We start from the raw sequence: 57,671 nt of genomic DNA, 5'->3' as shown, positions 1-57,671 counted from the left end.
AGCAGAATAACTACTAAAATAAGCACTGTAAGACCTATGCAGAGTAAAATGGCGCCATAAAGGGCCATCACGACCGCACGTTCAATCTTATCTCTTGTTTCAATTTTAAACAGATCGATCCTTGTTTCGAAATATTTAAAAAGCGTGTCCTTAATGTCCTCTAGTTGACTTAGCATAAGCAGTAGTTTTCAATCATGTGTAATCAATTGAGGCTCACATTGAGCTGAATTTCACACTAATCCAAAAACATACCAAGGATGGCGGACACGACTGAAACGACAAGTCCAAAAAGCAAAGCAGGAATAAATCCGCTGATCGAGAAGCCGTCGACCAGGTAAGTTGCCAGATAAATTATAAACACATTGACGACAAAATAGAACAGCCCGAGCGTCATGATGGTGATCGGCAGCGCGAGAATTTGTAATACGGGCTTTAAAAATGTGTTCAGTAAACCCAGCACAATCGCGACTATAATTGCAGTTGTGGTGCTCGCTACAACGACACCGGGAATCAAATGAGCCGCAATAAGAATAGCTAATGTGCTGACAAGCAAGCGTATTATTAATTTCATAAACGATCAATTTTTATTTGTGACGGTTGCGAAGTACGCCAATTACCTCATCTAAGTCAATGTTTTTCTGTTCCAAAAGAACGAGCAGGTGAAAAAGCAAATCGGACACTTCATTCTTAAAAAGATCCGCATCATCGTCCTTCGATTCTATCACAACTTCGACCGCTTCCTCCCCGACCTTCTGCGCAATTTTGTTGATTCCCTTCCGGAACAGGCTGCTCGTGTAAGACTCATCCAGCGGGTTTAATTTTCTTTCGCGGATCACTTCCTTTTGCAGGTAATTGAGAAACGATGCTTCCCCGATTCGTGTATCCTGACTATTTTTTTCCCCAAAGCATGTATCCGCTCCAGTGTGGCAAGTGGGGCCGGCCGGAGTTGCCTTAATAAGGATTGTATCGCCATCACAATCTGCGACTATCTCGTTCACAAAAAGGAAGTTACCGGAAGTTTCCCCCTTGGTCCAGAGCCTTTGTTTACTGCGACTGAAAAACGTCACGGTCCCTAGTTGCTTGGTTTTTTCCAATGCTTCCTGACTCATATAACCGAGCATCAGCACTTTGCTGGTGTGCACATCCTGGATAATGGCCGGCACGAGTCCGTCCGGCGATTTATCAAAATCAATTGTTGAAAAAGTATCGCTCATCTTAAATAATCATTTGGACAAAGTTGCATTCTTTCCGGCTATTTCAGCTGACCGAGCCGGCATTAGTTGACAAAACCGGCGTCAGCGCGTCATGCGCATGGGAAGATTTTTGTCGTGAAGATATTGTTTCAAATCAGGAATATCGATTTCACGGAAGTGAAAAATGCTGGCAGCCAAACCTGCATCCGCTTTTCCAGTCGTGAAAACTTCATAAAAATGCTCCATATTTCCGGCCCCGCCGGAGGCTATCACGGGAATGTTTGCAGCGCCGCTTATGGTTGCAGTAAGTTCCAGCGCAAATCCGGCTTTGGTCCCATCCGTATCCATTGACGTCAACAAAATTTCCCCTGCGCCGCGCTCTTCCACTTCCTTAGCCCAGGGAATGGTGCGCAGTTCCGTAGGCTTGCGGCCGCCGTGCGTGTGCACAATGTGCTCGTGACCGTTTTCGGTTTCAATGTAACGTGTATCAATCGCCACGACAATGCATTGACTGCCGAATTCAAGCGAAAGCTCGTTGATCAGATCCGGATTTTTCACGGCGGCTGAATTGATGGAAACCTTATCGGCCCCAGCGTGCAGCAATGCAGAAACATCCGCAATGGATGAGATCCCGCCGCCCACAGTAAAAGGAATGTTGATCGTGTGCGCGACTTTCCTTACCAGATCAATGAAAGTTGAACGGCCATCAACTGTGGCTGTAATGTCCAGATAAACAAGCTCATCCGCACCATGCGCAGCGTAAAGCGCACCCAGCTCAACCGCATCTCCGGCATCTCGCAGATTGACAAAATTGACCCCTTTAACTGTCCGTCCGTCCTTCACGTCCAGACAAGGAATGATTCGTTTTGTTAGCATATCAATTCAAAAAATGCTGTAAATCTGTCAGTTTGATCCGGTTTTCGTAAATCGCCTTTCCGATGATCACGCCGTAAATGTTCATTTCAGCGAGCTTTTCCACATCTCCCAGTCCGCTGATTCCGCCGCTGGCAATGATTTTCAAGTCAGGACATTTGTCTTGCAAATTTTTATACAGGTCAAAAGACGGCCCTTGCAGTAAACCATCTTTCGCCACATCCGTGCTGATGGTGTATTTCACGCCTTTGTCAACATAATTTTCAACAAAATCATAAACCCAGATTTCCGTCCCTTCTTCCCAGCCGCTCACCGCCACTTTTTCTTTCTTCGCATCTGCACCCAAAATGATTTTTTCACCGCCATAAACAGAAAGCCAGTTCAGGAAAACCTCCGGATTTTTCACTGCAATGCTGCCCCCGGTCGCTTGTTTGGCGCCGCTTTCAAAAACAGCTTTCAAATCCTCATCCGATTGGACGCCTCCGCCAAAATCAACCTGCAATGAAGTTTTAGAAGCGATCTTTTCCAACACTTTCCAGTTCACCACTTTCTTGGCTTTTGCTCCGTCCAGATCCACCAAATGCAAACGTCTCAGTCCCGCATCCTGGAACTGCAATGCCACTTCAAGCGGATTTTCATTATATATGGTTTTTTGCCCGTAATCTCCCTGGGTTAGGCGCACGCACTTTCCTTCGATCAGGTCAATGGCTGGTATTATTTCAATCATTATGAAGGGTTTATATGATGTCTAAAAAATTTTGAAGGATCTGCTGGCCAGCGTCACCGCTGATTTCACAGTGAAATTGGGCCGCAAAAAAATTGTCCTTATGCAGCATGGCGCTGAACGGGAGCACATATTCGCAACTTGCGACCGTGTATTCACAAACCGGAGCAGCGTAACTATGCACAAAATAAACATATGCATTGTCGGGCAAGCCAGTGGTAAGCGCGGTTTGGTAACCAGTAATGTTATTCCAGCCCATATGCGGCACTTTGAGGTCCGTATCACCGGGGAATCGTTTCACGTCAACATCAAAAATCCCCATGCATTCTGTGTTATTTTCTTCTGAAAACCTGCACATAAGCTGCATGCCAATGCATGTTCCGAAAAAAGGCTGTTTCAATGTCGGGATCACCTTGTCCAGCCCGACTTTCCGGAGATAATTCATCGTTGTGCTGGCCTCTCCCACGCCGGGAAAAATCACCTTATCCGCCGACCGAATCTCCTCCACGTCGTCCGTATAAAGGTAACTCGCGCCAATGCGGTCCAGCGCATACATGACCGATTGCACATTGCCGGCGTTGTATTTAATTATTACTGTTTTCATTCAATGTGGTTTGAGTCAAAACAAAAAAAGCCCGATTTTAAAAATCGGGCTTCTGGGATACTATGTATTCAACCTTATTACAACACTACTTGCAAAAACACATCACCCAAGACGTCCGAAAGCCATATGGCTATGATGAAATTGATGATTTGTTTCAGCTTTAAACATGCACAAATGTAAGTAATATTTGCTAAAACCAGAAAGCCTGAAAGCAAATATTACATTAAAATTTGCTTAGAAAATTCTTGTACATTGCGATTACAAAACGGCTTTGTACGATCATGCGCATTTTCATTTCACAACTATTTTTCATTCTTATTACCTTGACCACCGTTACATCCCAGGCACAGTCTGACGAGCTGGCTAGCCGCCTTTTTAACATTCACGACACTTTCCGCGAGGGCACATTAACGCAGCGCCGCTTCAAACAAAAAGACATTCTCCCGCTCATTGCCAAGCGCCAGGGCAACCCGCTCTACAAAATTGAAACCGTCGGCCAATCATTTGAAGGCAGGACAATTCAAATGCTAAAAATAGGCACAGGCAAGAAAAAAGTGCTCCTATGGACCCAAATGCACGGAGATGAGCCCACTGCAACCATGGCGAGCTTTGATATATTTAATTTTTTGGAGGGGAAAAACGATGGCTTCGACGACTTCCGCAAAGAGCTGCTTGAAAAAACAACGCTGTATTTTGTCCCCATGCTTAATCCCGACGGAGCGGAACGTTACCAGCGCCGAACCATGCAGGGCGTCGATATGAACCGCGACGCGGCTTCCCGCCAAACGCCCGAAGCTGTGATTTTGAAAGGATTGGTGGACCAGTTGAAACCAGATTACGGCTTCAATCTGCATGATCAAAGCCCGCGTTATTCTGCCGGCAGAAGTGCCAAAGTTGCGACGATTTCCTTCCTTGCCACTTCCTATGATTATGAGCTCTCCATCAACCCCGTTCGCGAGCGATCCATGCAGCTGATCGTGGGCATGAATAAGGTTTTGCAAAAATACATTCCCGGCCAGGTTGCACGCTATGCGGACGATCATGAGCCACGCGGGTTTGGTGATAATGTGCAGAAATGGGGAACAACATTGGTGCTCATTGAGTCGGGTGGTTATGTGGGCGATCCTGAGAAACAATACATTAGGAAGCTCAACTTCATGGCGATTCTTTCTGCTTTGGATAAAATCGCGGACAACTCCCTGACAAAGGAAAAGCGCGATGATTACTATAAAATCCCTGAGAACGGGCGCTGGGTTTATGATCTTGTTGTGCGCAATGCGACAGTGAAACAATCGGGCAAATCATTCCTGGCCGACCTCGGCATTAACCGCAATGAAGTGAGTTATTCCAATGCGACCAAGTTCTTTTATTACAGCAAAATTGAAGACTTCGGCGACCTCCATCCGCAATTCGGAAGCCAAGAGATCGACGCCACGGGATTGACCATTGAAAAAGGAAAAGTTTATCCAACGGCTTATAAAAACGTAAGCGAGATTGGAAAACTCAATGCTTTGAGCTTGTTAAAACAGGGTTACACTTACGTCCGCTTAACGCCCGATGCTAACACCCGGGCGCTTGGACTTTACTTCACAACTGCTCCCCTCCACGTGCTGAGAAGCGGTCAGGCAGCACCTTCCGGAACGCCGGGATTGGGCAATACAGCCACATTTATCCTCAAAAAAGGCAGTGTTGTGAAGTATGCAGTTATCAATGGTTTTGTGTATGACCTGGACAATTATGACGCCGGAGAAGGAAACGGAATTATTGAGTAAGTGCTTGATTTTAAACAAAAAACCACATTCCGAAATAACCGAGCCATAACATGGGCTTAACATTGGGGTAACATTAGCGATCTACTTTTGTGTCGAAATAAGTCTGACACAAAACATGAAATCAAAAGTTACCTCTTTTTTATTTTTCCTCCTCACCACTTCGCTGGTTTACGCCCAAACGGGATCCATTAAGGGAAACATTGTCGATTACAAAACAAAAGAAGCAGTCATCGGAGCCAGCGTTGTTCTCAAAGGCTCCACTCCACCAATAGGAACAGCGACGGACATTGAAGGAAACTTCGACATTCAGAATATTCCAACAGGAAAACAAACAGTTATCGTAAGCTACGTTTCTTACAAGCCAAAAGAAATTGCGATTGAAGTTTATCCAAACCAGGCCGTCCTCATTAATACAACCATTGAGGAAGATGTTGCCAACCTGGAAGAGGTTAAAATCGTAGGTCAGCGTCAATCCTTCACCGACGTTTCCGTTATCACCGAAATCAAGCAGGCTGAGCAAATTGCAGTTGGTATTTCTGCCCAGCAAATTCAGAAATCACAAGACCGTGATGCTTCGCAAGTTGTGCGCCGCGTGCCGGGCGTTTCTATCCAGGACGACCGTTTCGTAATTATCCGTGGTTTGAACGAGCGTTATAACACGGTAATGCTGAATGACGCAATCACGCCTTCGACCGAGGTTGACGTGAAATCTTTCTCGTTTGACCTTATCCCTAGCACAGCCATTGACCGGATGATGATCTACAAATCCGGTGCGCCTGAGCTTCCAGGTGAATTTGCAGGCGGGATTATCAAAATTTACACAAAAACAATTCCTGACGACAACGGATTTACATTTAGCTTAACAGGTGGCTATCGCGGAAACACAACATTCAAAAATGTGCGTGACTATGCTGGTTCTTCACTCGACTGGACGGGTTTCGGTGCAACAGACAGAGCACTGCCTAATGGCTTCCCATCAACAAAAAGATTGCAAAGCGAAAATTCACCTTCCGATGCATCATTGAATGCATTCCGCAACCTGCCTGAGTTTTACGATTTAAAATCAAAATCAGTTACGCCTGATTTGCGCGCTTCACTGGGTTACAACCATAAGTTTGAATTGGGAAACATGAAGTTGACAACATTCAATAATGTCAACTATTCATCTACACACCAATTTTTACCAACAACACAATTCCGTTACCTGAGCTTCAATACTGAAAAACAAAAATCAGACATTCAAAGCTCATATCAGGATGAATTGTATCAAAACAATGTCCGCCTGGGTGTAATGTCGAACTGGGCGCTGATCATCAATCCAAATCACAAGATTGAGTTCAGAAACCTCTTCAACCAGCTTTCTAACAAAGAGACCAACTTCCGCCAGGGTTACAATACGGACAATGATACAGAGGTTCAGAACTACGCATTCCGTTACGAGTCCAAAAGCATTTACTCAGGTCAGTTAGGCGGAACGCACGAACTTGGCGCACACACAACCTTGAAATGGCTGGGTGCATTGGGAACAACATTCCGCAGCGAGCCTGATTACCGCCGCTTTATTTCCAGCCGTCCGATGGGCAGCAATGATGAGTTCAAAGTGGAACTTGTTCCGGGTAGCAACGCGAGTTTAACAAGGGGTGCAAGATTTTATTCTAAATTAACTGAATACACAAGTTCATTCCGTGCAGATATCGAACACCGCATCGAACGCAGCGGCTACGAAGATGACGAAAGCATGCAGATCAAACTTCGTGCTGGTGCGTATGGCGAGATGAAAGACAGGTCTTTTAAAGCAAGATGGTTTAACTTGACAAACTCAGGCAACGCTTCACAAGAATTGCTTGACCAGGCTCCCGGCCAGCTTTTCGATTCGCAGAACATTGCACTTGATAAGCTTTATTATGCAGAAAGAACCAACACGGATGATAAATACACTGCCCAAAACACATTAATGGCAGGTTATCTGGGCTCTTACATTCCTTTCAGCAAAAAATTCAATGCTTCGATTGGTCTTAGAGTAGAAAATAACATTCAGAAACTGCAAAGCAGACAGCGTGGTGGTGGCGAGCGCATCCGCGTCAACAACCCGATCTTCCGCTTCTTGCCATCGGCTAACTTCGCTTACAACTTCACTGAAAAATCATTGGTAAGATTGGCTTACTCGGTTTCTGTAAACCGTCCTGAGTTCCGCGAGCTGGCGCCATTTACTTACTATGACTTTAACTTCGACGTATCACGTGTTGGTAACCCGAACCTGAAAACGCCTTCGATCCAGAACGTTGACCTTCGTTACGAGTTTTATCCAAAAGACGGAGAAATGATCTCGGTGGCTGCTTTCTACAAACACTTCACCAACCCGATCGAAGCACGGATTCGTTATGCTGGTTCAGGGATCTCATTCTACGTGGATAATGCAAAATCTGCTTACACAGCGGGTGGTGAAATCGAACTTCGCAAATCGCTTAAAAACCTGACTGTTTCTCCATTCGTAGACAACCTGAGCGTATTGTTAAATGCTTCCTTGATCACAAGTAATGTGTTAACGGGATTTGCAGGACAAGAAAACGACCGTCAGCTGCAAGGACAATCGCCTTACCTGGTTAATGCCGGAATTTACTACAACGATGTGAATCGCGGCTGGCAGGTGAATGCGCTTTACAATGTGGTTGGCCGCAGGATATTCCTGGTTGGAGACAAGGAATTGCAGCCAACAGTTTATGAAATGGCAAGAAACGTGATCGACCTGAATGTGGTGAAAGCATTGGGCGAGCATCTTGAAATCAAATTAGGCATCCAGGATTTGCTTAACCAGCGTTTCCGCCTGATCCAGGACAGTAATCTTGACCAGAAAATTACAGATGTAGACGAAATTTATCAGAGCTACAAAAGAGGAAGTTACTCAACGATTGGAATAACCTATAAATTTTAAAAAAGCAGCAAGTCGTAAACCGGCTCTTTTTATCACCAGAACTTTAACAGTAAAACAAACAATTGAATTTATGAAAAACACAGGTAAACTTTTGAGCTTGCTGATGTTGGGCCTTACAATGTTCGGATCTATCTCTTGTACAAATGATGACGATGATGATGATGACGACATTAATCCGCCGGTTGTAACACCAGTAGGTGAGATAAAAACCGTAACTGGAAAAATCACTGCTAACACGACTTGGAGTGCTACAAACCAATATTTGCTTTCAGGTTTTGTATATGTTGAATCAGGCGCTACACTTACAATTGAGCCGGGTACAATTATCAAAGGTGACAAGACTTCAAAAGGATCTTTGATCGTTCAGCCAGGCGCGAAAATCGTTGCGGTTGGAACTCCTGACAAGCCTATCATCTTCACTTCGAACCAGGCAGCCGGACAACGCAAAGCAGGTGACTGGGGTGGTGTTGTAATTTTGGGAAAAGCACCGGTTAACAAGCCAAATGCAGTAATAGAAGGAGAAAATCAATCTGTTTTCGGTGGAACTGACGCAGCTGACAACTCAGGACAACTTAAATATGTTCGTATCGAATTCGCTGGTATCGCATTTGAAACTGACAAAGAGATCAACGGTCTTACATTCGGTGGCGTTGGTAGCGGAACTGAGGTTGATTACGTACAGGTTTCTAATTCAGGCGATGACTCGTTCGAATGGTTTGGTGGAGCAGTAAATGCAAAACACTTGATCGCTTACCGCGGTTTGGATGACGATTTCGATACTGACAATGGTTTCTCAGGAAACATTCAATACGGCTTTATCCTTCGTGACCCGGCTGTTGCTGACCAGGCTGGTGATTCAAACGGTTTTGAGTCTGACAATGATGCTGCCGGTTCTCCTGCAACGCCTCAGACTTCGGCTAAATTTGCCAACGTTACGCTTGCAATGGCAGAAGGAACGCCTAATGCTAAATTCAACTCTGCATTCCGTATCAGAAGAAACTCTGCAATCTCGGTTTACAACACATTGGTAACTGGCGCATGGCCACGTTCAGCTGTGAGAATCGAAGGTGATCCTGCGATTGCAAACTTCACATCTGGCAAGATCAAAATGGACGGAAATACAGTTGCAATCACTGGAACGCCTGCACAGGGTGTGATCGAAGGCACTACATTAGCGCTTTTCGCTCCTGCTGCAAGCAAAAACAAAGTGGCTGCTGTTGCGGATCTTAAATTGGCAACTGGCTATAACTCCATCACTGCTAAGCCAGGTCTTCTTCCACAAGCAGGTTCTTCATTGTTGACTGGCGGTGCTACGTTGCCAGCAGGATTTGAAGCAAACACAGTTGTTGGTGCATTTGGTGCAACTGACTGGACTGACAAATGGGCTAACTGGGACCCACAAAATGCTAACTACGAGATTAAGAAATAATTAATAGTCTTATATAATTGGTGTCAGAATTTCGAAAGGCCGGAGGCAAATGCTTCCGGTCTTTTTCTTGCTTCAGGGTTTCTTCAACGGCGGCTGCGAATCTTAGTGTAAGCACTTCTATTGTAATAATGAGACGAATAGAATATATTCGGATTCATTTTTTTGTCTTGACAAGTATATTGACAAGAGCATATCCATTTAAAACGATTTAATGTCCGAGTTCCAGGCTTACCTACAATTGGGTTTTAACCACATTACCGATTCCTATGGCTATGACCATATCCTATTTATCATGGCGCTTTGCACGGTTTATACATTGATTGACTGGAAAAAGGTGATCGTTCTGGTTACTGCCTTCACCATCGGACATTCCATTACATTGGCGCTTGCAACGCTCGGATTTGTGCGCGTTAATCCCGACTGGATTGAGCTTTTGATTCCGATCACCATTATCATCACGGCTGTTCTCAACTTTTTTTATAAAGTCCCGAAAGTTTATCTCGGCCATCGCGAAAAGGCGTCCAAAGTTCGCTATCCGCTTGCATTGTTCTTCGGGTTAATCCATGGTTTGGGTTTTTCCAATTATCTGAGGACCTTATTGGGCAAAGAAGCTGAAATTTTTAATCCCTTGCTGGGATTCAATGTCGGGCTGGAACTGGGTCAGCTGATCATTGTTTTTATCATTCTCTCCATTGCCTTCGTCGTGATCGAATTGCTTCGTGTGCAAAGGATCAGCTGGATTCACATTGTTTCCGGGATTATCGTCGGAATGTCTTTATCTATTATTATTAACAACGAATTTCTTCAAAGCCTGCTGACTTAAAAATCGTAATGCATTATTCCAATAACCTACTAATATGAAAAAAACACTTCTCCCGTTACTAATGTTACTTTTTGCCGTGTCCGCCATGGCGCAGCAAATGCCTGTTAATCCCAATTACAAAGCGAACGATCGTTTTGAACAAATGGGGACAATGTTACCAACGCCAAACTCCACCCGCGCAGCATCCGGAGCGCCGGGTCGTGAATACTGGCAGCAGCGTGCCGATTACGACATCAAAGTTGAGCTTGACGATGACAACCGACGCATCATCGGGTCTGAAACAATCACTTTTTTCAACAATTCTCCGGATGATCTGAAATACATCTGGCTGCAATTGGATCAAAACCTCTTCAAAAAAGACGCAATTGGCGCAACTTCCAGAACCGGCTCTATCAGTGAAAAAGGCATGAGCACCACAGCATTGCAAGCGCTCAATAACGGCAGAGGATCGGCATTGGACCCGAAAGTCGAATATGGTTATAAAATCGGCGCTGTAAAAGACAAAGCGGGAAAAGCATTGCCTTACACCGTCAATGGAACCATGATGCGCATTGATCTGCCTATCACCATGAAACCAGGAACGAGCTTCGTTTTTGGTGTAGACTGGAGTTATTACGTTACTGAATATTATGGTCGCAGCGGTTATGAGTTTTTTCCAAAAGACGGCAATGCAAACTATTTCATCGCACATTGGTTTCCACGCCTCGCGCCTTATGATGATGTCAATGGCTGGAACCACAAGCAGTTTTTGGGACAAGGTGAATTCGCATTGATTTTCGGAAATTACAAAGTCGCCATCACCGCCCCTGCCGACCACGTCGTTGCAGCCAGCGGCGAATGCCAGAATTATGCGCAAGTGCTTACCGCAACCCAGAAGCAGCGTTTGAAACAAGCTGAAACTTCCAAAACGCCCGTTTTGATCGTGACGCAGGCAGAAGCTGAAAAAGCTGAAAAGCGCGAAAACAAGAGCCCAGGCAAGAAAACGTGGATTTACAAAGCAGACAATGTGCGTGACTTTGCCTTTGCGAGCAGCCGGAAGTTCATTTGGGACGCCATGCAAAGTGATGTTTACAAAAGCGGCCGCAAGATCTGGTGCATGTCCATTTATCCAAAAGAAGGCAATCCGCTCTGGGAGCAATATTCGACAAGAGCAGTTGCCCACACATTGAAATCCTACGGTTCACGCACATTTGAATATCCTTATCCGGTTGCCATTTCTTGTCACTCAGTGGCTGGCGGCGGAATGGAATATCCAATGATCAGTTTCAACGGCGGCCGTCCGGAAGAAGACGGAACTTACAGTGAAGCAGTGAAATATGGCATGATCGGTGTGATTATTCATGAAGTTGGACACAATTTCTTCCCGATGATCGTCAACTCAGACGAACGTCAATGGGCATGGATGGACGAAGGTTTGAACACATTCTGCCAATATCTTGCTGAAAAAGAATGGGATTTCAACTTCCCGACCCGCCGCGGTGAACCCAACCAGATCACCGATTACATGTCGTCTGACAAATCTGTTTTGACGCCAATCATGGCATCAGCCGAGAATGTGATCGGACTTGGACCCAATGCTTATGCCAAGCCAGCAACTGCATTGAACATTCTCCGTGAAACAGTGATGGGCCGCGAGCTTTTTGACCATGCATTCAAAGAATACGCAACGCGCTGGAAGTTCAAAAGCCCTTCCCCAGCCGACTTCTTTCGCACCATGGAAGATGCTTCCGGTGTTGATTTAGACTGGTTTTGGAAAGGCTGGTTTTACGGAGTAGAGCCTGTGGATCAGGATCTTGTAAGCGTAGATTGGTTTAGTGTCGATACGCAAAACCCAGCCATTGAAAAAGAAATCGCCCGCAAGGAAGCAGCGCGGAAGCTGGAAACAATGAGTAAAATGCAGGATGCCAAGACGAAAGGAGAAACTGTGGTTGCACAGGATTCTACAATGGCCGACTTCTACAACCGCTATGATCCGTTCAAAGTTACAGAAGCAGACAAGCAGAAATACGAGCAATATTTGGCATCACTTTCGGAAAGCGAGCGTCAGCTTATTCAGGAAAACACGAATTTCTACACCATTTCAATCAAGAACAAAGGCGGACTTCCAATGCCGGTGATCGTGAAAATGGGCTTTGAAGACGGCACGGATTCTGTGGCCGTATTCCCAGCAGAAATTTGGCGCTTCAATGATGCGCAGATCAACAAAGTTGTAACGACCAAGAAGAAAGTTGTTCAATGGACATTAGATCCTTATCAGCAAATCGCTGACATTGACACGGAAAACAATTCGTTCCCCCGCGTTGCAGCGCCGACAAGATTCCAGATCTTCAAGCAGCAACAACAGAAAAAAGCGCCAAACCCAATGCAAATGCAAGGAGCCGGCGCCGGAAAAATCAGCACCGATCCAAAAAATTAGCAAGCACAATCTCAAAAAATCAATCCTTCCAAGTCTTGAACCTGGGAGGATTTTTTTATGTAATTTCAAAGTCAAGCTTATGTAATTTCAAAGTTGATGTTATGTAATTTCAAAATTCAAACAATAATTTATTATAAATCAACCACTAAGTGAACATCACAATCCTTGACGGCTATACATTAAATCCGGGTGACCTTGATTGGGCGCCGATCCATGAGCTGGGCAATGTTACAATTTATGATCGCTCTGCTGCGGAGGAAATTGTGGAGCGTGCGAAGGATGCGGAAGCGTTGCTTGTGAATAAAGTCGTGCTGACGGAGGCGATATTGGATCAGCTGCCGAATGTCAAATACATCGGGGTGATGGCGACTGGCTTTAACAACATTGACATTGCTGCTGCCCGGAAACACAATATCACTGTCACCAATGTAAAAGCTTACGGCCCAGCCTCAGTGGCGCAGCAGACATTCGCATTGCTGCTGTCGCTTGTCAACCATGCCGAACTGCATAGCCAAAGCGTTTATGCAGGAGAATGGATCGCGTCGCAGGATTTTTGTTACTGGAAAACGCCATTAACTGAACTGGCAGGCAAAACAATGGGGCTCATCGGACTGGGCGACATTGGCTCGCAAGTGGCTCAAATTGCGCTGGCATTTGGCATTAAAGTCATTGCTTACAGAAAGCATCCGACTCCTATGCAGGGAATTGAGATGGTTTCTTTGGAAGATGTTTTTGAAAAAAGCGATGTAGTCAGCCTGCATTGCCCATTAACCGATGAAACAAAAGAGATCGTCAATCAAGAACGGCTTGCCAGAATGAAACGAAATGCATTGCTCCTCAATACAGGCCGCGGCCCGCTGATCAATGAAGCCGACCTTGCAGATGCGTTGAAGAACGGCATCATTGCAGGAGCCGGACTCGATGTCCTTTCAACCGAACCACCCAAGCCGGACAATCCACTCCTCTCTGCACCCAACTGCATCATCACGCCACACGTAGCCTGGGCAAGTTTCGAAGCCCGAAAAAGATTGCTCACCATGGTGGCCGATAATCTGGAAAGCTTTAAAAATGGCGAAACGAAGAATGTAGTTTCGTGAGGCTATTTCCGCGTTTTCTTACCCTTCCCCCAGTTCTTCTTCATCTTTGTGTAGGACTTCTTACTGACTGTCTTTTTGCTTTTGGGTTTTGAAATTCCCTTTTTCTTGCGGGCGTTGATGTTGTTGACCAACGAGTTTTTTACACCTAATTTATTTTTCTTCTTGCTGCCTGCTTTTGCTTTCTTAGCCATTTTAAGATCGGTTCACATTTATTGATTCTTGAAATCATTAAATATTCATGCCCGACGTTATTTTAAGTAAAAAGGGATCAGATCTTCATTAATCCAATCCCTTTTCTTAATCTCAATCAGCCTGCGGCGAGATATTCTCCTGCGACCAGCTCCTGGATCTCCCGCATCCTTCTTCTTGCTATGGGCACTTTTCTGCCGCAGCTCAGCAAAAGTTTGTCTGGCTCTAATTGCGCTGTAACATGCATTGGGTTAACAATATACGACTTGTGGATCCGGATAAAATCGACCCGCAAAATCTCCGTCACCACTTTTAGAGTCTTGGAAACCAAGTGCTTTTTGCCCTGACGTGTGTGAATGTACGTGTAATTCCCCTCTCCTTCCAGATGTGTAATGTCACGCGCCTCAACCCACGTAATCTTCCCATTGTTATGGACTGCGATCAAATGAGGAGTTTCGTCATTAAAAGGTTTTACTGCCCAGGAGAATGGGTTAATTAAAGTTGTTTTCATGGCTTAATAGATAAAAGGATATATTTAAGTTCTTGGCTATGCCCTTCAATTAGGGTGACACAAATTTGACCTGAATTGGTTGCGATAGGAAACAAATTTTATCCGTATTGTCAGTTTTGGTATCTGTAACACACTTTTTGGGGGATGACCTGTAATCAGCTTCCGCTGAGTTGTCAAAAACAAGCGATTAAAGTCAGCAAAAGCCGGTTAAGCTGCGAATTCCGACATTTTAAATGCTTTTAATCACAATTCGATGATGCAGGATTTCAACTGAGATTGACACATTGCTATTTTTGCCCTTCACTATGATGCAGCTCCGGTTCAGCTTTTTTGAGAAGTATTTTGATGCGATGCGTAAAAACCGTCTCAACTTCTTCATCCTCGTGCTGGTCCTTCCGTGGCTCGTTCCGGTGGTTGGTTACCTGATGTGGGGAAGCATTTATTTTTCCGATATGAAAGTGTTCCTCGGAGGAAGCTTCATTAACCTGATCCTCTGCCTCATAGCGAATCACATTAACCAGATCATTGCCATTTATATTGCTAAAATTTATCCCGACACGCACCAATCCGTGCTCAGGGTCATTTTCTGGTTTATACTTTACGCAATCGTCAATGTAATCATCCTGTTCGTTGTGCTTTTTGCTTATGATAAAATGGGGCTTTTCGGATTTTCAATGCAGCGCGAACGCGTGCTCTGGTCTGTGTTCACATTGCTCGCGGCTTCGCTCATTGGCGCGGGATTGACCGAGCTTGCTTATGCATTTATGCAATGGAAAACCAATCAGGATGAGTTGCAGCAAATGGAGCAGAAACAGCTTTTGTCGGAGCTGGAAGTTGTAAAACAGCAGGTTAACCCCCATTTTTTGTTCAATTGTCTCAATTCATTATCCGTGCTGATCTCCGAGTCACCGGCCATTGCCGAAAAGTTCGTGGACGAAATGTCAAAGGTTTACCGCTATTTGCTGAGCGTCAATGGTCCCGACCGGGAAATGAGCATGGTGACATTGGATGCGGAACTTCGTTACATTCGCTCCTACATTTATTTGCTGGAAACGCGTTTTGAAAACGGCATCAGCATTTCCATTCAGGTTGCTGACTTGTATTTGACCGGACAAATGGCCCCGCTGACGCTGCAAACGCTCATTGACAATGCGATCCGCCACAACATTATAGCGGCAGATCACCCATTGCTAATCCAAATTCGAACCACAGCAACGGGTCAGCTGGAAGTGCGTAATAATTTACAAAAACGCACTGTGCGAACGCCTTTCACAACCAATGGCGGACTCGCCACATTGATGTCACGTTACAAAATGCTTTTTAACCAAGCCGGAACCATTCAAATCAAAGAAGAGAATTCAGAATTTACAGTGCTTTTGCCCTTGATTTACACATGATGCCGCATTACAAATTCCAGTCGATAGGCCAGTTAATCTGGCTCAGCCTCTTTGGCAGGTGGATGTTTGTCCTGCTGGTTCCTTGGTTTGTGCCCACAATCAGTTACTTGCTCATCGGCGATCCCTATTTTGACAGTGTTTCCAATTTCGTTTTGGGAACATTAATGATTTTGCTGATGACTGTGCTCGCCTTCATTCCGCACGATTGGGCGGCTCAATACATTGCCCAAAAATATCCTTCCATCCACTCTTCATTCAAAAGGGCGGGATTTACTGCTTTGTCATTTTGCGTGCTTACTGGCGTTTACGTGACGGTTTACGCATTGATTATCATTCATTTCAGACCATTGAATGCACAATTGAATTTCGGCAAAATGGTCAATGTGTATTTGTTTGAATTGCTGGCCATTTTGCTTCTGACTTGCTTGTATGAAGCCAATTATTCGCTCGGCAAATGGAAGGAGATCAAGACCAATAAGGAAGCGCTCAAAAAGGCAGGGTTACAAGGGCAGCTGCAAAGTCTGAAAAGTCAGGTTAATCCGCATTTTTTGTTTAACAGCCTGAACACGCTGTCGGCGCTGATCAATGATGAACCTGCGCGCGCCGAGCAGTTTGTCGATGAAATGGCAAAAGTGTATCGCTATCTCTTGCAAACCAATCAGGATGAACTCACAACCTTATCAACCGAAATCAAATTCATAAAATCCTATTATCACCTGCTCCGAACGCGCTATGACACTGGTTTGGAGCTTGTTATCAATGTTAGTGAAACAGCATTAAACAGTTATGTGCCGCCGCTTACGTTGCAATTATTGGTCGAGAACGCCGTGAAGCACAACACGATTCTGGAAAAAAACCCGCTTTTGATCGAGATCAGGTCAATTGGAAATGATCAGCTGGAAGTGCGTAACAACTTACTTGAAAAATCAACGCGTGTGAAGTCTACCAAACTCGGCCTTGCCAACATTGAAGCCAAATACAAACTGCTCTCTGACCGGCAACCGGTGATAGACCTGAATGCCGATTATTTCACCGTTTTACTGCCGCTGCTGACACAAAAATCTGAAAACCAATGAACATTTTAATCGTTGAAGACGAGAAGCTGGCCGTTCGCAAGCTCACCAAGTTGCTCGAAGAAACCGCGCCCGAATTTGTAATCAAAGGCATCACGCCCAGCATTGCCGCAACCGTGGAGTGGATTTCCGAAAACCGCGCACAAGGCGAAGCTGAGCCCGATATCATCTTCCTGGACATTGAATTGGCTGATGGTCAAAGCTTTGAAATTTTCAACCGCGTCGCGATTCGGAGCACTGTGATTTTCACGACTTCCTACGACGAATATGCATTGCAGGCTTTCAAGGTCAACAGCATTGATTATTTGCTCAAACCTGTTCAGCAGGAAGATTTGCAACGCAGCATTCGAAAATATTATGATCTCACTGGTAATCAGCGCAATGCAGAAGTTCCGGCGCTTTCCGCCAATTTGGAAAGCATTCTGAAAAATCTTCAATTGCAGCAGCCGGTGACCGATTACCGCAAGCGCTTTTTGGTAAAGCAAGGCGCAAGAATGCTTTCGGTTGAAATTTCAGAAATCGCGTATTTCTTTATTGAAGACGGTGTGAGTTTTTTCAAAAATCACCAGGGACAAAAGTTCGTGGTCGATTACCGAATGGACGAAATGGAGCTTTTCCTTGACCCCGACCGTTTTTTCAGAATCAACCGCGGCCTCATCATTACCCACCAATCCGTAACCCAGATCCAGCCCTACTACAACAACCGCCTGGCCCTGACATTGAAACCCATCTTCGACAAAGAAGCAATCGTAAGCCGCGAAAAAACGAACGATTTCAAGAAATGGATGGGGAAGTGAGTTGGAGAATGGCGTCACTCACACATTTAAGTAACCATTCGGCGATAATTTTGTTAGGATTGCTTCGTGATTTAATTGCAATTTCAGATCTTAGTAAGAAAAGATTAGATGAGATATCGTTTACTTAAGTTGTTTTCTTGTATTTCGCTGTTTTTGATGGAGGGCTGCATTGAGCCTTTTTCTCCTCCTGAGGTCAATTCGCCAGAAAATTATCTGGTTGTGGATGGCTTTTTGAATGTCGGACAAGATACGAGCCGGATAGAACTAAGCAGAACACAGAATGTAAATGACAACGCCAAGCCGACGATTGAAACAGGCGCTTCAATCTCCGTAGAAGCTGAATCGGGGGAAAAGTATGATTTTTCCGAAACCCGGTCAGGCCTTTACACACTTTCTCCCAAACAATATAGCATGGCCGGAAAATATCGCCTCCGCGTAAAAACGCAGGACGGAAAGGAATATTTATCCGAATATGTGACCGTTAGCCTCACGCCTCCGATCGACAGTGTTACCACGAAATTCGACAGCTTCCAGGATGCAATGGTTTTTTACGTCAATGCGCACGACGCGCATGGCAAGACGCAGTTTTACCGATGGAAATTTGAGGAGACCTGGGAATATCGCGCAGCTTATAATTCTTACATTGAAGTAATCGATAAAAAGTACGTTACCCGCACAAAAGACATTAACCAATGCTGGGGCAGCCAGCGATCCGGAAGCATTTTATTAGGCACCACGGTGAAGCTTTCCAGTGATGTCATCAAAGATCTGCCCATTTTCCGCGTGCCCGTTTCCACAAACAAGCTTTTTATCAAATACAGTGTTCTCGTCAGGCAATATGGCTTGTCGCGTGCTGCATTCGAATATTGGACAACACTTTCAAAAACGACACAGGGAACCGGAAGTCTGTTCGATCCACAACCGTCACAAGTGACGGGCAACATTAAAAATACTGCCAACAACAAAGAACTCGTTTTTGGCTATTTCAGCGCTTCCACCGAGGAAACCAAGCGACTCACCATTACGCCGCGTCTTGGAAAATATGCAACGTGTATGCCCGCAGACACATTCGACGTGGTTTGTAAGCCGATAAGCAATTATCAATGCGGACTGGAAACAACCGCGCTCATGCTGTCCTATGCCGGCATGCGCAGCGAATTTGTGCTCGGCACCCCCCAAAGCTGTGCAGACTGCCGTGTGCAGGGCGGCACAACAGACAGGCCAAAATTCTGGTAGTCAAGCACATGCCCATTGATGTGCCCCAAAATAAGAAAGTGCTTAACTTTTCATGTGGATGTCTTATTTTTAGGTAATTAAGTGATAAGTGGTTCATTTAGTGGCGCCTAAACAACATGAAAGTAAAGATTCAGGATGTTTCCGGGTTTCAATCTCTGGGGCTGTCGGTTGACGCTGCTGTTTCTTTTATGCCCTTTATACGCTTTGTCGAACGGCGCGCAGCGGAAGAAACCACGCTCAAAGCGGCCTTTTATCACCAAACCCTCGATTATTTCCGGCAGCATAACATTCCCGAAAACGACATTCCGCTTCAAGATATCGAGCAATATGACGGCTTTTTCGAACACATTTATGCCTGCCTCTCACCAGTCTTGCTGCCTGAAATACAGCATGTTTGGGGACTGAGCGTTCCATTGTATCCCAAAGTTTTTTACGGGACGGATCTGCTTTATGAAATGATTGCGCAAAAACCGCTTGATGCCGATCAGTTTATTAATAAGAGGTCGCCCGGGGATTTTTTCAAAGAACGGCTGCATGTCATTTACACATTGATCATGCAGCGGCTTTATAATTTTAAAGTGCCGGCGAAAATCGAGCAATATTACGCCTGGATCAATCCTGAGACGGGACTAATGCGCTATTTTGAGGTTTTTGTAAACACCGATTTTGTAGAGATCACCCCAAAAGGCGAATTGCCTGCACTCGATTTCACCGAACTTTACGCGCGGTTCAGCGAGGAGAATGGTCACTTGGTGCTGGAAAATGTGCTTCCGCTGACATCGTTCAAGTTTCGTGGCTTTTCGGTGCTCAATGTGTCGGACGTGACGAGCAAAATGGCTGTCGAAAATATCCGAAAAGTGAGACTGAACCGCATTCCGGGCCAGGAAGCGGAGCGCTATCACAACATCATTCATTCGCTGAAAACACTCGTAAGGAACAATCGCATTGAATTCGATATGTTTCCTTTTGTGCGGGTCAACAAACGGGCTGTTTATGGCTACGAAACTGCGGGAACGGGCATTATGTTCCGGGTTTGGGGCCAGGATCGGCTGACGCCGGAGGCATTTTCGAAGCAGGCAGAAGGTTATGCCGCCAAGCCGATTTCTTTTTATTCGCCGGATATCGGTGGCGAAAAGGAAATGCAGATTGCCTTTTTGGGGCCATTCAGAAAAGAAGGCGTTCGTTCGCTTGCCTTGCTTCCCGTATTTTTCGACGAAACTCCCGTGGGCGTTTTGTGCATGCACACGTGGCAGGAAGAGGTTTTTGACGAAAAGACTTTATCCATGCTAGAACCAGCATTTGAGCCGATTGGGCAACTTTTACAGATTTATATTGATGAGTTCAACCTGGAATTGGAGAACATTATCAAAGAAAAGTTTACTTCGATCCAGCCTGCTGTCCAGTGGAAATTCAACGAGGCGGCCTGGCATCATTTGCACAAGAAAAAGAAAAACCTGCCGCGGGAAACAGAACCGATCTGCTTCAAACAGGTTTACCCGCTTTATGGCGCCATTGATATCCGCAATTCCACGCTGGAAAGGAATGCTGCCACCGCCAAAGATCTGGCTTTTCAGCTGGAATTGCTTGGTGCTGCGTTCGCTGCATTACAATCCTGGGATAATTCTTCGCTCATGCAGGAACTGACTTTCACTTGCAAAAAGTGGCAGCAGACGCTTGAATCGGGAGCATGGAACAATGCAGGAGAGAATAACCTGAACCATTTTTTAGGAAATGAAAGCAAGGATTACTTGATGCATTTGAGTGAGCAGCAGCCGGAAACGAGCAACATTATCAATGAATATTTGAATGCAACGCAGCCCGAAACGGGCGCTATTTTCCGCAACCGGAGCGCTTTCGAACTTTCCATGAACATGATCACCGATGCGGTAAACAACTATTTCGAGTCTGAAAAGGACAGGCTGCAACAACCCTTTCCTTGTTATTTCGAAAAATTCAGAACCGATGGCGTGGAGTATGACATTTACATTGGTCAATCCATTAGTCCCGCAAAACCATTCAATCATTTTCACCTTAAAAACGTCCGGTTATGGCAACTTTCGTCCATGATCGCCATTGCGCGGCTCACGCGTTCACTCATGTCGGCAATGCCACGACCGCTTGCAACTACGCAACTGATTTTTGTCCACAACCACATGATCGACATCAGCTTTCGTGCCGATGAGCGGAAATTTGACGTGGAAGGAGCCTATAACATTCGTTATCAAATCATTAAAAAACGAATTGACAAAGTTCACATTCGCAATACCAATGAACGGCTGACCCAGCCAGACAAAATTGCTTTGATATTTTTCAACAAAAAAGACATCGAAGATTACCTGCCATTTATCCATTATTTGCAAGATTCCAATGCGCTCACGCCAGCAATGGAAGATCTCGAATTGGAAGATCTGCAAGGCATTAGCGGGTTACACGCATTGCGGTTGGAGGTGGCTTACGATGACTGAATTTCGCATGATTTTCCTGTGACACTTTCTGCGAGTTGTTCAAAAGTGTTTAGAACATTGAAATCAGAACTTTGCTTTGGGAAATTAAAAAATAAGTTGTTCTTCGTGTATGAGACAACTCCTCCTACTCAGCCTTTTCGTTTCCCTCTTCGTTGACTGTGCTGAAAAAAAGCAAAATGATAAAATCGAATTTCAGGAACCGCCTGCTTCGGGACTTTCCGGGAAGGAACTTTCGTTAGCGCATTGCAGCCGTTGCCATGCGTTTGTTGAGCCCGAAATGTTGACCAAGGCCGGTTGGAAAAATGTGCTTTCGGCGATGGGACACCGGATGGGCGTATATGCAGGTGGGTTCAGGCCTGACAGCTTGTTTGATCCGGGCATTAGCGGCGACATTGTGCGTAATGCGAACATCTTTCCCGAGGCGCCGGTTTTGGCAAAAGCGGATTGGGACAAAATACAAAGATACTATCTGAGCCTGGCCCCCGACACCATTGCCCCTCCCCTTCGCAAAAGCCGAATCCACATTGGTTTAAAGCATTTCAAATATCGCGAAACGGCGTTTTCCCATCGTCCGGCATTGACGACAATGGTCAAGATTCTTCCCGATAACCGAGGCATTGCGTTCAGTGATTCAAAACCGCGACAACACATTTTGACATTGCTTACTCCCGACCTTAAAGAAAATTATAGTATCCCGCTTGAATCCACGCCCGTTCAATTTTATGAAAAAGCCAATGAGGCTTATCTGATCACTGCCGGCAAAGGAATTTTCCCCACGGACGCACCCCATGGCGCAATGCAGCGATTGATAAAAAATGGCCCTGAAAACAAGTTTAAACTGGGTGATATCGCCATTTCGAACCTGCGGCGCCCAGTGTCAATGGCTTATGGAGATTTGAATAAAGATGGGTTCGACGATGTTGTAGCCTGTGAATTTGGCAACGAAACCGGACAATTAGCCTGGTTTCAAAACAATGGGCGGGGCGGTTATGACAAAAGGATTTTACGCGACAAACCCGGCGCAATTACGGCAATAATCAAGGACGCGAACAGTGATGGCCTGCCTGATATTTACGTGCTCATGGCACAGGGCGATGAAGGTGTTTTTCTTTACGAAAACAAGGGATCGGGTAACTTTGAAGAGAAGCGATTACTCACTTTTTTGCCGCTTAATGGCTCTCAATACATTGAACTGGCCGATTTTAATAAGGATGGCTTTGACGACATTGTATATGTATGCGGGGACAATGCGGACAAAACGCCGGTTTTAAAGAATTATCACGGCGTTTATATTTTTCAAAATGATGGAAAAGCAAACTTCAAGCAAACCTATTTTTACCAATTAAATGGGGCTTACAAAGCAATGATGCGGGATTATGATCTGGACGGAGATCTGGACATTGCCGCGATCTCCTTTTTCCCGGATTACGTGCGCTATCCGGAGGAGAGCTTTGTTTATTTGAACAATAAAGGAAACCTGAAATTTGACGATTATTCATTTCCGCAGGCAACGAATGGAAGATGGGTGGCAATAGATGCAGGTGATATGGATGCAGACGGCGACGTGGATCTTGTGCTCGGCTCGTTTGTCTATTTTCTCCCGCAAGGCGACACCACCGGATTGGGCAAAAAATGGCTTCTCGAGAGTCCATCCGTGATCGTGCTGGAAAACACGACCCGATAGGACTTTTCTGCGCATTTTTTGCACCTGAATTGAATTTATACTAATTTGTAAATCATACATCATTGCTTTCAAACTTCTAACCTTTCGATTTACGATGAAAACAAAGTATTACATCCTCATGATTATTGCAGTTGGTTTCTTCTCCATTGCAGCCAAAAAGGCGGTTACAGCCGACGACATTGTAGGAACATGGAAATATCTGATCAGTGACGTGCCGCCGGAATATGAGTCCGGATTCTTTACTTTTGAGCAAAAAGACAACAAAACGACGGGTTATGTAGGCGACACCGAAAAGCAGGAAATGAAGGATTTGACGGTTGATCAGGGTAAAGTGGTTTTTTCAACAGAATCCCAGGCTGGTGTTTTCAAATATAGTTTAATGCAAAAAGGCGACACGCTGACGGGAATCATTTCATCTCAATACGGAGATTTCCCAATAAAGGCGGTCAAGGAAGCTAAAAAGTGATTCATTGTTTGATACAAAGGCAAAATGCCCGCTGACTAATGGTTAGCGGGCATTTTTTCTAATATGATACATCATTTTCCCTCAGTAACCTCCCGGATTACACGGAGCCAGTTCAGGCCGAGTATTTTTTTAATTCGCTGATCACTGTAACCCAGCTTTTGCATGGCGATGGTTATTTGCGGAAAATCGCTTATGTCCTTGATCTCGTGCGGAAGTTCGGGGCCGCCGTCCAAATCGGAGCCCAGGGCAATGTGATCTTCGCCCACCAGGTTCACGCCATAATCGATCACCCTAGCCAGCTGGTCCACGTGCATCCAATATTCTTCCGGGATGGTTCCTTTGAAAGTAAAGGGAAGCTCGCGCGCAAATTCTTTATCAACCTCTTCAATGGTCTGCGTGGTGACGTGAGAAGCAAAAATCCGTGGCGTTTTGGGTTGCGGATTGGGCTGCACCCTGATTGGATTATTGGGTCTCTGCCAAGCCCAATATTTCGGATTGTTGAAAAGGCTGCCAAAATGGACGCCGATAACGCCGCCTTTCGAGGCGATGGCTTTTGCAGCTTCATCCGTGATGCAGCGGGGATGATCAACGATTTTATGAAAACCTCCATGACTATAAATTACCGGGTGCCGGCTGGCGGCAGCTGACTGAATAATGGCGTCGTTGGAAGCGTGGGCCACATTGATAACCATGCCGAGATCATTCATTTCCTTTATCACCGCCTTTCCGTGATCATTAATGCCGCCCCAGGTGTAGACATCATTGCAGGCGTCGATAAATGCGTTTGTTGTGCTGTGCGCGGTCAGCTGCATGGAGCGTAAGCCTAGTTTGTAAAGCGCACGCAGCAAGTCAAGGTCGCCATGGAGGTCATAACCGCCTTCCAAATCAAGGAAAGCCGCAATTTTGCCTTTTTTATTGATGCGTTCAATGTCAGAAGCCGTCAGCGCCAGCTCGATCATTGCTTGATTCTTCCTGATCTGATCCAATGCAAGATTGACCACACGGAAAGTATTTTTGATCTCAAACCTTCCGGGATAATAATTTTCAGGCGTGTAAACCGAAAAGAACATGGCGTCCAATCCGCCTTCCTTTGCCCTGGGCAGATCAACGGTCCCATCCGGATAACGCTGTCCGATATCGGTTTTGAACATCAGCTCGCGGCTCATCACATGCGTATGCCCGTCCATGACAAATGCATCGCGATGCAGGTCAGGCATTGATTTACTTTTTATTAAAGGAGTGGCTGTATAAAGTTGTTTTGATAAAATATTCCCCGTCACCGGCAGAAGTATTAAGCTCCTAAAAACATCTCTTCGTTTCATTTTTCTTGATAAATTAAAAATCAATTTGTTGCAGATGTATCATCCACCAAACTAAGCGCAACGGTGTCCGTTCATTCCGTCATTCAATCATTCAATCATTCAATCATTCAATCATTCAGCGCACCGGCGCCCGCTCATTCAAAATTACTCATCAAACCCCCGCAAATAAGGCGTCTTCGGCGGGCGCTCGCCCCTACTGAATTGAGCTCCGCGCGTAGAGCGATATTTCATGTTCATGAACGGCGTTTCAATGCGACGACCGATGTCGGAATAATGACCATTTTCCCAGTTTGATTCCATATCATAAGCCACAATGCCTGTGGACAGCAGGAGCCGCTCGGCATTGAATGGTTCTTTCTTGGTCACCATCATTTCAGTAATCCAATGCGGCTGGGAGTTCGAAGCGTGATATTGATCAAATGGGCCAGGCCAGCCGAGCATTGAAATGACAGTTGGGTCTTTTTGTCCCTCGATTTCGGCAGCGTAAGTCCACCCTACGCCCTGGGCGGAATATATTGCCGCTTTCGTTCCATCATTATACTCGACAATGCAGACGTTTGGCTTTTCAATCGCTTGAAAGTGTCCGGCTTTCAGGTCAAAACTTGTCCGCACGGCTTCCAGGAGCTTTCCGGCCCAGGGATTTTGTTCGGTCCACTTCCAGGTTTCAGGTCCCCGAATGCACTGCACCGATCTGACGCCCGTTTCACCTCCCTTTCTGCGTTCAACAAAGGCTTGCAGCACATCTACACAATGGAAAAGTGCACCCTCATCCGGCGCACCGCCGACCACGATCGATGTTTTTATCGGCGTATCGATGTCGAGTTCTATTTCTGGCTTGCGGAAAAAGGTTGGAATGGAAGAACCACCCGTCAAAGGAAAGTTCAGTTCACGGGATTTGTCAAACATCCACTTGGCTTCGTCCCAATTATATGATAGATGCTTATCATTAAAAACGGGCACCGAGCGCTTGCTTTGCTCAAAAACGCGGATCACTTTCTCATAAATCCACCAGCGCGGCAGGAGCCACTGCCCTTTGAGATTGGTCGGATATTCACCGTGTTCTGCGACGATTACTACACCATCCACCGCAAGTTCCTTTCCGCCAAGCGTGACGGCTTCACCAACCGTTTTAAAAATCGGAATGTTTTTTGATTTGCATATCTTTTGGCCCAGTCCGCTTGTTTCCAACTGGTGAATGTAAACAGAAACCACTTCCACACGCGAAGGAGTGTGAGCGCCCTGCCACCAATATCCATCCAAAAGCTTTGTTACAATCCAGTCGGCATGCGATCTGGTGGCGCCCCAATATGTTATGAGGCAGGCGATACGAGGCCGGGCAGTCTGCGAAATCGCGGCGGTAGAAGTGCCCGTCAATGCTGCCAAGCCAGCCATGCCGGTTATTCCGAGCATTTCACGCCGCGTCATGAGCGGGGCCGATTGTTTGAATTGGGAAAATGGAATATCATCCGCAGCATTAGCCACGGCATCCACATGCTTGTTATCCATTGAGGTTGAGCGTTAAGGTGTTTAGGAATGATTTGCCAAAATATCATTTGACATAAATCTATGCAACTTTCGTTTACACCTGTCTTTTCAAAGGATTATAAAATGCTATCTTCGCCAGGCAGATCTTCAACAGATCATTGCAAAAAGGAGGACGACCTCCCCCGTAGTGGGAACTGATTCGGGACGACCCGACCTAAGAGGTCAATGTCATGTCCTGGATTTATTTGGTCTCTGCCGGCCTTTTGGAGGTTGTTTGGGCCTATTTTATGAAACAATCGGAAGGCTTCACCCGTCCCGTCCCCACATTAATTACTATCGTTGCAATGATCGCCAGCTTCGGCTTGCTTGCTTTGGCAATGCGAACGCTGCCCCTCAGCACAGCCTACACGGTTTGGACAGGAATTGGTGCCGTCGGTGCATTCCTCATCGGGACTTTCGTACTCGGCGAGCCCATTAATGCAATGCGGATCGCAGCTGCGGTGCTCATTACGGCCGGGCTTGTGATGATGAAGGTTTATTGAAATGTAAGTTAGATCGAAGTTTGCCAAGTTAAATTGGAGCCGACATATTCAAAATACGGCCCCTGCCAGGCGTTATGCTTATTCTAACAACTTAGCATCAACGATATATTCTGCCAGTTTATTGGCAAAGTTTTGTGCGCCGGGCTCACTGACATGACACACGTCGCAGAAGAAGCGCGCCTCCTGAGGCATTTTTGCAGCCATATCAAAAAAATGCGTCTGATTCTTTCTGGCTAGTCGGGTTAAAATCTGATTATGCATGAAAATACCCTTTTTAACATTCTGCGCATCACCCCAGATAGACACGGGAGAGGCGTAATTGCATCCTGCGTAGTAGGTCATGTCTTCCTTCGCCCCTGTGAGCTTAATTCCTTGGGGAAAATACGAGGCGTACTTCATTAACAGCAGTTTGTCCTGCCTCTTCTTAGCTAATGCAATGATCCCACTCACATTTCTTTCGTATGCCTTGACAGTTTTGATGTTGCTACCATACTTGACGAATTCCGGCTCCACCTCTTCCTGGCTGGCGTAAGTTCTTTGAAGCACTAAGTCTAATATTGCACTCATTATTAAATCACATGCATATGGAATAATGGTGTAATTTATTTCTGGATGGTTTTGAAGTCGATAAATATTTTTATACCATTTTATATGGCTATAATCAATACGGAAATCTTCTGGGGGAATACAATTAGCACGATTCTCATTGATTGCTTCATAATAGATTACCAAATCAAACCGACTTCCGTTTAACAATCTGTATTTGATTAGATTATCCAGTGAAGTATGTCCTGCAACGGCTGCGTTGTAGAAAGCAAACTTTTCCATTTTGCCGTATTTCTTTTGCAGGATGGTGTCAAGGCGTGTTTCCATATGGGACCATGGCGTGCTCACTACTGAACCGCCCAGAATAAGAACATCATGAATGTCGTCGTCGCTAAGCACATTCTTCCCTACCAACTCTTTTATAATGGGATAAAACCCAGTGTACAAATAGTCTCCCGGCTTAATGAATGGATAACCATAAAAGTAAAATACAATCCTAAGCAAAAGTTCTAATGAAATAAATAGAACAAAAGAGAAAATAGCTGAAAATACAGCTTGCCGTGCATTCATAATGGTTAATTAGTGTGTGTAATAATGCTGTATATTAAATTGATTAAGGAGCCGCAATCTAACCAAACAAATAAAATAGTGACTTTCCTTAAAATAAATGACGCCAACCGAAGAATAAATGACCATTCCGTATCACGTTTGTTGCCACTTGTAACAACTCACTTTTTCGTACATCTTAGAAGCGAATTGATCAATATACAGCCAAAATTTGCCGGATTTTAGCGCCCAGCTCTTATAATCATGTGGTTTTACCGAAGAATAAATGGATCTCACCGGAGAATAATCCGATGAATGAGGAGAGTTGCGTTCAGTATACATTTAAAAGCATTGGCTAATTGACTAAACGGATGTCAATTCATCAAATATGTAATAAATTATAACTGAAAGTGAAATGTCAAACAGGTCAATTCAATCAATATCATCTGATACCAACAATGCAACATTGGCGACAAAGCCATCTTATATAAAGCAGCGGCTCACATTTCTACCATTTCTAACTTTAATATTCGTACTGATAGCAGCTGCGCTAATTAATTATAATTACAGTAATCGGCTAGACATCATTTCAGATGATGATGATTTGTATTTTTCTTTCGGCATGATGCTATTAGAAGGAAAATATAGAGGTGCTGATGATGGTCCTTTATATTATGCATTTCAGCTACTGCTTCAACTTATAACTAATGATGCTATTAAAACCTTCTATATCAATTATATCATTACATCAACAGTTCCTTTTATATTACTTTACCTTTTGCTTAGAGGGCGTAACATTAACATCTGGATAGCGGCTATCATTACGATTATGTTCATGTTTTCCAGCCTGAATTATCCCGTAACACCGAAGTTGACTCATTATGCAATCGTTTTTCTCTTGTTAGGTCTTCTGGCATTTACCTACTGCAAGGATCTTACGCATAAATTGTCAACTTGCTGCTTTTTTGTATTCTTGGCAGCGTACGCGAGACCGGAACTTTACATAGCCTTTTTCCTTCTGTATGCTGTAACCGGATATGTTTGCCTTCGAGAGAAAAAATTGAGATATGTCTTTCTAATGTTATCAATTACAATAATATGTGGATATTTCCTGGGAACGCCCATTGGCGAAAGAGACAGAAGCTTCTGGACATTCAAACATCATTTCTCTATCAACTACATCGAGTCCAATCCGCAATTAAATCTATCGCCATGGAATCATTTCAATCAAATCACAACAAATGCATTTGGCCATAAGTTGGTGTCTATAAAAGACGCTATTATAACCAACCCAGTTCTTGTTTTTTGGCATATTAAACTTAATATTATTCATTATATAAAAATTATTCCATCATATTTTGCAGATATAATTTTTAATAATATTCAATTTCCATTCCGGAAATATGTAATTCTATTTTTCGGATTCTTGCTAGCAATAAGGACAGACTACCAGAAGAGTTATGAAAATATTGTTCTTGGTTTCAGGCAAAATCTAGTTTTCATAATAATATTCTTATTAATGCTTGCTCCTACATATATATCCAATTTTTTTATTTATCCACGCACTCATTATATACTTTATCACTTTTTCTTATACATGTATTTATTTGCAATGTTGTGCAATTGTGTAGCATTCAAAAAAATATCATTGAAACGAAATTGGTTAGCTGATTACGCGGCAATTGGATTCAGTATCTTAATTATTTCTCTGCTTTATATTTCTCAATATAAAGAAAGCGCTCAATTTAAGCCATTACCTTCAAAAGAATTTTCTTTAATGCTTAGGAATTGCAAATTGAAAGGAAAGATTTCAGCTCTGGGTGGAGATGCGCCTTTTTCTTATAACCGTTACGTCGGTCAAAACTGGTCTTTTAATTATTATGATATTATCCGACCCGAACGTTTTGATAAGTGTATCGTAGACTACAAAGTAAATTGTGTAATTATTAATGATAAAATGAATTCCTATTTTGCAAGTGACTCAACATATAAGCTATTTCTCAATCATCCGGAGTTGATTGGATTCGTACTTGTCAAAAAAACAAAAACGCATCAAGTATATGCTAAACATGAGGGAATTTGATAAAACTTCGACACTGACATCTAAACAACTCTTACTGGTTTCTAATAAATTGACATATGGGTCCAGCGCGCCTGGTTTTGGTAATCCCCTGCTATAATGAAGAGTTAATCATTTTTCGCACCTACATTGCATTGAGCGACTATTACAACACTATCAAAGGTCAAGGACTTATTGCAGAAGACAGTCGGATCTGTTTGGTAGACGATGGCAGCACTGACAAAACGTGGACAATTATCCAAGACCTTTGCAGCAAAGACGGGAATATCATTGGAGTACGTTTGTCACGAAATTTTGGCCATCAAAGTGCAATTATGGCTGGTTTGGAAAAGCATGCGAATGACTTCGATTGTTTTGTCACCCTTGATGCAGATTTACAAGATGATATCAACGCCATTACGGCGATGATTGATAAACACAGCAAAGGTGCTATGATCGTTTACGGTGTGCGTGATAACCGTAGCTCTGATACTTGGTTTAAGCGCTTTACGGCTGAAAGTTTCTATGTGATCATGCAGAAGATGGGCGTTCCGCTTGTATTTAATCATGCAGACTTTCGTCTGATGGATCAGCGAGTCCTTCAAGAGTTGGGTAAATTTCAGGAGATTAACTTGTTCCTCCGTGGTATTGTTCCGCTGATTGGCTATCAGAATGAAAAAGTGTTTTATAGCCGCTTGGGCAGAGAGGCAGGAGAAACCAAATACCCGCTAAAAAAAATGCTTTTATTCGCATGGAATGGCATTACCTCATTTTCGATATTTCCAATGCGGTTGGTGCTGTATTTTGGGGTCGCCAACTTCGTTATTGCAATGATGATTGTGGCATATATACTTCTTTCCTACATTCTTGGCCGCACCGTCCCCGGCTGGACCTCAACTATGCTACCGCTTATGTTTTTCAACGGCTTTAACATGATGGCCATTGGACTTATCGGGGAGTACATTGGTAAGATTTATGAAGAAGTAAAGGGCCGTCCCCGTTATATCATTGAAAAGACGGTCAATGCATAAGGTATTAACACCCAGCATACTCAGGCCTGAAAAGTCCATTCAATGCGGCTATTGTTTTTTCTACAATCTTTCTGCCGTCTTGTAGTTCAATGTAAGGGTTTGGATCGTCGGTGTGAATTTCCTTTATAATTCCTTCAGCCCGTTCCAGTCCGTTGATGTCCAGAATCATTTCCGCTTTTGCTCCACGGTTTTTGATATCTGTCAGCATTTCCATAAAGCTCTCATTTACTGATAATGTCGTGCGTAAGTCCATATGTTTTAGTTGATTATCTGCTTGTAAATTAGTTAAGTAAGACGTAATGTCTTTATTAAAAAACACTCGTGATTAACAATTGATTCAACATTGTTGGTCAATAGTTGTATCATCGTACCTTTGCGGCTTCAAAAAATGAGACGATGATTACAGTTGAAAATTTGGCCGTTGAATTCAGCGGATCTGTGCTTTTTAGCGAAGTTTCCTTCGTGATTAATCCTACTGATAAAATTGCCCTGATGGGTAAAAATGGAGCGGGGAAATCCACGATGATGAAAATTATTGCTGGTGAACAAAAAGCCAATCGCGGCCATGTACGCGCACCCAAAGACGCTGTGATCGCTTATTTGCCGCAACATTTACTTACCGAAGATAACTGTACTGTTTTCGAGGAAGCGGCCAAGGCGTTCAAGCAGGTTTTTGAAATGCGTGCCGAGATGGAAAAACTGAACCTTGCACTCGAAACCCGCACAGATTACGAGAGCGATGAATATATGGCCATCATCGAACAGGTTACCGAACTAGGTGAAAAATATTACCAGCTGGAAGAAGTCAATTATGACGCGGAGGTTGAGAAAGCCTTGAAAGGATTGGGATTCAGGCCGGAAGATTTTCAGCGTCAAACCAAGGAATTCAGCGGAGGCTGGCGGATGCGCATTGAGCTTGCCAAAATACTTTTGCAAAAGCCGGACCTTATTTTGCTGGATGAGCCGACCAACCATATTGACATTGAATCGGTAATGTGGCTGGAAGATTTTTTGGTCAATAAGTCCAATGCAGTAATGGTCATTTCCCACGACCGTGCTTTCATCGACAACATTACCAACCGTACCATTGAAGTAACCATGGGCCGGATTTTTGATTATAAAGCCAACTATTCGCATTATCTGGTATTGCGTGAGGAGCGTCGATCACACCAGGTGAAGGCATATCAGGAACAGCAGAAAATGATTGCTGACAACATGCAATTCATCGAACGCTTTCGCGGAACATATTCCAAAACCAACCAGGTTTCCTCCCGCGAACGCATGTTAGAGAAACTGGAAATTATTGAAATTGACGAAATCGATAATTCTGCCCTAAAACTCCGTTTTCCACCTTCGCCACGGTCAGGGGACTATCCGGTTACCGTAAAAGATGTTTCAAAATCCTACGGAGATCAGGTTGTGTTCAAAAATGCAAGCATGACCATTTCAAGAGGCGAAAAGGTCTCATTTGTAGGCCGGAATGGTGAAGGTAAATCTACGATGATCAAGGCCATCATGGGCCAGATCCACGTCGAAGGAACCTGCCAGCTTGGACATAATGTGAAAGTTGGCTATTTCGCCCAAAACCAAGCATCCTTATTGGATCCCAATCTGACTATTTTTCAGACGGTGGACGAGGTCGCAGAAGGAGATGTAAGAACCCAGATCAAAAATATTTTGGGAGCCTTCATGTTCCAGGGCGAAGATATTGACAAAAAAGTAAGTGTCTTGTCGGGCGGGGAAAAAACGCGGCTTGCCATGGTAAAGCTGCTCCTGGAACCTGTAAACCTGCTAATTCTCGATGAGCCCACGAACCACCTGGATTTAAAGTCAAAAGACGTTTTGAAAGAAGCGCTCAGAAACTTTGACGGAACGCTGGTGCTGGTTTCCCACGATCGTGACTTTTTACAGGGGTTGTCTCAAAAGGTTTTTGAGTTTAAGGATAAAAGAGTGATCGAGCATTTTGAGACGATTGATGCGTTTTTGGAGCGGAATCGGATTAAGAGTATTGCGGATTTGCAGTTGGTGAGGTAGAGGGTTTAAAATACCGGCGAGTTACAGGCGATTGATGAGCAATTAGGCTCTAGATAGTTTTGACGTCTGCGTTTTGTCGCAAATATTGGTTAAATTTGCGACAAAACGTATACGTACTTATTTATGGAAAGTGCTGATGATCAAATACTTGAAAAAATAAACCGTTCACCAAGGGGCACATTGTTTTTTCCGGATAGTTTTTTGAGCGTTTCAAATGCAAAAACGGTTTCAAAAGTTTTGGAGCGGCTTGTACAAACTAGTAAGTTACAGCGTGCAGCTACCGGAATCTATCTACGGCCTGTAGAAGACGAGATGATCGGAATGATGCTCCCCGGGATTGAGGAAATTGCGGAAGCGATAATAAAGCGCGACAAAGCTCGGGCAGTCCCGACAGGTAGTTATGCACTTTATAAATTGGGACTAACTACACAAATCCCAATGAACATTGTTTATTACACAGATTCATCCTCCCGGCAAGTAAAGATCGGAAAGCAGACTATCACATTCAAAAAGGCAAGTGCCCGCAACGTTTCAGCCATCGGTGAAATTAGCAAACTCGTAATCCAGGCCCTTCGCTCTATTGGTAAAGGCAACGTCACCAATGAGGAATTGCAGATAATAAAAGAAAGACTTAAGTATGAAAAGCCATATCATCTCCAACATGACATAAAAGTGGCACCTGAATGGATCAGGCAATTAATGCGGCCACTTCAACACACACATACAAATGATTGATTTACCTAAATTGAGATCGTGGTTGCAACTCTCTGATGCAACCAAACAAAATATATATACTGAAACGGGGCGCAGGATTGGTCTGCCTAGTATCGCCGTAGAGAAAGACTGGTGGGTGGTACATACCTTGGCCTTGATTTTTTCTATGGAATGTGCACCTGCACTCATTTTTAAAGGAGGAACATCATTAAGTAAAGGCTGGAATCTTATCCAAAGGTTTTCCGAAGATATTGATCTGGCCATTGACAGGGAATATTTGGGTTTTGCAGGTGATTTGAACCGTCAAGAAATTAAGAAGTTAAGAAAGGCATCATATGCTTTTATGACTACAACATTTGTTACAGAACTTACCGAGCGTTTTGTGGCCGCCGGTTTTAAGGATGTAAATATTCGTTATGCAGACACTGGTCAATCAGATCAGGATCCAATTATTATTGAAATCTATTATCCCAAACTCACCGAGAAGGAAAATTATCTTAGACCTGGTGTTTTAGTGGAAGTTGGTTGCCGCTCACTTACAGAGCCGACGACTCAACGAACATTTTCAACATTGGTGGCTGAAAATTTTAGTGATCGACCGTTTGCCGACAGACCTATTACAATTCCTATCGTAAATCCGGAACGAACGTTTCTCGAAAAGATATTTCTCCTTCATGAGGAATTTCAAAAAGCACCAGAAAGAATACGGGTTGACAGGTTAAGCAGGCATTTGTACGACATTGAAAAGCTAAGTCAATCAGAGTTTGCGGAAATTGCTTTGTCGGGTGCAGATTTATATCGAACGATTGTCGATCACCGCAAGATGTTTACTGCGCTTTCGGAAGTAGATTACAACAATCATAGTCCTGATAAAATTGTATTCGTCCCGCCGCCAAATCTCCTCCCTGCCTGGGAAGCGGACTATAAGCAGATGCGCGAAAATATGATTTTTGGAGAAGTACTAGGTTTTGAAGATCTTATAAATGCATTGACAGTTTTGCAAGTCAGGCTTCATAAGGTGATAATCAAGAATTGGCATTAGTCGGAAGCTTTTCCGGTGTAATATATGAATCTCTAACTCTCCTTACTCGACCGTCCGGAAAAAAGTGAGGATGAAAATCCTTCCATAGGCATTATTCTTTGCGCTGATAAAATCACCTTGATATTGACATAGCTTTGCAAGACATTTAACAAACCAATTAACAAAATGTCCAAAGGAGCAATGTCCAAAGGAGCTCAACAAATCAAGACTGTAAGGGTTGTTAGGAATGCAGTAGACGGTTGACAGCACGATATAAGCAGACCAGACTGGCTCTAAGTTAAATTGCAATAATTAGCATGCTTGAATGTTTCAAGCTTAGTTTTGAAGGCCTTCGGGTTTGGCAAAATAACTGAGGACTTCTTCACGATCACAATTCTTTAGAAAAAAATAAAATGTTGAATCAATAATTTTGATTGAGCTGGTACTATTATCGTAGTCGAAAATCGGTGGTGAAATTCCCTTAGCAATTTGGCTTCCAACGAGGTTTTTAAGGAAATATCCCATATCAGACGATCTTACATCGTCTGGACGATGATGAGTACCTTTAATTTTTTCTTGCAATGCCTTTCGTTTTAAACCTTCAATGATGCTTTCCATTGGCTCTTCGAATAATACATTAATAAAATAATAGGGAATGTATAATGGAATTTCTTGCGATGAACGTGCTTTTTGCTCGATAAATGATTCTAAACATCTGGTATGTCGACTCGAATAGTCACCAAGTTTTTTATCAATAGCTTGGTCAACATTAGCCTGAGTTATTATCTTCAAAGTTGTTTGAGTTTCAGTTACACCTGCAGCATAGCAAGATTCCTTACAGATTTCTTGAAAAACGCCAACACTATCAAAGCAGCTATCTATAATATAGTCAACGACGTCTTCTAAGCTAGTATTCAGTAGAGCTAATCCCTCAGCTGTAATTTTTTTCAAATCTTCTTTTTCCCAAGGTTCAACAGGAACCTCAATTAATCTATCAACAAGATCTCCATTGAATTGTACCAATCTATTTTTTTCACGCCATATTCCAAGAATTATAAAAAGAATGTTATAATCCTCAAAAATTCTTAAGTCAATTGCCAATTGCTTTTGAACGTCCTCGTTTAAGTAATGAAAATTTTCTAGGATTATTCTTTTTTTAAATTCCATACTTCTTAATAGTTCAGAGAGGTCCTGAGCAAGGGCAAGATTGTAATCAATAATTCTATAAGATTTTTCATTTCCATTTTCACCTTTCACGCCAGCCTCTGTTTCGGCGTCTCCTCCTCCAAAGAAGGGTATCCGAATTTTAGCTTTTAATCCTACTTTGGCTTCACCACCAATAGTTGTTGTCACTTCTTTTGATTCTAATATCTCGATATTCAATTGTCTCGCGATCGAGTTATATATATCCAGAACGGACGATGAAGGTGAACAATTAACCTTGATGAAATCGTCTTCGGATAAATGTCTATTGGTTAAGGATGTTTTTCCTTGTTTAGAAGCTCCGTAAATTATTATATGTTTATTTTTTTCTAGACCATCGGTGAAAGCCTTGTCAACACTTTCCCTATCTATGTACGTGCCGATTAACTCATTCGAGACGCCATATACCTGGTTTGTTAAGCTCATATTGACTTTATTTAATATGGATATCGTGAACTCTGTTGCTAGAATGCTAGCTAGGTGAAACGCGGAACCAATTTAGGAATTAAAAGTTACAGAGCAGCGAGAGCACTTCCGAAAAGCTTCGCTTGTAGCTAAATTTTCCGAAAAGCATAAGTTGGAACTTTCCCCTATATTTGCCCCGCAAACGTTTAGTAAATTTATATGAACCTACAATTAAAATGCAGGCCAAAATGGCCTTGGGGAAGCAGACGGGTGAAAGTCCCGCGACCTGCTAAAGTTCGCTTTACTGACGTTTGCAGTGACTTCCCCTTTTCTTTTCACCCAAATCCATTTAAACTATGCAAACGTCGGATGGACGAGGTGTTGGCGCGAACGAACATTCCACCAACCCAACGAATGATGCACGTCACGCATCAAAAGTCGTCGATTCGCTGACGCAATCCCAAGCCGAGTTTTGGTATCTTGTAGAATGTCAGGGCTGCAAGGAGCTGGCACATTCGCTCAAAATGATCCACGATCTGGCGCTTTATCATTCGGATATTCCGTTTGATACGGCTGAAAAATCGGCGCTTTTTGATGTGAAGGTGCTTTGGGAGGGTTTTGAGAAGATGGGGGCGAAAGTTTAAGAATTGGAGGACTGTTGGCGACAGTCCTTTTTTGGTTTTACATGATGCTCAACGGAATGCGGTGTACGTAACAAGCCGCTAATTCATATTTCTGAACGCCACCGGCGTCTTCCCTGTCTTCTGTTTAAACAGCTTGTTGAAATACTGAGGATATTCAAAGCCCAGACCGTAGGCAATCTCGCCGACTGAGCGGCTGCTGCTTAAAAGGATATTTTTAGCCTCCTCAATCAGGTGATAGTGGATATGGTCCTGCGCGTTTTTGCCGGTTTCTTTTTTCAGGAGGTCGCTTAGGTAATTGGGGGATAAATTTACTTGTTCAGCAAGATATCTGACTGTCGGCAGGCCGCGTTCACTGAGGTCGCCGAGCTCGAAATATTCGTTCAGCAGCTTCTCGACCTGCATAATCACCGTATTATTGGAGGTTTTTCTGGTGATAAACTGTCTGCCGTAAAACCGGGAGCAATAATTTAAAAGCATTTCAATGCCGGATACAAGAATGGACTGGCTATGCACATCAATGTTTTCCAATAGTTCCGCTTCGATTTTTTGAACGCAATCCGTCAAAATTTGCTTTTCCTTTTCCGACAAGTGCAGCGCTTCTGAGACTTCGTATGAGAAAAAGCTGTAACTCTTCATTTTGTCATTCAGCGGGGTGCCCCGGATCAGATCGGGGTGAAATGATAGACCCCATCCAATCATTTGTGGCGAAACTTCAATGTCGTTGTCCATTTCCAGCACCTGGTTGGGCGACAGACAGATCAGGCTACCATTTGTAAAATCAACCAGCTTACGGCCGTACCGAACGTGATTTCGATTGTAATTCTTAAAAATCAGTGTGTAGAAATCGGCCGATAGTTTCGTGTCTTCAATGACCCCTTCGCGCACCTGGCTGAAATCAATGATGGCGATCAGCGGATGGCGCACAGGCTGGTCTAGCCTGAAAAATCTGAACAGGTCCTCGACGGTGCGCAAGTGAATGTTTGTGCTCATAGGAACAAATATAACCTCATTGCGCGGGCAATGAGGTGTGAATGATTTCTAAATTACAAACCGAATTGGGATCTGATGATACCGGTAAAAGTGGCGTCGTCAGCCTGCTGGCGTTGCGCGACAATGGCCTTGGCATCTTCACCCGCAATATAACGTAATTGATCCTTGCCGTCGGTAGCGGCTTCGTAAATAACCCCGGCCACAACGCTGGCAGGAGAAGCTTGTTCAAACATGGCTTGCGTAGCTGCCAACAGTTTGCCGATGATCGATTGGTATTCTGTCATGCTTTCATCATTACTGAATTCCAGCGAGCGGCCCGTGAAATCCGTAGCAATAGCGCCCGGTTCGATGATTTTAACCTGCCCGCCAAATTCCCGCACCTCGAAGTTTAACGATTCGGAAATGCCTTCCACGGCGAATTTCGTCCCATGATACAAAGTCCCCAGCGGGAAGCTCATCTTGCCGCCGACAGACGACACATTGATAATGATACCGCTTTTTTTGCTGCGAAAATGGGGCAGCAAAGCCTTGGTCACATCCAGCAAACCGATCACATTCGTATCGAACTGCCGGATGATCTGCTCTCTCGAAAAGGATTCGAGCACACCGTAAGCGCCATAACCAGCATTATTCAATAAAACATCAATCTGCCCGAACTTGGCAATACCCTCATTCACAGCATGATCAATAGATGCAGGATCAAGAACGTCGAGTTTGGTAACCAATATATTTTCCAATTCCGCTAATTCAGCTTCGTTATCCGGATTGCGCATGGTGGCAATAACGTTCCAGCCTTTTGCGTGAAATAATTTAGCAGTTTCTTTACCGATACCGCTGCTTGCTCCTGTAATTAAAATGGTTTTCATGATCTCTGATAGTTAAAATGATGCATCAAAGGTCGGGGTGAAAACCGGGCGGGTATGAATACGAATTCAGGGTTGTTTTATACTTTTTACGGTTTGTTGGTTTTCGTTTCGAAGCTGTGGGACATGAGATCGGATATTCCGTTTGATACGGCCGAAAAGTCGGCGCTTTTTGATTTGAAAGTGCTTTGGGAAGGCTTCGAGAAGATGGGAGCGAAAGCTTAGGAATTCGGGGACTGTTGGCGACAGTCCTTTTTTGATTTAGCTCTTCCGAAGGTCGGGCCGTAGATTGATTTTAGCTTAAAGCTTTACTGTATGATAATAATGATTCCCTCCCTCATCCTCAAATTCCTCGATAAGCGAAAGTCCTGATGCATCTAGCAGATCTTTGTATTTCTCCGCTCCAAGTGCTATCGATTCTATTGCTGTAATGGCATCTTCCCATTTCATTTGTTGTGCAGGCGCCGTAAACAAAAGTTTCCCGCCAGCGTAAAGTCCATCTGCCATTTTTTGAATCACAACTTCCTGTATTTCTTCCGGCAAAAGGAACATTAACCCCCAGGCGATGATGGCATCGAACTGCCGATTGAAAAATGTGGAATCTTCAACGGCTTCACAGGCGACGGGGCTATTTGGGAAGTTCTGCTTGAAGATTTGAACCATCGAGGGCGACGCATCAATTCCATAAACGATCAAACCTTCATCTACCAATGTCTTCGAAATCGGGTCGCCTGCGCCACAACCTACATCCAGAACTGTCGCATTTGGAGACAGTGACCTTGCCCAGTGCCGAACTGATGGCGCGCCGACTCCATTGATGCCCTTAGAGCGGCAGCGGATGAATGTCTCCGCGTGGTCCTCGTATCCGTTTGATTTGTCCATTTCCATTAAGACTGGTCGATTTCTTGCTCGTGCAATGTCATTACAGTTGAGTAAGGCCAAACGTCGATTTTCCCCTTTGTTGGTGTCATGTTTTTCCACACCCAATTATAATGGTTGATGACTTGTTCTGCGTCCATGAACGGGCGGTTTCCCGTAGTATGGCCGTCTTCTACCACCAAAATATCAAAGTCTTTCACAAGCGCTGATTGAATTGTGGATTCTACACAGAAGTCTGTTGCACAGCCTGTTATAACCAGTTCGTTTACATTTAGCTCTTTCAGCTTTGCATGTAAGCTGGTATTATAAAATACATCATTCGCGAATTTCTCAACCATCAAATCCTGTTCATGAACCTCCAAATCATCTAGTAATTCCCAATCGGAAGTGTTGGGAATAAACTCGTCCATCGAGCTTCCATTGTGCTGCACAAACGCCACAAGCCATGAATTCTTTCGAAACATGGATGCAAGTGAGTTGATTTTTTTTACAATCGAATCCGTTTCATACCGGGGTGTGTCGGGCGTAAAAGAGCCCTTTTGCATATCGATTACCAGAAGGCATTTTTGTGGTTTCATCAGTTGAAATTGTTGTATCCGATTTAGTACTTGTTTGCCCGCGCTAGGCGAACGATCGATGAAAATACATTTCGGCCAGCGAAAAGTGGGTGCAGGTTAATTTTTTGTTTCGATCAAATCCCACAGATTACCGTAGAGATCGGCAAAGACTGCCACTGTACCATAATGCTCTTCTGACGGCTGCCGGATTATTTGAACACCATTTGCAACCAGGTTTTGGTAGTCGCGCCAAAAATCATCCGTGTTCAGAAAAAGAAAGACCCGTCCGCCAGTTTGATCGCCTATACACGCCCTCTGATCTTCCGTGCCAGCCTTTGCGAGCAGCAAACAGCATTCAGCCGCACCATTTGGCGCGATGCGTACCCAGCGTTTGGTTTCGGTTAACAGCGTATCTTCTAGCAACTCAAAGCCAAGCTTTTGAACGTAGAAGGAGATCGCTTCGTCATAATCTTCGACCAATAAGCTCATCAGGGAAATGTGCCGTTTCATTCGTGCTCGAATTTCGACTTGTTTGGGACACAAGATAATTTATAGCCGCTATCTATCAAGCAAGAATAGCAAAATAACCGGGTCATTATAATGTTCTGCGAATGGCGGTTATGATGTAATCGCAGGAGATTAAAATGATGATATCGCATCGACACTTGCGCTCTAACCGACTAAGCTAAAAACTCAATGAGCACAAAAGGAAACCCTAAAAGTCAGGACCTTATTGTGTGGGCCGCCGCCGCGCGGAGGGAGACGGGTCTCGAACTTTGCCTTTAATCGACTCGTAATCAAGGTTTTGTCTCCTTTATTTGAAGTGAACTACACGAAAGACTCACTATTTTTTATACATATAGTACAACAGTATATTTGTTATGTATAATTCTTTTAGCGAAAATTGAGCGGTTTAGGTCTGGATATTCGCTGATTTTGGGTGAGTTTTCGGGTGGTTTTTAGTGTTCAAAGTTTGGAAAATGCCTGTGGTTTGGCGGTGGTAACTGCGATGATACTGATGTAAAAATAGCAAAAATACGTTTGCCATTGAAACTATAAATCTAATCCGGCGTCATTTGCGAATTGGATATTTCACTTAGGTATACTTCTAGTCTTTCCATAAAATGATTATACAAAGGAATTAACTCGGAGATGGAAATTCTTCGGTTCCAGCTTCCCAATTTAAGAGGATTAGGTGCAAGTCCGGTAAACATCACAGCCGTATCTGCGCAAAAACTGTAATTGATTTTGGATGGGATATCCAAGGCTTCAAGTTGCTTGTCAGCAAATCCTAACATAATCTGACCCTTTTTGTCAAACGTCATAATAGTAACTCTTAGCCCGCTTCCGGCCGGATCAGGGAATTGAAGTCCAAAACTGGATGTGTTCCATTCAACAGTTAGGCCGATTTGCTGACCATCTGCTATTACCTTTTTCACAAAATCGACGGTGTAGGAATTTGTGTTTTGCAGCAGCTGCTCAAAATAGTCTTGGGCCGAAAGTGTGGTTCGCCCTGATGATCTCCTTTGCAATGTTTCTGGTTCAGTCCCCAGGTCGCTGTCAATATTTAATGTTAATCCAGTAGAATAGTCTCCTTCTACGCGTACAACAGCCCTCGTAATTTCTCTTGTTCTTGTTACTACCTGTGGAATGATTAACAAGGGATCAATAGAATCGCCAAGCCTGTATACTTGCAGTTCGACCAGTGCCAGTGTAAAGTGTAACTGGGGCGATTGTGACAGATACGCGACCATTTCTTCAACGCTTTCACGGATTCCGTCTCCAACGATTAAAAGTAGGACCCGCCCTCTTCTGAGGTTTTTATTGATGTTGTCTATCAGTGTATGTTCCTCTTTATCTTCGCAACCCGGATGTCTGCGGACCTTCGCAACAACCCCTTCAGAACTTTGGCCGTATCGTTTCAGGCTGATATCCAAATCAGAGAAAGTCCATTTACTTAATTCTTTGGCATAGTCTAGGATTTGTCCGACCACTTCTCTTCTTGCCTCTGGATTCCGCCAAAGTTTTGTTTCTACAATCGTAATATAACCATCTGGTGAGATGAGCAGGTTATCAATGTAGCCAGCCTTCGTTTTTATTTCCCGTCCCATAGAAATTGCAGGAGCAAATCCTGATTCAACCTCACTGATTGGAAGAAGAGACGGGTTTTCATGTATGAGTTTTTGCAGCCAACTTTCAGAGAACTCATTGCTATATAGCGGTACTCGTTCCATGCTTCTGGTTGTACTGTTCGAGATCAACAGGGGTTGCCCATTCTGTCTTTTTCCATTTATTGTCATAGTCTACGATTTACTGTAAAAATTATTTAAGCGAGAATAGACATGTTGGTTGGATGTGCAAAGTTTGAAAATGCCTGTGGTTTTTTGGAGTTGATAACTACGACTTTTGGGCCTATTTTAAAGCTACCCTGCTAGGCAAAAGCAGCAAGCAATAAACCATCAACTTTATGCTCGGGTAGCAATGTTTTTATCAATATTTATTGATTTTAAACACCTGCTAAAAGTAGCTGCGGTTGTGCCCAGGTATGTTGCAATGTAATGATCAGGGATTCGTCGGAACAGTGATGAAGGCTGACTAATGTAATGTGCTATTCTTTGCTCAACAGAAAGATACTTAAATACCTTTACCCGCTCGGTGAAATTGATCAAGTGCTGCTCCAACAATTGTACGGCCAAACCAGCCATAGTTACATCCTCTTGTACTAGCTTGCGGTACATCTCATAGGAAATAGAAATCCCATTGGTATCTTCCAGTGTTTCCAATACATCATTCGATGCTTTTTGCATCAGGAAGCTTTCCGCAATGCAAACAATGTCTCCATCTGAAACAAGAAGAGATGTAATATCCTCCGAACCTCTCAGATAATAGGTTCGCATAGCCCCCTTTTCTATAAAATAGAGGCACTTACTCACCTGTCCTACGTCTACCAGAACTCTGCCCTTCGGAATCATAAACCGCGTCATGCTTTCTTGAAACCGCGCCTTTACCTCTTCGGACAGAATAAACCTGGGAGCGTCCAGTATCTTTTGTAATGGTTTTGTCTCTTCTGTAACTCTCATAAAACGCAAAGTTAGGCATACACTTAATCGTTTCTCGCCAAAGATCATGTGATCTTGTCGCAAGACAACACGAATCTATGTTGAAGAACAAGTCATATCCGTGTCAGAGGACAAGGTATCATTTAATGTTATGTAAGTTACTTTGTATTGGACAAAAAGAATACTCGCCCACTAAAATCCTCAACTAAGTCGATCAAATCATGAAAAAAATTACGTCGGAGATCATTTTATTCGCTGTCTTAACATTTCCTTGCTTTGGCCAGCATAAAGGTGAAAGTGAAATTGTGGCGAGTTACGCGGTGATAACTGCGGAAAACCCACTATCTACTTTATGGCTGGGGCTATCCAACTTTGCATCGCTTTCAAACCGAGATTTGACGCTCCGTCAAGGGGCGTGTTCGCGAGCTATAAATATTTTGTATCAGATCGACTTGCAATTGGCGGAACAACAGGTTTTAACAAAAATGTTAGTGAAAGTGTATTCTGGCTAAGGGATTTCACAACGACTGATTCGCGGATTTTAACGATGGCGGGAGAAGTGAGCTGGTTCTTCTTCAAGAAACCTGGAATCAAGCTCTATGCAATGGCCGGACTTGGATTCTACTCAATACAATCATCCTTGGATAACTTCAGCACATCAACACGCACTTATGGACCTACTTCACAACTAACAGCTTTCGGAGTCAGATTTGGTAACCAGTTGGGCGTATTTACTGAGCTGGGTTATGGCTATAAAGGCATCATTAATACGGGGCTGAGCATTCAATTTTGAAAGTAAAAGCAAGTCATTCAAAAGTGCAAAGTATGAATATAAAATACACCTCACTCTCTATCCTTTTTTCCTGGATGCTAGCGTGTACCCCAGAGAAAATCTCTACCGACACCGACAAGGAAGGTGTAATCACCAGGCTACCCCATGTATGGAAATCCTCCATTTCAGAGGGGCCGCGATCGTTTGGGTTGCATAGGGGTTATATCATTGATAACCGCGGCATATTAGCTGTCGGGATGCGCAAATCTGCCGGGTCGAATGCGAAGAATGAGCAATATTTGTTGCTGAAGGATCTGGAGACTGGTGAAAACATTTGGAAGTGGGATGAATTCCAAAGTAAGAGTATAGGCACTTTACGTCAGAGTATTGGACTTTATTTCGGAGCCATGCTGCTACACGATGCCAGCACTACCTATTATATTAATACCGTTACAGGTGGAACAATCTGGAAAACCAGGCAACCTGATTTAGGCCTCCGCCCCTATCCGGCTTTTTTAGCAAATCAATATTTTGTTGCCGGGATTAGTATAGAATCTCAAAGAAAACACCGAATCGAACCGACAATTTTTGCAGGCAATGTCAAGACTGGTGAGGTCAAAGAGTTGGTCATGCCGAAAATGAAAGACGAATATGCATACGTTGACACAGATTCCAGTTACTACCGCGGTTCAATGCTGAATATTGAAGCTTTTAGCAGGAATGGTGTCGATTATATGGTTGTGCCATTTACCGAACCAGGCCCAAAAGATCAATACAATCACACGCGTAGCTATTTCGGTCTGTATAATATAACCGATAAAAAATGGGTCTATGAAAGAATAGCCATTCGCCCCGATATCGGCGGTGCATCGTCCTGCCTTAAACCTATTGTACATGATGATAAAGTATATGTAACATCATTGACTACCGTTGGGTGCTTTGAATTAATGACAGGCAGAGAAATATGGAGGAGAAGTTTGTCGGACATGTTCACAGGTTTTAATGACTTTATTCTAGTGAACGACAAGCTCTTGCTCAACGGTGATAATGCAATTCTATACTGTGTGGATGCCAATACAGGATCACAACGATGGACCCAAAAAGCTAGCGCTTTGACAAGCGACTTGTACCACCAGGATGGTGTGGTCTATTACATATATACCAAGTCGCTTCTCGCAGTTGACATTCAAACAGGAAAACTGTTGTGGGATATGCCTTCTCCGGACATAAAACTAGAAAATCGCCACGACTCCTGGTTTACGGGTTTTGTTACTGGCTTGCCCACCAAAGATGGAAAGAAAGGCAGGATTTTCGCGTCGACAAATTACAACGTATACTGCTTTGAGGCTGCGAATTAATACAGATTTAATTTTTAACATTTGACACCTACACTATGCAACAATTAATTTTTTTATTCATGTCTTTTGGCTTTCTAAATTGTATCGGAAATCATTTATCTTGTGCTCAGAATGTCGCTAAATACGAAATTTAGCTCGGTTATGAACCCTTTGCACGGACAGGTTTTAGATGATTTCGTCGAACAATTGCTCCCAACTTTACTTGCTACTTTTCGAGCTTCCCGAAAGCCACGGTTTCAGCACCTTCGTGACCTGCGGCATCACGATCCAGGTAAGCAGCCCCACCATACATCCGGCCACAATCAAAGTTCTTAATGCAGGATGAAGCCCTTGAATGAACGGCCCAAGAGCATAAGTGAGAAACAGGCTGGTAGGATATACTCCACACAGTGTTGCCACTGCCATTTTCCACCTCGGAGGAGGAACAGGTGAGCGGAACCATGCTTCCAAGCCGGTAAGTTCCCGATATACCGGATCTTCCGTCAATGTCGATGCATAGGCTTCCCAGTCTTTAAAAAGCTTTGAATTATAAAAAGCATCACGGTCTGCCTGGTTGGCAAAAGTCCTTAATATTCCTATTTCACGGCTTTCGCTGCCCGGTAAAGCAGTCATCATAGCTGCGCCATGAACGCCGCCATACAGAAAAGAATCTCCTAAAAAATGTCGCAACGCTTCTTTGAACTCGTCCTCCTTTCCAGGAAGTACTTTACGGGTAATCGCTACGTGTATAGGCATAGGAGTTGTTTATCAATTTGTAATGCGGTTTATAGTGAGTCTTTTTCTTGAAGTAAGTAACTATACAAAACTAAACCTGAAATCACAATGATGAAACAACACATCTTTACCGTAGTTGCTACCTTGTTTTTTACACAAGTAGGAATTGCCCAATCTACCGGGACCTTCACTGACTCGCGAGATGGTCAAACGTATAAAACAATCAGCTTTAAAGAAGATTCGACGGGCAAAACCGTTACCTGGATGGCGCAAAACCTAAACTACAAAGTGGAAGGCAGCTATGCTTATGATGACAATGAAAATAATCGGAAAGAGCTGGGCTTGCTTTACACCTGGAAGGCAGCGAAAAAAGCCCGCCCCGGCGGTTGGCATTTAGCGACGGATAGCGAATGGGTTATGCTTGTGAATCATTTTGGCGGAAAGGACAATGCCGGTGAAGCCTTAAAAAGCATTAAAGGCTGGAATGAAGACGGTAATGATACTAATAGCAGTGGGTTCGACGCGCCTGCAGGAGGTCATCGGAAACCTGATGGTAGCTATTTTGCCCAAGGTGTTCTCGGTATCTTTTGGACGTCCTTACCTAGTACAGATAGTAGCGCCTGGGCATGGAACTTTCATTACGGTGGACCTCCCAGTAGCAATAAAAAAAATTTAAAAAAAGCTTTCCGTTGGGATGGCCCAGTTTCTGGCGGACTTTCAGTTCGTCTGGTCCGGGATTAAGTTATTTGCATATTTCTCATATCCCTACTCGGCATTGGAGTCTTTCGGATTTATTTTTCTAAACCTTTGAGCATCATTTTTATATTCCCAATCACCATCGCTGCGTCGTCCCGGTGCACAAAATGTCCACTGTTGCTTAAATAGATCAGTGCGCCACCTTTACTGGAAGCGTGAATAAAGCGCCTCCATTTTAGCATATTGGAGCTATTTTTTACTTCAAAGAACCGCTCGTGATCATAATCCTTACTTCGGCGTTCCAGTGGGACTTCCAACTTTCCGCCTACAAAAAACAGGATGGGCACCTGTGGAATGGGTAAGCTACTAAGCTCAGCGAAGTCGGTTTTTCGGAGATCCGTTAAAACTTGTCCCTCGCTCCATGCGGCGTAGCGCGACGAATCTACTTTCGAAGGAGTGTATAATCGCTTAATAAGCATCTCGTCAATTTGCTTTTCAGAAACGCCTATCGATCTGAATATCTGATTCCAGTCCGCTTTTGTTTCCGTAAAATCTGCTGGATCAACAAACACGAGCCCCGCAATATCATCGGGATAATATCCTGCGAAAGCCCGCGTGTATATACCACCGATGGAATGACCGACCAATATATACGGCGGTTCAACTTTCATTTCCTGCAAAAGTGATTTGAGGTTCGCTGCTATCTTCTGAGGAGTAGGCAGCTGGAAAACCTTTTCTGATTTCTCCACGCCTTGCCTGTCATAAAGAAAAACAGGGGCACCATTAGCAAGCGAATCCGTTATGGTATTCCAATTTGCAAGCCCCATACCCATGCCATTTTCAAAAACCAGCACTGGCTGACTTGGCTTTCTTTGCTCCAAGCTTCTCGTAAGAACGTGATAATTAACGCCGTTTACACTTACCATTTTTTCCTGAGAGAAAGCGGAGAGCGTGGATGCCAGTAGAGTTAGAATGTTTAGGATTTTTATAGACATATGGTGAGTATTGAAGAATGACTAACATAACTAATATTTGGGTAACTAATTCCTTTCTACAACTTTATCTAAATACCATTACTAAACCCTCCCTCATGCAGCAAGGCCTTTACGAGAATTTGATCACCAAGCTCATCGCTTCAAAGATAAGCTCCCTCGATAAACAACAATTCTTTGTAAAGGAAACACCTGTCGAAAAGAGTGAGGTCGCTCGCGTGCTTAGTCAGCATGTAAGTCGCCTTCTGAACTACGGTCTAAGTTTGATATCGGGAGATGAGAGTATTGAACTTCAAATTGAGCTATCGAACAAAATCATTAGAGTGCTTAGTACGGAGTTGGATCACACCGATTTTGAAGGGGATTTGGTTTCCATCAATGGAAAAATCCTGAATGCTGTATTTGCGAAAATGGATGCGCCTTTCTCCGATTTTGAAAAACATATCAAGGAAATAACCCCATTTACAGGCTTAGGACAAAGCGAATTATTCACGGGTTCTAATGTCGGACTTTCGCTCGAAAGTGAGTTGAAAAAGGAAATCCTTTCTTCTGATAAGATATACTTCCTTGTTTCCTTCATTAAATGGTCGGGAATTAGAATCTTCCAGAAGGAACTTGAAGAATTTACCCGTCGAGGTAACTCTCTTAAAATCATCACCACCTCGTACATGGGCGCGACAGACTTGAGAGCAGTGGAGTTTTTAGCGGGGCTACCTAATTGCGAGGTAAAAATTTCATATAACACAAAAAATGAACGGCTGCATGCCAAATCTTACCTATTCTTTCGAAACACTGGCTTCAATACCGGCTACATTGGCTCAGCCAATCTTTCTAGGACTGCATTAACCAGCGGCTTAGAATGGAACTTGAAAGTAACGACTCAGGAAGTTGGCCACATCATCGACAAGTTCGCAAAAACTTTCGAAACGTATTGGCAAGACGGAGAATTCGAATATTTCCGATTAGGGGAACATTCGGAGAAACTCAAAGTGGCCCTCGGTAGAGAGAAGAACAAAGGCCAAGTCGAAGGGACTTCTTTCTTTGATATAAAGCCTTTACCGTTCCAGGAGGAAATTTTAGAAAAGCTTTTAGTGGAGAGGCAAATTCATAATAGGAATAGAAACTTGATTGTCGCTGCGACAGGTACAGGAAAAACAGTAGTCTCGGCATTTGATTTCAAGAACTTTCTTAAAACCCAGCCTCACGCAAGACTTCTTTTCGTCGCACATAGAAAGGAAATACTGATGCAGGCAAGGGCAACTTTTGCAGGCATTCTGCGTGACAACAACTTTGGTGACCTCTGGGTTGACGGCATCGAGCCAGACAACTACGATGTTGTGTTTGCGTCCGTGATGACTCTTGCAAATCGCATTGAGGAACTACCGCTTTCGGAAAGCTATTATGACTTCATTATCGTTGATGAAGTGCACCACATTGCCGCAAATAGCTACCGCCCAATTCTAAATAAATTTAAGCCGAAGGTGCTTCTTGGCTTGACCGCAACTCCCGAGCGTACGGACGGGGCTGATATTCTGGCGGATTTTTGTGATACAATCGCAGCCGAAATCAGATTGCCTGAGGCGATGAACAGGAAACTGCTTTGTCCATTTCAATATTTTGGAATTAGCGACAGTACAGATTTATCTAATGCAACCTGGCAGAATGGACGCTATCTCCCAAGCGAGTTGACGAGAATTTACACGCACAATGATCTTCGGGTTGGGGAAATAATTAATCATTGCAAAAACTATCTGACAGACTATGAGGATGTCAGGGCATTGGGTTTTTGTGTCACTCGGGAACACGCCATTTACATGGCGGAAAAGTTTGCACTGGCTGGGCTAAAAGCAGATTACCTTATCAGCGGAGGCGACCGTGAAGAACTGAGATCTACGATTAAATCGAAATTATTGCGAAAGGATATCAATTACCTTTTTGTGGTTGATATTTTCAATGAAGGTGTCGATATCCCAGAAATTGATACAGTGCTGTTTTTACGGCCTACCGAAAGCTTGACCGTGTTTCTTCAACAACTTGGCAGGGGTTTGCGATTGTCAGAAGGTAAGGAGTGCTTGACTGTCCTTGACTTTGTTGGCAATGCCCGGCCGGAATACGATTTTGAAGGGAAATTCAGGGCGCTCATAGGGAAAACCAATACTTCCACGTTGGAAGAGCTCGAACGCGATTTTCCACATTTGCCATTGGGATGCTCCATTGTTTTGGAAAAGAAGGCAAAGGAAATCATCCTAAAAAATATAAGGTCGGCGACCCAACTCAATACAAATCAGCTCGTTACCAAAATTGCCAATTTCCGGCATCAAACCACATTGCCTTTATCGCTCAAAAACTTTGTCACGTTTCATAACATTCCGCTGCAAGCAATTTACAAGCGAGCGACTTGGAGCAAACTCTGTCAGTTGGCGAATCGGTTGGAGGATCTATTGCCAATCAATGAGGAGGAGACGAAGCGCACGATACTGAAAAAATGGCTCTGCTGTAATTCATTTAGCTATTTGTCATTCATTCTAAGGATGGCGAAGCAGAAGTTTCAGGTAAATGTAAATGCGTTGCCCGATCATGAAAAGTTAATGCTTACCATGCTTCACTACGACTTTTGGCAAAGCCCAGGCGGAGCAGAGGACCTATCGGCAAGTATTGCAAAAATTGGAAGAAATGAACAACTGGTGAGTGAAATGGTCGAGCTGCTCGAACTCGTTATCGACAGAATTGCGCACATCGAAATGGACGCTAATCTGCCTTTCGTTCAACCGCTCAAAGTGCATAGCCGATATTCGAGAGAACAGATCTTGGCCGCTTTTGGAGAAAGCACATTTGAAAGGAAATCCAGCAACCGGGAAGGGGTCGTAAACTTGGAAGCGAAGAATGCCGAGCTGCTGCTCATAACGCTTGAAAAGACCGAAGCAAATTATTCGCCGACCACATTGTATAACGATTACGCAGTTAGTGAAAAGATATTTCACTGGCAATCTCAAAACACGGCCCGGCCTGAAACCGGCAAAGGGCTGTCATATGTAAAGTAAAAGCAAACGGAGAAATCGATTCTTCTTTTTGTGCGGGAGAAGAACAATGACGAATTCAATAATACGATTGCCTATGTCTTCCTGGGCTTGGCGGATTATATGGACCATTATGGAGCGAAGCCGATGAGTATCAATTGGGCATTGCGCGAGTCAGCTCCACATTATATCTGGAAGGAGATGGCGAAGATGGCGGTTGGGTGAGTTTATTTCGTGGTAACTAGTAAAAGCGTACTGATTTGATAGATTCCAGCTCGATGATCGCGTTGCGAAATATAGTAGCGCACATTAAATAATAAGCAGCAGTGAATTAGGTCCACTCGTTCGAAATATGCCATATGCTGGGTTAGCCGAAGAACGATTGAACTAAGCAAGTCTTTTTAGGTAAAATTGTATATTAGGGTTTCAAATTTTTTGTAGTAATAATCTGTAAACCCTGAAAGCACAATACTATGGAAGTAAATCAGCAGGCAAACTGCTATAATTGTTTCAAACCTCTACCGGAGAGAGGCTATTTTTGTGGTAAATGCTTAACACAAGTAAGATGCAAATCCTGTAATTCTTTATTAGAAGAAGATAATGCAGGCTGTCTTTATTGTGGAACACCTAGAGAGATGAGGGTAGAGACTGAGGCTGGTTCAAATCGAAACATTAATACTTTTCGATTGTACGAGACAGCGACAGACAGAACTATTGAAGCAACATTTAGTGATGATGTTGCCAAAGACCTTGCTGGAACCCTACGAGACGCCGCTGCCGCGGGCAGGATAAAAGCAATTGGTTCAAACATTCCTCCTTCAAACAGTTTCGATAGCACGGCAAGTGAACAAACCGATGAATTTGCTGAAGCGGAAGTCGTAGATAATAGAGATGAGGTTGCAAAAATAGAGGCAATTGACAAATCAGCACCGACTACTAAAACCGTAAGTGAGGAGGAATATCCAACACTTAGAGCCGTTTCTATGAAAAACCTTCCCGGTACAGAAACCGAATGGATTGTTGTATATGCTTTTTATTCCTCTAATTACGGTAATGAAGAATTTTCGCGTCAAAATATAATCGAAAGATATTCGGAATCTAACCGCAAAAACAAAGATAGGATGAAAGGTCTATCCGCCTATATTACGAATGCTGTAAAGGGCGGGTACATTAATCCCTTAGAAAATAGTTTCTCAATTCTAGACAAGGGAATACAAAAGGCAAAAGAAATCATCGCTAGAACAACAGGTTCTTCTCCTAAGCCAAGGCCATCTTCAAAACCAAAAAAAGAAAATAAAGGTACAGAGTCCGAAAACGAAGTGGTAAATAACAAAAAGGCTCATAAAGCTTCGAGATTATCAAAGCGACTAAGTAATATTAACTTTGAACCCGAAGGAAAAGTAAGTCTTAAAGATTTCTTTGCTTCATATACTCCTGCAAACGATAGTGAACGCAATCTGCTCTTTGTGTATTATTTACAAGGGGTTTTAGAAGTAAAAGAAATTACATTTGATCACGTATACAGTTGCTATGATATACTTGGTTTGAGGATATCAGAAAATCTACCACAAACAATCAGAAACACTGCTAGTAAGACTGGGTGGATTGAAACGAATAATTCAATTTTAGCAGTAACAGTTAAAGGTAGTAATCAAATCAAGGCTTGGAATAAAAAAGATTAGAATATGACATTGGATGCATTTGTTCACATAATTAATGATTTTGATACCTTTACCGCGAGCAATAAAATAGACTACTTCCTGTATTATCACACTATTATAAGAGAAAATAAAGGGGCTACTCCAAAAGAGATTGAAATGTATTTTGAGGAATTAAAGACTACCAAATACTCTAATATTCCGCAATATCTTAAAAACAACACTAAAAAAGTTAAAGGTAAAACGCCTAAGTTCATTTTGCAGAAAGGTACATATCATTTAGAACGTTCTAAAAAAAGTGAGCTTGATGCATTGATGAATGTACCCCGAACCATAATTCCTACTAGTAATTATTTCCCATTGGAATTGTTCGATAATACGAGAGGGTATTTAATTTCTATAGCTCAGCAGGCCGCGAGCTGTTATGACCAAGGTCTGTATGATGCATGTTCTGTAATGACGAGAAAGCTTTTGGAAGTTTTAATTATTGAAGCATTTGAACGTCACAATATTTCAAATAAACTCAAAAATAGTGGCGATAACTTTTTTTATTTAAGCGATTTAATAGAAATATTTAAGAACGAATCTACCTGGAACATAGGAAGGAACGCAAAGAATAGCTTACCAAGTTTGAAGAAAATGGGCGATTTGAGTGCGCACAACAGAAGATATATTGCACGTAAGAACGATGTGGATAAGCTGAAAGATGATTTACGAATTGTTCTGGAAGAATTAATACACATTATCGATTATCCGAATTGGAATAGTATTGCAATTCCATAATGCGGCCCTCGTGAGGCAATGCTAAACATTACATCAATTAACGGAAAGTGCCTGCTGGGCGGACCATTTTCCCGACGTCAGGAAAATGGTGCCAAACTGTACAATCAATTCCTACATCAATAATTCATGCAGCTTAGCCTGAATAAGCTTTTTATCCGGCAGCTGCAATTGATACTGAGCAATGAGTGCCGGCGACAGGTTTCGCGATAGGGAGTACTCCACTACTTCGTCGTCTTTATCACGACAAAGCAAAACGCCAATGCTCGGGTTTTCATGGGGCTTTTTTACGTCACGATCGAGGGCTTCAAGATAAAAGTTCAGTTGTCCCATGTGCTCAGGCGAGAATTTGCCGATTTTCAACTCAAATGCAACCAACGCAGATAATCCTCGATGGTAAAACAGCAAGTCGATATAAAAATCCTGACTGCCCACCTGCAAACGGTATTCGTCGGCCATGAATATAAAGTCTTGCCCCAATTCTAGTATGAATGCCTTCATATTGTTAGCGAGCGCCTTTTGCAGATCCTTTTCACTATGGACCTCCGGTAAGCCCAAGAATTCGAGTACGTAGTTGTCTTTGAAGGCGAGGTCGATATTTGGATGTAATTCTCTCACCACTGGTGAGAGTTTTGCACCGATCAAGCTGCGTTCAAATTGCGACGCATCTATTTGTCGTTCTAGTTCACGTTTGCTGAGTTTATCAGTAGAAACCAGTTTGAGATAATATTCACGTTCTTCATTGCTTTTGCAGCGTGAGAAAATGACGGTATTATGCGTCCACGGTAATTCTCTCACCAGTGATGAGAGTTTCTGGTTATCCTGATAAGTCTCGAAAAACTGCTTCATTCGCCAGAGGTTTTTATCGCTAAAACCTTTAATGTCAGGCGCCTTATCTGCAATGTAGCGCGATAGTTCTGAGACGACACCTTTGCCCCAAGCTTCGCTTTGCACTTTCTGGCTAATGGTTTTTCCGACCAGCCAATACAGATCAATCAGCAGCGTATTGATTTGAGCAAAGGCTTTTTGTCTCGCACTTTGAATGTGAATTAGAATATCACTGAATGTTTGCTGCGTATCTGTCGCGCTTGGGTTAGTCATTGTTTTTGAGTCGTTTTTTCGCAATCAAATTAGAATCTTGTCCGCAGAATAATTTGCGTAATTATTCTGCGGCTGTGCAGCAATGCGGATTTTGGATTTTATCAGACTTAGTGCTGGTTTAAATGCAAAATCCATTTTTTCGATGGTTTTTGCAATGCTTACAACAATGAGTGTCTAATTTGCCCTTCCAAATTTTCCCCTATATTTGCCCCGCAAACATTTTAAGAACATCTATGAAATTTTTAAACAAATCCAGGCCAAAATGGCCTTGGAGAGGCACACGGGTGCAAGTCCCGAGACCTGGACGAGATGTTCTTTCGTTGATGTTTGCGGTGACCTCTCCTTTTCATATCACCCAAATCCATTTTCAATGCAAACATCAAATGGTCCAGGTGTCGACTCGAATGCAAATTCAGTCAACCCAACGAATGATGCACGTCACGCATTAGATGTCGGCGCTCCGCTGACGCAATCGCAGGCAGATTTTCTGTATATCGTCGATTGTCAGGGCTGTCGGGAATTATCCCAATCGCTCAAAATGATCCACGATTTGGCTCTTTATCACTCGGATATCCCGTTTGATCAAGCTGAAAAGTCAGCTCTTTTTGACCTGAAAGTACTTTGGGAAGGGTTCGAAAAAATGGGGGCGAAAGCGTAGAATTTCGGAGGACTGTTGGCGACAGTCCTTTTTTTGTAGTAGTTCAGAAAAATACCTGACAGTGACCCAAAAATGTATTCACCAGCATAAGCTGGGTGATTTTATCCTGCTCCAAATGAACACTGATTTCAGACAAATACTTTTTCACCTCAGCGCAATCGCTATCCTTACTCAAAGTAAAAAGTGACGGGGTTTACCCCTTGGCTGCAAATCCGTAAGGCGGTTTAAGGAGCGGCATTTTGCCGCGGTAAATAGCCTCCTGGATTTTAAGTCGTCACTTTTTGCTTTGTACCTTTCGTTGCGCTGTGGTGCAAGCGCAATTCTTTAAAAAATCAAAATCCCATCGAAAACCCTTTCTGCTTCTTCCGTTTCGGCTTCTTCAACTGATGCGGCGTGTACTCTCCATCCTTAACCGGAGACAACAAAGAATCAAGAGACTTATCATTCTCCATCGAACTACCTTTTCCGACATGATAATCATTACCAGCATTACCCACCTGCCCCACATCCATTCCTATCCTTTGAGACTTTTGCTGATGAAGAGAAAAAGGATCTTCAATGCATCGCTCAGTAATTCCCTTCGCGCTATACTGCTTACCCAATGCACTTCCGTTGAAGACGGATCTCGTTCGATGATCACAGTATGTGATCCCGTACAGCAGGCCTTCTTCATTTTTTCGGATTACCGTATCGATCCCGTCTTTTTGAAGAATATTGATCAGCCTGGGCAATGACACGTTTTGTTTGCCATACAAAGTAAAATCAATACTATTCCGAATCCGTAACGAATCCTTCGTACGGTTTGGATTCATCTCATTGAACAGAAAACGCACTTTCAGATTTCTATGTGTTGGCTTGAAATGAAAGTCACTTGCTTTGATGGGCACTCCAACCCGGTTGCCTTCTTTATCCAGCACACGGTATAAGATGCCATTGTTTTTTCTGATCCTCGAAGCCTCTGAGCCAATGTCCGCCGCAACATTATATTGGTTCAGCACTGCATTCAATTCTCCCATCGTGGTGAACTTGTAATCGTTCAGAACCTTTTCGAGCACATTGGAAACCGCCTTCTTAGTTTCTGCCTTTCCATACTGCGCTTTGATGCTGACGGGCTTCAAATTAAACTCCTGCGCTTTTCGATCTTGTGCCTTCACCAAACCAAAATCTATCTCAATCTCTTTCCTGGTTTTCTCCGATTGATTTTTGCCTAGGTTGTGCAGTGAGATCCGGCTTCCATCAGCTTTGATGTTGGTTGTCACGATATGCACATGTGGTTGGACCGGCATACCGGTGACCAGCATCCCGGTGCTCGTATACGAGGGCGGGTTGTTTCTCAAATCCAATACCTTTTAAATAGGCTTTCGAAATCTCCGCGAGCTGTTCTTTGCTCAGCTTTTCCGACGGATCAAAGTTCAAAGACACGTGAACTGTATTGACCTTTGTTCTTTTATTCAAAGCGAGTTGCCGCTGAATCCGATTTAGCTTTTGATCAAAACTCAGGGCATCCGCATCCTTGGGATAGTTGATAGCCGAAATGCATTCCGCATGTCCCTGTTCCAGCTTGTTCTCATTGTATTGCAGCACAGCCCGAAGCCGACTGCTGGTGTGGATCACTGCAACCATCGATCTGCCAGTTTATCAGTTTGCGATTTGATCTTATCCAAAATTGAAAACAGGAATTTCTTTTCAGCTTCATAGCTGGCGATCCAGTTTCTGAATTCTGAAATTTGGTTGACTGCATTGAGGCGTTTGGTTGCCTGGTTGAAGTTGTTGCCAAGCCGGTTGAGCTCTTCACGCAGCTCCGACAATTCGCCGATCATCTGATCTAGCGAACTGTTCCGTTCGATCACAGTTACCGGTCGGTTGAAGATCAAGAGCCTTAAAAATTCACTTAATTTCCGGCAGGTGGTGCGGCCGCGTTTAGCTTCCAGATTGGCATATTCTTTGGGTGTTAACCGGAAAATTACAAGCTTTGTCTTGTTCGATTTTTCTTCTTTCATCACGATCCTATCTACACTTTCAAACATTAAAAACTCCTTCACAAACCTGGACCGACTTTGGAGGGGAAGGCCAGATCGGGTGCGCAGCAACCGGCGATTGTATTACAATCGTACATCTGGCCAGACGCGCAAAGCAGGCGGCTCATTTGGATTTCAAAGTCTTCGAAACCGTGTGCTGAGCCGATTTGTGAATCTAGTTTATTGAAATGGTATTTACCTATCCTGTGTAAATTTGCCTTAGGATCGCGAGCGTTTTGGGCTGACGTTTGTCTTTTCGAAAAAAGTTGTGTTTGTTCGAAAATGTTTGTGTTTGTTCGAGAATTTTTGAAAATGCTCGAGTTTGT

General features: G+C 43.6%; 55 protein-coding genes (1 of these 55 running past the window's edge). 29 read left to right on the top strand and 26 right to left on the bottom strand.

Annotation, left to right across the window (positions count from 1 at the left end):
* The 6 genes from LZG73_RS19365 to hisH all read right to left on the bottom strand — a co-directional run.
* Positions 1 to 176, bottom strand: the 5' portion of a protein-coding gene (locus tag LZG73_RS19365) for a phage holin family protein (RefSeq protein ID WP_233853626.1). 163 nt of this gene lie to the left of the window's left edge; 176 of the gene's 339 nt are visible here — the first part of the coding sequence; it begins with the start codon at positions 174 to 176; the stop codon falls past the left edge of the window.
* Positions 177 to 235: 59 nt separating this feature from the next.
* A complete protein-coding gene (locus LZG73_RS19360) occupies positions 236 to 571 on the bottom strand; it encodes a phage holin family protein (protein ID WP_233853625.1) in 336 nt (111 codons plus the stop codon).
* A 13-nt stretch (positions 572 to 584) separates the two neighbouring features.
* Positions 585 to 1,214, bottom strand: a complete 630-nt coding sequence (gene hisIE, locus LZG73_RS19355; protein ID WP_233853623.1) for a bifunctional phosphoribosyl-AMP cyclohydrolase/phosphoribosyl-ATP diphosphatase HisIE — start codon at positions 1,212 to 1,214, stop codon at positions 585 to 587.
* A gap of 81 nt (positions 1,215 to 1,295) precedes the next feature.
* Positions 1,296 to 2,069 carry an imidazole glycerol phosphate synthase subunit HisF gene (hisF, locus tag LZG73_RS19350; RefSeq protein WP_233853615.1) on the bottom strand — a complete coding sequence of 258 codons (774 nt, stop codon included), beginning with the start codon at positions 2,067 to 2,069 and terminating at the stop codon, positions 1,296 to 1,298.
* A 1-nt stretch (position 2,070) separates the two neighbouring features.
* Positions 2,071 to 2,793, bottom strand: a complete 723-nt coding sequence (gene hisA / locus LZG73_RS19345) for a 1-(5-phosphoribosyl)-5-[(5-phosphoribosylamino)methylideneamino]imidazole-4-carboxamide isomerase (RefSeq protein ID WP_233853607.1) — start codon at positions 2,791 to 2,793, stop codon at positions 2,071 to 2,073.
* Between the two features lie 10 nt (positions 2,794 to 2,803).
* A complete protein-coding gene (gene hisH / locus LZG73_RS19340; protein ID WP_233853604.1) occupies positions 2,804 to 3,394 on the bottom strand; it encodes an imidazole glycerol phosphate synthase subunit HisH in 591 nt (196 codons plus the stop codon).
* Positions 3,395 to 3,675: 281 nt separating this feature from the next.
* Between hisH and LZG73_RS19335 the strand changes: the two genes are divergently transcribed.
* The 6 genes from LZG73_RS19335 to LZG73_RS19310 all read left to right on the top strand — a co-directional run bounded on the left by LZG73_RS19335 (position 3,676) and on the right by LZG73_RS19310 (position 13,863).
* Positions 3,676 to 5,166, top strand: coding sequence for a M14 family zinc carboxypeptidase (locus LZG73_RS19335; RefSeq protein WP_233853602.1), 1,491 nt, complete (start codon positions 3,676 to 3,678; stop codon positions 5,164 to 5,166).
* A gap of 115 nt (positions 5,167 to 5,281) precedes the next feature.
* A complete protein-coding gene (locus tag LZG73_RS19330; RefSeq protein WP_233853600.1) occupies positions 5,282 to 8,098 on the top strand; it encodes a TonB-dependent receptor in 2,817 nt (938 codons plus the stop codon).
* A 70-nt stretch (positions 8,099 to 8,168) separates the two neighbouring features.
* Positions 8,169 to 9,527: a T9SS C-terminal target domain-containing protein gene (locus tag LZG73_RS19325; protein ID WP_233853598.1), complete on the top strand. Its 1,359-nt coding sequence runs from the start codon at positions 8,169 to 8,171 to the stop codon at positions 9,525 to 9,527.
* A 211-nt stretch (positions 9,528 to 9,738) separates the two neighbouring features.
* The gene (locus tag LZG73_RS19320) at positions 9,739 to 10,350 is read left to right on the top strand and encodes a HupE/UreJ family protein (protein WP_233853596.1); all 612 of its coding nucleotides are present in this window, start codon (positions 9,739 to 9,741) and stop codon (positions 10,348 to 10,350) included.
* 34 nt (positions 10,351 to 10,384) lie between these two features.
* Positions 10,385 to 12,766, top strand: coding sequence for a M1 family metallopeptidase (locus tag LZG73_RS19315; RefSeq protein WP_233853595.1), 2,382 nt, complete (start codon positions 10,385 to 10,387; stop codon positions 12,764 to 12,766).
* A gap of 149 nt (positions 12,767 to 12,915) precedes the next feature.
* Positions 12,916 to 13,863 (top strand): D-2-hydroxyacid dehydrogenase, encoded by a 948-nt coding sequence (locus tag LZG73_RS19310; protein ID WP_233853594.1) that lies wholly within the window; start codon positions 12,916 to 12,918, stop codon positions 13,861 to 13,863.
* Between the two features lie 2 nt (positions 13,864 to 13,865).
* Here the strand turns inward: LZG73_RS19310 and LZG73_RS19305 are convergent, their stop codons facing one another.
* Together LZG73_RS19305 and LZG73_RS19300 are read right to left on the bottom strand one after the other, a co-directional pair.
* Positions 13,866 to 14,054, bottom strand: a complete 189-nt coding sequence (locus tag LZG73_RS19305; protein ID WP_233853593.1) for a hypothetical protein — start codon at positions 14,052 to 14,054, stop codon at positions 13,866 to 13,868.
* A 116-nt stretch (positions 14,055 to 14,170) separates the two neighbouring features.
* Positions 14,171 to 14,563 (bottom strand): LytTR family DNA-binding domain-containing protein, encoded by a 393-nt coding sequence (locus LZG73_RS19300; RefSeq protein WP_233853592.1) that lies wholly within the window; start codon positions 14,561 to 14,563, stop codon positions 14,171 to 14,173.
* 305 nt (positions 14,564 to 14,868) lie between these two features.
* On the opposite strand from LZG73_RS19300, the gene LZG73_RS19295 reads away from it, so the two are divergent.
* The 7 genes from LZG73_RS19295 to LZG73_RS19265 all read left to right on the top strand — a co-directional run bounded on the left by LZG73_RS19295 (position 14,869) and on the right by LZG73_RS19265 (position 23,681).
* Positions 14,869 to 15,960, top strand: coding sequence for a sensor histidine kinase (locus LZG73_RS19295; protein WP_233853591.1), 1,092 nt, complete (start codon positions 14,869 to 14,871; stop codon positions 15,958 to 15,960).
* Positions 15,957 to 17,036 carry a sensor histidine kinase gene (locus tag LZG73_RS19290; protein WP_233853590.1) on the top strand — a complete coding sequence of 360 codons (1,080 nt, stop codon included), beginning with the start codon at positions 15,957 to 15,959 and terminating at the stop codon, positions 17,034 to 17,036. Before LZG73_RS19295 ends, LZG73_RS19290 begins: the two co-directional genes overlap by 4 nt.
* A complete protein-coding gene (locus LZG73_RS19285; protein WP_233853586.1) occupies positions 17,033 to 17,830 on the top strand; it encodes a LytTR family DNA-binding domain-containing protein in 798 nt (265 codons plus the stop codon). The genes LZG73_RS19290 and LZG73_RS19285 overlap by 4 nt, the downstream gene beginning before the upstream one ends.
* 108 nt (positions 17,831 to 17,938) lie before the next feature.
* A complete protein-coding gene (locus LZG73_RS19280; protein WP_233853583.1) occupies positions 17,939 to 19,066 on the top strand; it encodes a DUF4249 domain-containing protein in 1,128 nt (375 codons plus the stop codon).
* 116 nt (positions 19,067 to 19,182) lie between these two features.
* The gene (locus LZG73_RS19275) at positions 19,183 to 21,531 is read left to right on the top strand and encodes a GAF domain-containing protein (RefSeq protein WP_233853582.1); all 2,349 of its coding nucleotides are present in this window, start codon (positions 19,183 to 19,185) and stop codon (positions 21,529 to 21,531) included.
* Between the two features lie 109 nt (positions 21,532 to 21,640).
* Entirely contained in the window at positions 21,641 to 23,215 is a 1,575-nt protein-coding gene (locus tag LZG73_RS19270) for a VCBS repeat-containing protein (RefSeq protein WP_233853581.1), read from the top strand.
* A gap of 94 nt (positions 23,216 to 23,309) precedes the next feature.
* The gene (locus tag LZG73_RS19265; protein ID WP_233853579.1) at positions 23,310 to 23,681 is read left to right on the top strand and encodes a hypothetical protein; all 372 of its coding nucleotides are present in this window, start codon (positions 23,310 to 23,312) and stop codon (positions 23,679 to 23,681) included.
* Between the two features lie 71 nt (positions 23,682 to 23,752).
* Here the strand turns inward: LZG73_RS19265 and LZG73_RS19260 are convergent, their stop codons facing one another.
* Positions 23,753 to 24,898, bottom strand: coding sequence for a dipeptidase (locus LZG73_RS19260; RefSeq protein ID WP_233853577.1), 1,146 nt, complete (start codon positions 24,896 to 24,898; stop codon positions 23,753 to 23,755).
* Between the two features lie 249 nt (positions 24,899 to 25,147).
* Positions 25,148 to 26,509 (bottom strand): hypothetical protein, encoded by a 1,362-nt coding sequence (locus LZG73_RS19255; RefSeq protein ID WP_233853575.1) that lies wholly within the window; start codon positions 26,507 to 26,509, stop codon positions 25,148 to 25,150.
* 209 nt (positions 26,510 to 26,718) lie between these two features.
* On the opposite strand from LZG73_RS19255, the gene LZG73_RS19250 reads away from it, so the two are divergent.
* Positions 26,719 to 27,030: a multidrug efflux SMR transporter gene (locus tag LZG73_RS19250; protein WP_233853573.1), complete on the top strand. Its 312-nt coding sequence runs from the start codon at positions 26,719 to 26,721 to the stop codon at positions 27,028 to 27,030.
* A 78-nt stretch (positions 27,031 to 27,108) separates the two neighbouring features.
* Here the strand turns inward: LZG73_RS19250 and LZG73_RS19245 are convergent, their stop codons facing one another.
* Positions 27,109 to 28,146, bottom strand: coding sequence for a hypothetical protein (locus LZG73_RS19245; protein WP_233853571.1), 1,038 nt, complete (start codon positions 28,144 to 28,146; stop codon positions 27,109 to 27,111).
* Positions 28,147 to 28,537: 391 nt separating this feature from the next.
* On the opposite strand from LZG73_RS19245, the gene LZG73_RS19240 reads away from it, so the two are divergent.
* Positions 28,538 to 30,205: a hypothetical protein gene (locus tag LZG73_RS19240; RefSeq protein ID WP_233853569.1), complete on the top strand. Its 1,668-nt coding sequence runs from the start codon at positions 28,538 to 28,540 to the stop codon at positions 30,203 to 30,205.
* Positions 30,206 to 30,261: 56 nt separating this feature from the next.
* A complete protein-coding gene (locus LZG73_RS19235) occupies positions 30,262 to 31,212 on the top strand; it encodes a glycosyltransferase family 2 protein (protein ID WP_233853567.1) in 951 nt (316 codons plus the stop codon).
* A gap of 4 nt (positions 31,213 to 31,216) precedes the next feature.
* On the opposite strand, the gene LZG73_RS19230 is transcribed toward LZG73_RS19235, so the two are convergent.
* On the bottom strand, positions 31,217 to 31,465 hold the full coding sequence (locus tag LZG73_RS19230) for a hypothetical protein (protein ID WP_233853565.1): 249 nt from the start codon (positions 31,463 to 31,465) through the stop codon (positions 31,217 to 31,219).
* Positions 31,466 to 31,608: 143 nt separating this feature from the next.
* Between LZG73_RS19230 and LZG73_RS19225 the strand changes: the two genes are divergently transcribed.
* From LZG73_RS19225 to LZG73_RS19215, 3 genes are all read left to right on the top strand, one after another.
* The gene (locus tag LZG73_RS19225; protein ID WP_233853563.1) at positions 31,609 to 33,246 is read left to right on the top strand and encodes an ABC-F family ATP-binding cassette domain-containing protein; all 1,638 of its coding nucleotides are present in this window, start codon (positions 31,609 to 31,611) and stop codon (positions 33,244 to 33,246) included.
* A 123-nt stretch (positions 33,247 to 33,369) separates the two neighbouring features.
* Positions 33,370 to 33,981 (top strand): DUF6088 family protein, encoded by a 612-nt coding sequence (locus LZG73_RS19220; protein ID WP_233853561.1) that lies wholly within the window; start codon positions 33,370 to 33,372, stop codon positions 33,979 to 33,981.
* Positions 33,974 to 35,002, top strand: coding sequence for a nucleotidyl transferase AbiEii/AbiGii toxin family protein (locus LZG73_RS19215; RefSeq protein WP_233853558.1), 1,029 nt, complete (start codon positions 33,974 to 33,976; stop codon positions 35,000 to 35,002). The genes LZG73_RS19220 and LZG73_RS19215 overlap by 8 nt, the downstream gene beginning before the upstream one ends.
* 315 nt (positions 35,003 to 35,317) lie before the next feature.
* On the opposite strand, the gene LZG73_RS19210 is transcribed toward LZG73_RS19215, so the two are convergent.
* Positions 35,318 to 36,610 (bottom strand): hypothetical protein, encoded by a 1,293-nt coding sequence (locus LZG73_RS19210; RefSeq protein WP_233853556.1) that lies wholly within the window; start codon positions 36,608 to 36,610, stop codon positions 35,318 to 35,320.
* Between the two features lie 335 nt (positions 36,611 to 36,945).
* Here LZG73_RS19210 and LZG73_RS19205 point away from each other — a divergent pair, with 335 nt between their 5' ends.
* The gene (locus LZG73_RS19205) at positions 36,946 to 37,233 is read left to right on the top strand and encodes a hypothetical protein (protein WP_233853555.1); all 288 of its coding nucleotides are present in this window, start codon (positions 36,946 to 36,948) and stop codon (positions 37,231 to 37,233) included.
* 78 nt (positions 37,234 to 37,311) lie between these two features.
* Here the strand turns inward: LZG73_RS19205 and LZG73_RS19200 are convergent, their stop codons facing one another.
* Together LZG73_RS19200 and LZG73_RS19195 are read right to left on the bottom strand one after the other, a co-directional pair.
* Positions 37,312 to 38,223, bottom strand: coding sequence for an AraC family transcriptional regulator (locus LZG73_RS19200; protein WP_233853554.1), 912 nt, complete (start codon positions 38,221 to 38,223; stop codon positions 37,312 to 37,314).
* 53 nt (positions 38,224 to 38,276) lie between these two features.
* Entirely contained in the window at positions 38,277 to 39,089 is an 813-nt protein-coding gene (locus LZG73_RS19195; protein ID WP_233853550.1) for an SDR family oxidoreductase, read from the bottom strand.
* Positions 39,090 to 39,143: 54 nt separating this feature from the next.
* On the opposite strand from LZG73_RS19195, the gene LZG73_RS19190 reads away from it, so the two are divergent.
* On the top strand, positions 39,144 to 39,311 hold the full coding sequence (locus LZG73_RS19190; protein ID WP_233853548.1) for a hypothetical protein: 168 nt from the start codon (positions 39,144 to 39,146) through the stop codon (positions 39,309 to 39,311).
* Between the two features lie 75 nt (positions 39,312 to 39,386).
* Here the strand turns inward: LZG73_RS19190 and LZG73_RS19185 are convergent, their stop codons facing one another.
* The 5 genes from LZG73_RS19185 to LZG73_RS19165 form a co-directional block, all read right to left on the bottom strand.
* Positions 39,387 to 39,968, bottom strand: coding sequence for a bifunctional 2-polyprenyl-6-hydroxyphenol methylase/3-demethylubiquinol 3-O-methyltransferase UbiG (locus LZG73_RS19185; RefSeq protein ID WP_233853546.1), 582 nt, complete (start codon positions 39,966 to 39,968; stop codon positions 39,387 to 39,389).
* Positions 39,969 to 39,973: 5 nt separating this feature from the next.
* Positions 39,974 to 40,543 (bottom strand): cysteine hydrolase family protein, encoded by a 570-nt coding sequence (locus tag LZG73_RS19180; RefSeq protein ID WP_233853544.1) that lies wholly within the window; start codon positions 40,541 to 40,543, stop codon positions 39,974 to 39,976.
* Between the two features lie 96 nt (positions 40,544 to 40,639).
* Complete coding sequence (locus LZG73_RS19175; RefSeq protein WP_233853542.1) at positions 40,640 to 41,032, bottom strand: VOC family protein; 393 nt, start codon at positions 41,030 to 41,032, stop codon at positions 40,640 to 40,642.
* A gap of 551 nt (positions 41,033 to 41,583) precedes the next feature.
* Positions 41,584 to 42,756: a hypothetical protein gene (locus tag LZG73_RS19170; protein WP_233853540.1), complete on the bottom strand. Its 1,173-nt coding sequence runs from the start codon at positions 42,754 to 42,756 to the stop codon at positions 41,584 to 41,586.
* 231 nt (positions 42,757 to 42,987) lie between these two features.
* On the bottom strand, positions 42,988 to 43,602 hold the full coding sequence (locus LZG73_RS19165; protein WP_233853538.1) for a Crp/Fnr family transcriptional regulator: 615 nt from the start codon (positions 43,600 to 43,602) through the stop codon (positions 42,988 to 42,990).
* A 331-nt stretch (positions 43,603 to 43,933) separates the two neighbouring features.
* Between LZG73_RS19165 and LZG73_RS19160 the strand changes: the two genes are divergently transcribed.
* Positions 43,934 to 44,374 (top strand): outer membrane beta-barrel protein, encoded by a 441-nt coding sequence (locus LZG73_RS19160; protein ID WP_233853536.1) that lies wholly within the window; start codon positions 43,934 to 43,936, stop codon positions 44,372 to 44,374.
* Positions 44,375 to 44,406: 32 nt separating this feature from the next.
* Positions 44,407 to 45,711, top strand: a complete 1,305-nt coding sequence (locus LZG73_RS19155) for a PQQ-binding-like beta-propeller repeat protein (RefSeq protein WP_233853535.1) — start codon at positions 44,407 to 44,409, stop codon at positions 45,709 to 45,711.
* A gap of 198 nt (positions 45,712 to 45,909) precedes the next feature.
* On the opposite strand, the gene LZG73_RS19150 is transcribed toward LZG73_RS19155, so the two are convergent.
* Positions 45,910 to 46,446 carry an antibiotic biosynthesis monooxygenase gene (locus LZG73_RS19150; RefSeq protein ID WP_233853532.1) on the bottom strand — a complete coding sequence of 179 codons (537 nt, stop codon included), beginning with the start codon at positions 46,444 to 46,446 and terminating at the stop codon, positions 45,910 to 45,912.
* Positions 46,447 to 46,533: 87 nt separating this feature from the next.
* Here LZG73_RS19150 and LZG73_RS19145 point away from each other — a divergent pair, with 87 nt between their 5' ends.
* The gene (locus LZG73_RS19145; RefSeq protein WP_233853530.1) at positions 46,534 to 47,166 is read left to right on the top strand and encodes an FISUMP domain-containing protein; all 633 of its coding nucleotides are present in this window, start codon (positions 46,534 to 46,536) and stop codon (positions 47,164 to 47,166) included.
* Positions 47,167 to 47,216: 50 nt separating this feature from the next.
* On the opposite strand, the gene LZG73_RS19140 is transcribed toward LZG73_RS19145, so the two are convergent.
* Positions 47,217 to 48,116 carry an alpha/beta fold hydrolase gene (locus LZG73_RS19140; RefSeq protein WP_233853528.1) on the bottom strand — a complete coding sequence of 300 codons (900 nt, stop codon included), beginning with the start codon at positions 48,114 to 48,116 and terminating at the stop codon, positions 47,217 to 47,219.
* Positions 48,117 to 48,211: 95 nt separating this feature from the next.
* Between LZG73_RS19140 and LZG73_RS19135 the strand changes: the two genes are divergently transcribed.
* The 4 genes from LZG73_RS19135 (at position 48,212) to LZG73_RS19120 (ending at position 53,571) form a co-directional block, all read left to right on the top strand.
* Positions 48,212 to 51,154 (top strand): DEAD/DEAH box helicase, encoded by a 2,943-nt coding sequence (locus LZG73_RS19135; RefSeq protein WP_233853527.1) that lies wholly within the window; start codon positions 48,212 to 48,214, stop codon positions 51,152 to 51,154.
* Between the two features lie 30 nt (positions 51,155 to 51,184).
* Complete coding sequence (locus LZG73_RS19130; RefSeq protein ID WP_233853525.1) at positions 51,185 to 51,355, top strand: hypothetical protein; 171 nt, start codon at positions 51,185 to 51,187, stop codon at positions 51,353 to 51,355.
* A gap of 248 nt (positions 51,356 to 51,603) precedes the next feature.
* Positions 51,604 to 52,812, top strand: coding sequence for a zinc ribbon domain-containing protein (locus tag LZG73_RS19125; protein WP_233853523.1), 1,209 nt, complete (start codon positions 51,604 to 51,606; stop codon positions 52,810 to 52,812).
* A 3-nt stretch (positions 52,813 to 52,815) separates the two neighbouring features.
* Positions 52,816 to 53,571, top strand: coding sequence for a hypothetical protein (locus tag LZG73_RS19120; RefSeq protein WP_233853522.1), 756 nt, complete (start codon positions 52,816 to 52,818; stop codon positions 53,569 to 53,571).
* A gap of 111 nt (positions 53,572 to 53,682) precedes the next feature.
* Here LZG73_RS19120 and LZG73_RS19115 read toward each other — a convergent pair whose 3' ends face one another.
* Complete coding sequence (locus tag LZG73_RS19115; protein WP_233853520.1) at positions 53,683 to 54,669, bottom strand: YhcG family protein; 987 nt, start codon at positions 54,667 to 54,669, stop codon at positions 53,683 to 53,685.
* A 370-nt stretch (positions 54,670 to 55,039) separates the two neighbouring features.
* Between LZG73_RS19115 and LZG73_RS19110 the strand changes: the two genes are divergently transcribed.
* Positions 55,040 to 55,327 carry a hypothetical protein gene (locus LZG73_RS19110; RefSeq protein WP_233853514.1) on the top strand — a complete coding sequence of 96 codons (288 nt, stop codon included), beginning with the start codon at positions 55,040 to 55,042 and terminating at the stop codon, positions 55,325 to 55,327.
* A gap of 332 nt (positions 55,328 to 55,659) precedes the next feature.
* Here the strand turns inward: LZG73_RS19110 and LZG73_RS19105 are convergent, their stop codons facing one another.
* From LZG73_RS19105 to LZG73_RS19095, 3 genes are read right to left on the bottom strand one after another with little or no spacing between them, the layout of a single operon-like run.
* Positions 55,660 to 56,586: a relaxase gene (locus tag LZG73_RS19105; protein WP_233853512.1), complete on the bottom strand. Its 927-nt coding sequence runs from the start codon at positions 56,584 to 56,586 to the stop codon at positions 55,660 to 55,662.
* On the bottom strand, positions 56,564 to 56,950 hold the full coding sequence (locus LZG73_RS19100; RefSeq protein ID WP_233853511.1) for a relaxase/mobilization nuclease domain-containing protein: 387 nt from the start codon (positions 56,948 to 56,950) through the stop codon (positions 56,564 to 56,566). Before LZG73_RS19100 ends, LZG73_RS19105 begins: the two co-directional genes overlap by 23 nt.
* Positions 56,938 to 57,369 (bottom strand): plasmid mobilization protein, encoded by a 432-nt coding sequence (locus LZG73_RS19095; protein ID WP_233853510.1) that lies wholly within the window; start codon positions 57,367 to 57,369, stop codon positions 56,938 to 56,940. The genes LZG73_RS19100 and LZG73_RS19095 overlap by 13 nt, the downstream gene beginning before the upstream one ends.
* Positions 57,370 to 57,671 lie beyond the last annotated feature (302 nt).

Origin of the sequence: Dyadobacter sp. CY326 (genome assembly GCF_021390515.1) — a bacterium.
In the GTDB taxonomy this organism is placed as follows: Bacteria; Bacteroidota; Bacteroidia; order Cytophagales; family Spirosomataceae; genus Dyadobacter.
Note: the sequence above shows the minus strand (reverse complement) of the source record. Positions and strands in the feature narration are given on the sequence as shown.

Bases quoted from the DNA above. Each gene is read 5' to 3' on its own strand.
- LZG73_RS19195 (WP_233853550.1), bottom strand. From the start codon at position 39,089: ATGAAAACCATTTTAATTACAGGAGCAAGCAGCGGTATCGGTAAAGAA.
- LZG73_RS19275 (WP_233853582.1), top strand. From the start codon at position 19,183: ATGAAAGTAAAGATTCAGGATGTTTCCGGGTTTCAATCTCTGGGGCTG.
- LZG73_RS19175 (WP_233853542.1), bottom strand. From the start codon at position 41,032: ATGAAACGGCACATTTCCCTGATGAGCTTATTGGTCGAAGATTATGAC.
- LZG73_RS19245 (WP_233853571.1), bottom strand. From the start codon at position 28,146: ATGAATGCACGGCAAGCTGTATTTTCAGCTATTTTCTCTTTTGTTCTA.
- LZG73_RS19140 (WP_233853528.1), bottom strand. From the start codon at position 48,116: ATGTCTATAAAAATCCTAAACATTCTAACTCTACTGGCATCCACGCTC.
- LZG73_RS19360 (WP_233853625.1), bottom strand. From the start codon at position 571: ATGAAATTAATAATACGCTTGCTTGTCAGCACATTAGCTATTCTTATT.
- LZG73_RS19285 (WP_233853586.1), top strand. From the start codon at position 17,033: ATGAACATTTTAATCGTTGAAGACGAGAAGCTGGCCGTTCGCAAGCTC.
- LZG73_RS19180 (WP_233853544.1), bottom strand. From the start codon at position 40,543: ATGAAACCACAAAAATGCCTTCTGGTAATCGATATGCAAAAGGGCTCT.
- LZG73_RS19265 (WP_233853579.1), top strand. From the start codon at position 23,310: ATGAAAACAAAGTATTACATCCTCATGATTATTGCAGTTGGTTTCTTC.
- LZG73_RS19280 (WP_233853583.1), top strand. From the start codon at position 17,939: ATGAGATATCGTTTACTTAAGTTGTTTTCTTGTATTTCGCTGTTTTTG.
- LZG73_RS19185 (WP_233853546.1), bottom strand. From the start codon at position 39,968: ATGGACAAATCAAACGGATACGAGGACCACGCGGAGACATTCATCCGC.
- LZG73_RS19290 (WP_233853590.1), top strand. From the start codon at position 15,957: ATGATGCCGCATTACAAATTCCAGTCGATAGGCCAGTTAATCTGGCTC.
- LZG73_RS19100 (WP_233853511.1), bottom strand. From the start codon at position 56,950: ATGGTTGCAGTGATCCACACCAGCAGTCGGCTTCGGGCTGTGCTGCAA.
- hisA (WP_233853607.1), bottom strand. From the start codon at position 2,793: ATGATTGAAATAATACCAGCCATTGACCTGATCGAAGGAAAGTGCGTG.
- LZG73_RS19215 (WP_233853558.1), top strand. From the start codon at position 33,974: ATGATTGATTTACCTAAATTGAGATCGTGGTTGCAACTCTCTGATGCA.
- LZG73_RS19120 (WP_233853522.1), top strand. From the start codon at position 52,816: ATGACATTGGATGCATTTGTTCACATAATTAATGATTTTGATACCTTT.
- LZG73_RS19145 (WP_233853530.1), top strand. From the start codon at position 46,534: ATGATGAAACAACACATCTTTACCGTAGTTGCTACCTTGTTTTTTACA.
- LZG73_RS19190 (WP_233853548.1), top strand. From the start codon at position 39,144: ATGAATACGAATTCAGGGTTGTTTTATACTTTTTACGGTTTGTTGGTT.
- hisIE (WP_233853623.1), bottom strand. From the start codon at position 1,214: ATGAGCGATACTTTTTCAACAATTGATTTTGATAAATCGCCGGACGGA.
- LZG73_RS19110 (WP_233853514.1), top strand. From the start codon at position 55,040: ATGCAAACATCAAATGGTCCAGGTGTCGACTCGAATGCAAATTCAGTC.
- LZG73_RS19135 (WP_233853527.1), top strand. From the start codon at position 48,212: ATGCAGCAAGGCCTTTACGAGAATTTGATCACCAAGCTCATCGCTTCA.
- LZG73_RS19330 (WP_233853600.1), top strand. From the start codon at position 5,282: ATGAAATCAAAAGTTACCTCTTTTTTATTTTTCCTCCTCACCACTTCG.
- LZG73_RS19235 (WP_233853567.1), top strand. From the start codon at position 30,262: ATGGGTCCAGCGCGCCTGGTTTTGGTAATCCCCTGCTATAATGAAGAG.
- LZG73_RS19160 (WP_233853536.1), top strand. From the start codon at position 43,934: ATGGCTGGGGCTATCCAACTTTGCATCGCTTTCAAACCGAGATTTGAC.
- LZG73_RS19125 (WP_233853523.1), top strand. From the start codon at position 51,604: ATGGAAGTAAATCAGCAGGCAAACTGCTATAATTGTTTCAAACCTCTA.
- LZG73_RS19225 (WP_233853563.1), top strand. From the start codon at position 31,609: ATGATTACAGTTGAAAATTTGGCCGTTGAATTCAGCGGATCTGTGCTT.
- LZG73_RS19255 (WP_233853575.1), bottom strand. From the start codon at position 26,509: ATGGATAACAAGCATGTGGATGCCGTGGCTAATGCTGCGGATGATATT.
- LZG73_RS19205 (WP_233853555.1), top strand. From the start codon at position 36,946: ATGCAAACGTCGGATGGACGAGGTGTTGGCGCGAACGAACATTCCACC.
- hisF (WP_233853615.1), bottom strand. From the start codon at position 2,069: ATGCTAACAAAACGAATCATTCCTTGTCTGGACGTGAAGGACGGACGG.
- LZG73_RS19300 (WP_233853592.1), bottom strand. From the start codon at position 14,563: ATGAAAACAACTTTAATTAACCCATTCTCCTGGGCAGTAAAACCTTTT.
- LZG73_RS19270 (WP_233853581.1), top strand. From the start codon at position 21,641: ATGAGACAACTCCTCCTACTCAGCCTTTTCGTTTCCCTCTTCGTTGAC.
- LZG73_RS19230 (WP_233853565.1), bottom strand. From the start codon at position 31,465: ATGGACTTACGCACGACATTATCAGTAAATGAGAGCTTTATGGAAATG.
- LZG73_RS19335 (WP_233853602.1), top strand. From the start codon at position 3,676: ATGCGCATTTTCATTTCACAACTATTTTTCATTCTTATTACCTTGACC.
- LZG73_RS19115 (WP_233853520.1), bottom strand. From the start codon at position 54,669: ATGACTAACCCAAGCGCGACAGATACGCAGCAAACATTCAGTGATATT.
- LZG73_RS19315 (WP_233853595.1), top strand. From the start codon at position 10,385: ATGAAAAAAACACTTCTCCCGTTACTAATGTTACTTTTTGCCGTGTCC.
- LZG73_RS19150 (WP_233853532.1), bottom strand. From the start codon at position 46,446: ATGCCTATACACGTAGCGATTACCCGTAAAGTACTTCCTGGAAAGGAG.
- LZG73_RS19305 (WP_233853593.1), bottom strand. From the start codon at position 14,054: ATGGCTAAGAAAGCAAAAGCAGGCAGCAAGAAGAAAAATAAATTAGGT.
- LZG73_RS19325 (WP_233853598.1), top strand. From the start codon at position 8,169: ATGAAAAACACAGGTAAACTTTTGAGCTTGCTGATGTTGGGCCTTACA.
- LZG73_RS19165 (WP_233853538.1), bottom strand. From the start codon at position 43,602: ATGAGAGTTACAGAAGAGACAAAACCATTACAAAAGATACTGGACGCT.
- LZG73_RS19240 (WP_233853569.1), top strand. From the start codon at position 28,538: ATGTCAAACAGGTCAATTCAATCAATATCATCTGATACCAACAATGCA.
- hisH (WP_233853604.1), bottom strand. From the start codon at position 3,394: ATGAAAACAGTAATAATTAAATACAACGCCGGCAATGTGCAATCGGTC.
- LZG73_RS19320 (WP_233853596.1), top strand. From the start codon at position 9,739: ATGTCCGAGTTCCAGGCTTACCTACAATTGGGTTTTAACCACATTACC.
- LZG73_RS19200 (WP_233853554.1), bottom strand. From the start codon at position 38,223: ATGAGCACAAACATTCACTTGCGCACCGTCGAGGACCTGTTCAGATTT.
- LZG73_RS19295 (WP_233853591.1), top strand. From the start codon at position 14,869: ATGATGCAGCTCCGGTTCAGCTTTTTTGAGAAGTATTTTGATGCGATG.
- LZG73_RS19250 (WP_233853573.1), top strand. From the start codon at position 26,719: ATGTCCTGGATTTATTTGGTCTCTGCCGGCCTTTTGGAGGTTGTTTGG.
- LZG73_RS19210 (WP_233853556.1), bottom strand. From the start codon at position 36,610: ATGAGCTTAACAAACCAGGTATATGGCGTCTCGAATGAGTTAATCGGC.
- LZG73_RS19260 (WP_233853577.1), bottom strand. From the start codon at position 24,898: ATGCCTGACCTGCATCGCGATGCATTTGTCATGGACGGGCATACGCAT.
- LZG73_RS19220 (WP_233853561.1), top strand. From the start codon at position 33,370: ATGGAAAGTGCTGATGATCAAATACTTGAAAAAATAAACCGTTCACCA.
- LZG73_RS19170 (WP_233853540.1), bottom strand. From the start codon at position 42,756: ATGGAACGAGTACCGCTATATAGCAATGAGTTCTCTGAAAGTTGGCTG.
- LZG73_RS19155 (WP_233853535.1), top strand. From the start codon at position 44,407: ATGAATATAAAATACACCTCACTCTCTATCCTTTTTTCCTGGATGCTA.